Genomic DNA, 56561 nt, shown 5'->3' on the forward strand with positions numbered 1-56561 from the left:
CAATCCGTGATATTTTCCTGCGGCCCTTGTTTCTCCCAATGCCGGAATCCCCAGAACTTCTTCCAGCAAATCCAGACGTGTCACTTTTTTTCGGGAGACCAGAAGCACACAGAAAATCACACAATAGATCAGAATTCCAAGCACAAAGCCTGCAGCGGCATACTTTTTGCTGAAGGATGGCCTGCTGATCTCTGTTTTTCCGCCGGCTCCGCTGCTCTGAACCGTGAGATCCGTCTGCCCGTCACTGCTGCCGGACTTGCTGGTCACAGATTCGTATACCGCGGACTGTGACGTGTTCAGCGCAGCCTTTCCGCTCTTGATTGCCGTTGCCAGTGCGCTGATATCATTGTATACACCTGCCTGCATTTTTTCCAGATTCTGATTCACTATCGTCTGCTGTTCCGCAGTCAGCAGGCGGATCGTATGAGCGCCTGTTTTTTTCTGAATGCCGGCTGAGGTTTTTTTCAGGTACTGTGTGACTTTTTCCTCAAGCTTATCCGTATCCGTTTCTTTTTCCGGAAGAATAATATTCAGATACAGCAGTGCCTCTTTCAGCGTACTGTCTCCCGCAGTTGACTGATCCGGATTCTCCAGGGAGGTTCCGGTCTGATACAGCTGGTTCGCGTAGCGCGGTTCCAGTGATATTCCAAGCGTCTGATTCAGAATCTTTGCGGAATCATCCGTCGACAACGCATCCCGATACAGGGCCAGCAGCGTGGAAATGGAATAGTTCCGGCTGTCAGAAGGAATCTGCACCAGGTAAGAGAGTTTCAGTATTTTTTCCTTGGACGGATTCACCTGCATCAGCGGGGATTTCAGATAATATTCCGAAAACGCATCGTAGTTTGCCTTCTGCTGCAGCAGATTGTAAACATCCTGGCGCTCCTCCTTTGCCAGCGTTCCCAACGCCCGTTTGTCCGCCGCCGACAGATTCAGTTTTGCCTGAAATCCATCCAGGCCATTCGCAAACAGATTTGCTGTATCGCCTGAGCTGCTCTGCTGTGTCTGTTCCGCAGACTTTACTGCCGCATGATAGCTGCGCATATCCTTATACGCTTTGGCGCCGGCAGCCAGAACACCTAGAATGACTGCAAAAATCAGGACGGCCTTCCACTGTTCCAGTATGGACCATACTGCGTCTTTCATGGAAACAGTATATTCCTCCTGCAGTTTTTTTCTGTTATTCGGGATGTACATACTACTTCCTTTCCTGCTTTTTCACTTATTTTTTTTACTTTTCTTTATCCGCATTTCTACCAGGCAGCATCATTCGGCACCCGTTCCCAGGTATTGGAACGTTCTTTCGACTTTCTCCGGTCCGTAAACCGCTGTCCGCGCATTCCATCGAACATCACCGCAAATGAAAGATAGAACAGACAGGTCAGGTCCCGGTTAAAGGGCACCACCTGGATTTCCAGCAGAGATTCCATCAGATACGCGGAAAATACCAGAAGCACAAAAAGCATTCCCGCATCCAGTTTCTTTCTGCCGAATAATCCCTGCACAATATATGCCAGCGCAAATATTTCCAGGATTCCGACCGCTGCCCCGGACAGGATGCCGCATCGGTAGGTAAAATCTAACACGGTATTATGAACGCCGTGCAATTTCGTGCCGGCCGTGTTTTTCAGCGGTACTTCTTTCGGATTGTTCCCGAACCAGTTCAGGTGATCCAGCACAATCTGGTAGATCGTCAGGCGTCCGGACGACAGCTGATCCGCTGATCCATGATTATTATAGGAGCGAAAAATCGTGCCTACATTCAGTCCGCTGCTCAGAAACGCTGTATCCCCCGCAGTCCACGACATGCTTCCCGCAGCTGTGTTCCAGAGGGAAATACCTGCCTTGACGCCAGAGGATGCTTTTTTCTTCTTCTGTGCGCCGGATTTCTGATCAGCTGTGCGTTTCTTCCCGTCCGTCTGTGACTGTTTTTCCGGATGCCACCATCCCATGGCAATCAGTTCTTCATCCGTATATTTCACCCTGGAATCCGATATTTCCCGCAGTGTCGCATTGCCGCGGTAGCCGAAATATTTTTCCGGTACCTGTACTGCAGACACTGCCCCCCACGCCGCCGCGCAGGATAACGCAAGCGCCAGAAGGCAGACCAGAAAACGTCTGGATTTGCGGATGTTTTTCCTGGCAATGGCAATCAGCCACACGAGAACGGCTAAGCCTAATGCAAGGAAAGCCGTCCGGCTGCCGGTCAGGAAAATCATCCCAAGGGAAATCCCCAGCGCGATGATATGTACCACCAGTTTTCTGTCTTTCCGGACAATCAGATACAGGGCGGAAAGCGCCGTACACAGATACAGCATAGCAAGAATATTGGGCGCGTCGGCCAGCCCCGTGTACCGGCCGTTTTCTGACGCCGCCGCAATGTAAGGCTGCCCGTACAGGCTGAACGCGAAGAATACGATTCCGTTCAGCACAAATCCAAAGGCAATCCGGTCATACAGGGCTGAATAGTCTCTCCGGTTGTTCCAGATCAGATAAAAACCCGGAAACAGCAGCAAAAGCAGAGCGGCGAACCCTTCCATCTCAAATCCTGTCGGATGCTGAACCCGGGCAATAATTACTGTCACAAGGAAGAAATAATACACCGCCGCAACCACAGGACGTGTCTCCACCCGTTCCAGTTTCCGGTCTACGCTGAACCAGGTAATCAGAAACAGGATCACCGAAAAACAAATCCCCCGCAGTATCACATGCGGCAGAAGAAGGCTCAGAATATTGCTGTACAGCAGGGAGTAATAAAATGCCAGCAAGAAACAGCATAGGCTGAGGATACGGTTTCTGGTTTCTTGCTTCATATTTTCTGTCAGCCGAAACATTCCGTTCCAGATGGCCCGATGTGGTATCTGCAGGATCTGCATATTCATTCTCCCTATCTTCTGTATTTCTGTACCAGCCAGAGTGTCTGCATTCGCTCAAAGTAGTTTATCACAATTTCTCTGATTTTACTATATTATATCAGGTATCCCTGCTGCTTATCAGACGCTGCTGTCCTTCATTCCGCGGTTCTTCATTTTCTGTTTTTCACAGCATATACAGCATATTATACCGCGGAAAAAGCATCTGTACCTGCCTCTTTCTTAAGAATTCTTAAAGAACAGTTCGGTACAGATGCTTCTGCATAACGGTGTTTATCTTCGATTGATTCGCCTTCCGGTACATCTGCCGGATTTTCTGCATGCAGCAGTCGGATCTGTCAGGAAAATAATTTTTCATTCATGGTCAGCATATCCAGATCCGTCTCTGAATATTTCTGATACTGTTTCTGTGTTTTTACCGTATAGATACAGTAAATCAGCTTTCTCTTCTCCAGTTCTTTCTCTGTATTTTCCGTGAAACAGGAAGCGTTCTGGCTGACGCCGGCGTCCGAAAACAGAGAAAGATAGGTATAATCCGCGGAATCCAGCGTCCGGTTATAGAGGAACAGCACGCCGATATCCGGATCGATCGTATTTTTTATATCCTCCAGATACCCGGTTTCAAAGGAAATGATCATGCACTGTTTTTCCATCCCATAGGCTTTTATGGTATCCACGACTTTTTTCAGCATTTCCTTGCTGGAAACCTGTTTGATCTCCAGAACAGCAACCACGTGATACTCTTTGCAGACGCTCAGATATTCTTCAAAAGAAGGCACTTTTAATTCCTGCCTTACGCCATTTTTGTCTGTGTATGGAATGCGAAGCGCATCAATCTGTTTCTTCGTCATATCCATGACTTTTCCGGTTCCGTCTGTGGTCCGATTTACGGTGGCATCATGCATACACACCAGTTTTCCGTCTTTTGTATTATATAAATCTGTCTCGATTCCCCAGAATCCGGCCTTTCCCGCCTCTTCAAAGGCCAGGACCGTATTTTCCGGATATTCCGCGCTTAATCCCCGGTGCGCAATATAGAGCTGATCATTCGGATTCGCTTCTGAAGTTTCATCCGAATTTTCTTCCGAGTTCCCGGTCTGGCCCTCATCCGCAGTTCCCTCCGGGTTCCCGGTCTGACCTTCGTTTGCGGTCCCGGTCTGGTTCTCGTTTCCAGACTCTTCCGAATTCTCGGTCTGGGTCCCGCCTGCATTCTCTTCCGTAGTTCCGTTCTGGCTCTCATCCGCCAGCCCGAAATCATCCACCAGCGGAATCCATTTTTCCGCCGCGCTGCTTCGATTTTCCGGTTTTTCCTTCCGGAACAGGCCGCTGATCTGCCGGATTTTCGTACTGCTCAGCTTCGCCTTATCCCTGCGGCGGACATAGAATCGGTATTTATACCCTGCGTTCAGGATCACCCCATGTTTCTGCCATTTGCTTCTGGACACAAAAGTCCCGTTTTTCCGGTATGTGCAGTAGGCAAATTCGTAAGAAACAAAATCATCCAGACTGTAATACACCGGAGAGGACGGCGCTTCTGTCTGAATCATGGCTGCATGCCAGGTACTGGACCGGTACACGCCTTTTTCGTCCAGACGTCCCGTATCAAACAAGCCCAGTCCTTTCTTTTTCTTCCAGACTGCGGTCATACGCACGGTTCCCTTTTTCGCCAGATCACTGACTGACGCTCCCGGCTTGTACGTTTTACCTTTTACACGCCATCCGGCCAGTTCATAACCGGCCCGCAGAAATCCGCTTTTTGCCAGTTTGTATTTTTTGCCATAGACTGCTGTGCCGTCCGGAACCGAACCGGATTCCGCTCCCCCGCCTTCATAACGGATCCGGTATTTCCAGGATACCGTAACCTTACAGCGATACGACTGACCGCCGGCTTTTGCCGTAATGACCGCTGTTCCCTGTCTGCCGGCTGTGACTTTTCCTCTGGAAGAAACAGCTGCCACTTTCGCGGAAGAGGAATGCCAGGTAACTTTCTTTCCGGTGCCTTTCAGGGCCAGTGTGCCGGTTCCCTTGTATCCCAGTGTCATGGTTTTTGCGGACAATACCGGCTGCTGTACACTGACGGTGCAGCGATACTGTTTTTTGCCGATTTTCGCGGTAATCACCGCTTTCCCTTTGGAAGCGCCTCGTACGGTGCCGTTTTTTGACACTGCGGCAACTTTTTTATTCGAAGTGGACCAGCTGATTTTTTTCCGGCTGTATTTCTTCGCGTTGGTAAACTTCAGCTGATACTTCTGTCCCTTCACCAGCGTCATGCTGGTACGGTTCAACGGTGATTTTCCGGCTGCCTGCGCCGGTTCCGCATGAATCATCCCCGCAGTCACACTGGTTGCCAGCAAGGCTGCCGTCAGTATTCTCATGTGTTTTTCTGCTGTCTTCTTCATACGTTCCTCACACTTCTTCTTCATTCTATTACTCTGTTACTGCGCAGCTGCGGAAAGCCTCCGGGAACGGGCCGCTTTCCACCAGGTCACTGCTCCATATAAGATAATTCCTGCCAGGATGGTTCCAATCAGAATCGCAAGCAGCAGATTCCGTCCGCCCAGACGGGAAGCAAGACAGGCGCCCGCAAAATCTCTGGTCAGATTCTGCACCAGGTATACCGGAAGGCTGATTTTTCCCAGGAAATATAAAAATCTGTGGTCAAACAGCCGGGATCCGTATGAGATTCCGCTAAACGAAATACCGGTGGCAATTGTCAGCGCGATGACAGCACTTCCCAGATACGGCCGTGTAAAATCTTTTGACATCGAATAGTACACAACCATTACATACAGAAGAATCTCCAGCACCGTAATTCCGAGGCGCAGGACCGGAGAGTATTTTTTCTGTTTCAGCACACGCACTGCTTCATAGACAAACATCCCCAGTGAAATCTCCGCAAAGGCGCGAATCACGCCATTGGTCAGGAAGCCGCTCAGCCCGCCGGCATCTCCCAGGGTACCGTTTTTCGCGATCAGCATGCCGGTCAGCAGGAAGCCTGCCAGCGGCGCCACAATCCGCACATAGACGTCATAGTGTCTGCGGGCCAGCGGATAGATCACGGCCAGTGCCAGCAGCATGGCGGAAATGTACCACTCTACGCCGATCAGCGCGTCTGTCTGATAACCGCTCATCTGCAGGAAAAACAGGCTGGGGAACCCCTTGATCAGGATCTCCAGAAATCCCTTCTCCAGTACCAGCATCCGAAAAAGAAAGGTCAGGATAATGATAATGACGTGATACGGCAGGATGGAGGAAATCTTTTTTGCCATAAATTTCCAGGTAGCGCTGCCCAGAGGGACTTCCTGCTCCCGCACTTTACAGATTGCCATGGCTGTCAGGAATCCGCTGACCAGGAAAAAGAATTCCACACCCAGAAATCCCTTGTTAAAGAAAGACAGATGATCGGTAAATTCCCATCCCCTGCTTTTGTAATCACCGCCGGTATGGTAACAGAGAATCATCATACAAAAGCAAAAGCGCAGGAGTTCAATTTTTCCCACGCGTCTGCCTGATCTGCGGGCCATCAGCGCCGCTCCTTCATACTGCGGATCAACCGGTCAAACATCTCCTCCAGCCCTGCTGTGGCCTTCCAGCCCAGTGCGTTCAGCTTTCCGGAATCCAGCCGGATCACCATCTCCGGATTGTATCCAAAGGATGCCAGATCCTCCGGCACCTCGATACGGACCGCAACCTTCTGATCCGGGTAAAGCTCTGCAGTCAGACAGGCCATTTCATAAATGGAACACGCAGTGTCCATATTCGTTACATTATAGGCTTCTCCGGTTTTCCCTTTTGTCAGTATGGTCAGAATCGCGGTAACCGCATCTCTGACATAGCAGTAACTCCGCACGGTTTTTCCCTGGGTATGCAGAACAATGTCTTTTCCTTCTATCACATCCCGGGCAAATTCCGCAAACACCCGCCCGTCGTCATACTGTACGCCGGGACCGAAGGTCTGTGAAAGCCGGGCTACACGCACCGGCACGCCATATTCAGCCGCATAGGACGCGCAGAGACACTCCACCAGACGCTTGCCTTCCGAGTAGGAACTGCGCACGCTCATGGAATCGATATAGCCCGCGTCGTCTTCTTTGATGGTGCCTTTGGTCTGTTCCCCCCGCGGAGTGCCATACACTTCCAGCGAGGAAAGATAGACCATGCCTTCCACCTGATGCTCCCGGGCCAGCCGCAGCACATGGTCTGTGCCGTCAATGGCCGTGTGGATCGTCTCCACCGGGTGCTCCACGAAATAGCGGGAGCCCGTCGGACTGGCCGTATGGATGATATAATCAATGGTTCCTTCATAGGAAATCGGCGCGTCCAGACCGCCTTCCGCGATCACCAGATGGGCATCCTCCTTCTGGTCCGCAAATACTTCTGCTGCCTTGTCCGCATTTCTCACGTAAGCAATGACTGTAATCTCTGCCCCCTGCCGGCTGCAGGCCAGCAGTGTCCTGCAGATCTGCGAACCGATCAGCCCGGTGGCACCGGTAATAAAGACCGTTTTCCCACGGAGCGCCTCTGTATCGATGCTTTCAGCTGCAAGCGCGGCGTCCTCCGCTGTGAACGAATCGTAGTATTTATTCATGTCTGTCCTCTTTCGCCTCATCTTCCCCGGATGTCTCTTCCCGGAAATAATTCATTCTGGCTCTGGTTCCGTTTGTCAGGCCGAAACCGAAGGCCTGCTCATTTTCACGATACTGCAGCAGCGCGCGGAAAATGTATACATCCTCCGGCGTCGTTACCTTGATATTTCCGCGGTTGCCGGGAACCATATGCACCGGAATATCCAGCGCCTTGCAGATCGTGCAGTTGTCCACCATGTTTTCATAGCCGGACGGCGTCTGCCGGATCCGGTTATGCGCTTCGATAATGTCTTTTAACACAAAGGTCTGGGGCGCCTGTGCCGCATAGGTATCTTTCCTGTAAGGCACGCTTTCCACAAACTCTCCGTCCTTGCTCAGAAGAATCGTCTCAAAGCAGGATGTACAGGTAATGGCATTGCCTTTCTCCTTCGCGGTGCGGATATTCTGTTCGATTACATCATACGAAACAAAGGGACGCACGCCGTCATGCAGCAGCACGATGCTGTCCGGGTCATTTTCACTGATTCCCTTCTGGAGACAGTTGTAGATGGAATCCTGGGCAGTCGCTCCACCAGGGATCACTGCCGCCACCTTGCTCAGGCGGTATTCACTGACCAGATCCTCCACATACGGAATATAATCCTTTAATGTGGAAATATAGATCTTATCGATCATTTTGTGGTACTGAAACAGCTGTACCGTATGTACCAGGATCGGTTTGCCGTTGATCTCCAGAAACTGTTTCGGTATGCCGGCGCCCATGCGCACCCCGCTGCCTCCTGCAAAGATCATTGCTATATTCATACCTGTTCCTCCTTATGCTTCCTCTGAAGAATCCTCATCCGCGTCCTCTTCGCTGCTGTCGGAATTGTCTTTACCGCCGGATTCCTCTTCGCTGTTCTCTGTTTCTTCGTCCGTATCTTCGTCTGCCTCATCATCCGCTTCCGCTTCCATGGCAGCGTCTTCCTCCGTGATGATGCACCGGGAGAAATCCAGGGCTTTGGTCCGTGCATTGTCCTCTTCTATGGCATCCAGTTCCGCCTGGATCTCTACCGGAACGTTTCCCAGAAGGATCCAGTCAATGACACGGTCAGAGGCATGGGAATCGGTATAATCAAAGTGGATCCGCACGTATTCTTCCACTTTTTCGTATTCGAAATCCTTCTGCTCCAGGGCAGTCATCACCTCATCAAAGGTATAGCAGACTTTGCCCGGTGCCGCCTCTTCGTAATCCCTGTGGAATCCCCGGGAAAACGAATACTGCACTTTGTCAAAGGCGAAAAACAGCATCGGTTTCCGCATTAAGGAAAACTCAAAGATGCTGGAGGAATAATCGGTAATCAGCAGATCTGTAATGTAAAACAGGTCGTTGATGTTCGGGTATTTGTTGACATCCACAAACCGGTCTTTGTACTCCTCCCGGATCGGCACCGGATACGGCACCCAGGGATGCATCTTGAACAGGACGACCGCTTCTTCGCCGCAGAACTGATACAGCCGGTCAAAGTCAATGAGTTCATAGGGATAGTGCGCATTGGCCCGGTTGGTACCCCGGTAAGTCGGCGCAAAAAGAATCACCTTTTTCCCTTTGCACATGGGGAACTCTTTATATAATTCCGCAATCATCTTTTCTTTGTGCTTCGGATCCAGGTATTCATCCATACGCGGCATGCCGGTAGGAAGGATCTGTTCGTCATTGATGCCGAACACTTCCGAGAAGAAGTGGGCAATCTGGCGGCTTCCGGCGATTCCATACTTATACTGTCTGTGGCAGTTTACAGGGGCGGGGCATCCGTTATGTCCCCAGCGGCTGTACCCGGAAGATTTAAAGCCGGCGCCCGCGTGCCACAGCTGAATCAGAGTGGTTTTCGGATCCAGAGTCAGCCAGTCCAGACAGGGCGCATGATCGTCAATGAAGATCATGTCCGCTTTTGCCAGCTTTTCCACAAAGGCGATCCAGTTTTTCACTCCGTAATGTCGAATGGCAACCATCGAGCGGGCAGAGGTCAGAATATTATACTCCTTATCCAGTCCCCGTTCTTTGATCCGGTCCATGACACTGGTCAGATTGCTTCCCATCACTTCACTCTGCTCCGTCATGAAAAGCAGGGTCATCTTTTTCCCGGTCTGTCTGGAATAATTCCTGTATTTATTCAGTTTCTTCTGATAGATATCCTTGATTACCTTGTGGCGCTTGCTTTTTAATTTTTTCTCCACACCGGCCTTCATCTTCTCCTTGCCGTGGAGTTCCACCACCGGAGCGTGATCATTTTCATTGAATACCGGTATGCCGCAGCGTTTCATATCCTGGGCAATCATATCCAGATACAGTGCGTCATCTCTGTCAGCCACGGAAAAATCGATGATATATCCTTTGGATTTCTTGTTGTGCAGGAAGATTCTGGCCTTATCCTTCAGAAGCGGCGCCAGTTCGTCCGCGATCTCCAGCAGGCACAGTACATCATTTCCCTGGCAGGCTGCCAGTTTATACTTTCCGTTGGGCAGACACTTGCAGTAGCCCGGATTGGTGTAATTCAGCGACAGCACATATCGGGTATCTGACAGCTGTCTGACTTTGAATTTGGCATTGGCCCGATGATGCACCGTCACTGCGTAGAAATCCAGCGGTTCGGACAGGTCAATGCCCTCCCGGGGCAGGATCTCCACAGTCATATGAACGATAATCCGCTCCCACTGAATATCCGTAATCTTCGCACGGATCCGGTGCTCTGCCATACGGTCTGTCATAACGATATTATTGGTCTGTTCCATTCTGTCACTATACTCCTATTCCATTTTACTGATCAAAAAATCAACGATTCGCTTTGCCGCCTGACCATCTGCATGATAGCCGATCAGTTCCAGGAACTTATCAATGTCCTTCTGATACTGCTCCGCGTCAAACTGCCGCATCACCGCAATCAGATCATCGGTGGTTTTTGCATACGGAAACGGCAGCTGCTCCATCGTATAATACATGCCCCGTTTTTCCTGATATTCTTCCAGATCCGGCACATACATAAAGGCCGGTTTACGGGTCAGCATAAAGTCCGTAATCGCAGAAGAATAGTCGGAAATCATCAGATCCGCCGCTACGGCGATATCCTGCATATCCGGATATTTTGAGGCATTGATGATTTTTTCATGCTTGGGTATCAGTTTCTTCGCTTTGGAGATCAGGCGGGGATGCAGACGAATCAGCAGCACCCAGGGGTCGCCGGTCATCTCTTCCAGCGCTTCCACTACACGGACGTAATCCATGTTGTACCATTTCAGGACCATTCCGTTGCGGAAAGTGGGGGCAAAAAAGGCGATCTTTGTCCCCGCGGGAATCTGATAGGTCGCGCGGATCGCCTGTTCGGCCTCCGGTGAACCATTAATCAGAATATCCGTCCGGGCGTCCCCCAGCTCCAGGATCTCTCCTTTTCCGTAAAAGAACTCTTCCAGCACATGCTTTTCCACTTCACCGCCACAGGTAATGTAATCCACATAGTCCGCGTCTGTCCGGTAATTCTTCTCTTTTTCGCTGAGTTCTTCGTAAGCTTTTTCCTTGTAGGTGTTTTTGTCGGTTCCCTCACTCTTTAAAGTGATTCCTCCATGGAAGGTATTCAGATAGATGGTTTTGTCCCGTTTCACGAGGCCGTTCTCATACATCTTATTAAAATGGATATTATTGATCCATACTTTTGCGGTCAGCAGCTCATACACCGCTTCCCTGTCCTTGACCACCCGGACCCGGTCCGGGATTCTGCTGTCTTTCCGATTCTGGGATTTTCCAAGGATCCACACCAGATCATAGGCATCGCCCCGTTTCAGGAACTCATCGCAGATCGCCCGCGGGTTGCAGCCGTATCCTTTGCCGCCAAACTGTGAAAAAACGATTTTGTTCTTCTGTACCGGTTTAAACCGGGCAATGCGTCTGCATTTTCTCAGGTGCCGTGCTTTGGATCTCTCGGCTTCTTTCTCTTCCCTTGCCGTTTCCTTTGCATCTGCCATATGCGTATCTCCCCTTATCTGTCTCATTATTGTTTATTCAGATCTGTCTTGATCTGCGTGGTGGAAATCTCCGGCGTACGCGGGAGGTATACGACTTCACAGTAATCCTTCAGGAAATCAAACTTGCCCTTCCAGTCATCCCCGATGACGAAGGTGTCGATTTTGTATTCTTTCACATCTGAAATCTTCTGTTCCCAGCTTTCCTCCGGAATCACCAGATCCACATAGCGAATGGCCTCTACCAGATCTTTCCTCTGTTCGTAGCTGAAATAACATTTTTTCTGTTTGCTGTTCCAGTTGAATTCATCGGTAGACACTGCAACAATCAGATAATCTCCAAGTTCTTTCGCCCGCCGGAGCAGATTCACATGACCATAGTGCAGCAGGTCAAAAGTGCCGTAGGTTATCACACGTTTCATTATTATATACCTCTCATCGCCATTTTATTACATTTTTATTACAATCGTAATAACGATACCATACAGGCATAGTTTACGCAAGTTCCACAGAAAAATCCTGCCTGTACATTCCTCTGAAGTACAGACAGGATCCCCCTTCGCTCTTATTTCATAAATTCCCGGTACTCCGGTATGATTTCCTCCGGTGTGCCGATTTTACGGATATTCCCGTTGTGCAGCCACAGAACTTTTGTGCACAGATTCTGTATCGCATTCAGTGAGTGGGATACAATCACAACGGTGCGATCTTTGTCCTCGATCAGTTCCTTGATCCTTGCATGACTCTTCTTTTTGAAATGCTCATCCCCTACGCTCAGCACTTCATCAATCAGCATAATATCTGTTTCCAGCACTACGCTGATGGAGAACGCAAGCTTCGAATGCATACCGCTGGAATAAGACTTGACCGGGGCGTCGATAAAATCCCCCAGCTCAGAAAATTCAATGATTTCATTCGTCTTTTCCTCGATCTCTTTTTCGCTGAAGCCCAGGAGCAGGCCGGAGAGGTAGATATTCTCCCGTCCGGACAGTTCTTTCTGAAAGCCAATTCCGATGGCCAGAAGAGACACGTCATGCCCGTGGAGGTCGATGGTTCCTTCGTCCGCGGAGAAAACTCCCGCCAGTGCCCGCAGAAGTGTGGATTTGCCGCTGCCGTTTTTCCCGATGATCCCCAGGATCTCACCTTTTTCCACCTCAAAGGAAATCCCGTGGATCGCTTCGAACACGCCATTGTCTTTGGACTTTTTATGACGTTTCAGAAGCTGCTGCTTGATGGAATAATTTTTCAGCTTGCGATACCGAATCACGAGATCTCTGACTGTAATTGCTGTTTCCGCCATAATCCACCTCTTATATTACCTTTGCGTAACTGTTTTCATAAGCATAAATCAGCCGCATGCCAATCAGGCACAGAATGATGCTCAGCACTGCCCAGAGCGTCATCCAGTGAATACTCGGCGTAGTCTGATAGATCAAGGACTGGCGGGCGCTGTGGAGAATCAGTGCCATCGGGTTGCAGTGCAGGTCCAGTTCCCGGAAGATCGGGTTCTTAATCCGCTTCTGAATGTTAAAGAAGACACCTACCCCATAGTAGCAGAACCGCATGACAATGCGGACAATATTGGACAGATCCTCGACAAATACCCCGAAGTGCAGCACAATGCAGCAGATCCCGAAGGTAAACAGCACTTCAATCAGAAACACCGGGACAATCCAGAAGATATTCCAGGACAGGGGGACCCGGTAAAATACCATCAGTCCTACGATAATTATTCCGGAAAACAGCATCTTGCGGAAATTGATGCGCATTTCTTTAATGACGAGTATAAACTTCGGCAGATAGACTTTGTTGATAATGCCTTTGTTTTTCTTGACTATCTTAACGCTGGAATTCAGTGTGCGGTTGAAAAAATCCCAGAACGTAAGACCGATAAAAATAAACAGCGGAAAGTACTGTTCCTTCGCATGGAACACATACCCGAAGATAATCGTGTAAATTATCATCATACAGAACGGATTGAAAATCCACCACAGCCTGTTCAGATAGGATCCGGCAACTTCTGCTTCCAGCGCTGCCTTCGCGGCGTATTTGGAATAATGATGATATTTCCTGGTGTCCTGAAAAAATCTTTTTAACATATGTATCCTCATCGTCTGCACCCGTCAGGTATTCCACAACGGCTGCTTTCACAGGAAAAAACGGCGCAGTACAAGCCTGCGCCACTCCAAAATTCGACTTATCTTACCACATCTGTCATAGGATGTCAAAATTTATGCTTTTTTCCAGATCAGTCCATAAGCGTCCGCGTAACGGGAACCGGCGGAACCGGCCGGGGCCGCCAGCACAAACCGCAGATTCATGGTGCCGGAAGATGTAGTCCCAAGGGCATAACTGCCGATGGATTTCACCCGGGATGACAGACGTATTCCGCGCAGCCGTCCGCAGAAGCGGAACGCATTGGCGGAAATCTTTGTTACACTGTTCGGTATCTTCACGCCGGTCAGGCCGCTGCACCCCCGGAACGCAGCGGTTCCGATGGTTCTGGTGCCGGCCGGGACTTTGTAACTGCCCTTACGTCCTGCCGGGTACAGCACCAGTGTTTTCCTGTTTTTCGTAAACACCACGCCGCCTGCGGATCTGTAAGTCCGATTGCCGGAAGCGACCTTTACCTGTTTCAGTTTCGTACATTTATAGAAGGAATTGGAGCGGATCTGACGGGTATTCTTCGGGACTGCAACGGAAGAAACACTCCGGTCCCAGGCAAAAGCCATACCGCCTACCGATGTAACCGTATCCGGCAGCCGCACCACGCCTCTGGTTCCGCCTGCCGCAGTTGTGTGCCATCCCCGCAGGGACGGACAGTCTGCGAAGGCATAGGTATCAATTTTCTTTAAAGAAGAAGATACCGTCACATCCGTCAGCGAACGGCACGCGTAAAACGCCGTATGCGGAATCACCTGTACCCCCTGGGGCAGACGGGCCGTCCGCAGGCTGTCGCAGTGGGCAAACGCAGAGCGGCCCACATAGGTCACCCGGTTCGGTACGGAAATCTCTGTCAGTTCGTCCGCGTTGGCAAACGCTCTGTCCCCGATTCGTTCCAGAGTGTCCGGCAGGGATACGGTCCGCACCCTGTAGGCATTCTGAAAGGCCTCTGCGCCGATGGAGCGAATCCCTCTGCTGATTATAATTTTTCTTACGCTGCTGTCACTCCACGGTGTTGTTTTCTCTGTGTAATCCTCCATGTCCGCTGATGAAACGCCTTTTTTCGGAGCGATCCGCAGTGTACCGTCTGCCGTCAGTGTATAAACAGCTTCCGTTCCGCAGCTTCCTCTTTGTACCGGGGTTCCCTCTGCCGCCTGGGCAGTCACCACTGTACCGTTTCCGGCTCCGGCATCTGTACTTACCGTGCCCAGGGCAGCCGCTCCCGCTGTTGCTGCCGCAGCGGCAAGAAGCAGTGTCATATGTTTCATCTTTTTTCTGTTTCTCACATCTTACTCCTGTCTGTTCAGTACCTCTCTCATCAGAAACTCTGCCAGGCGATTGCCATACTGGCCATAGGTAAATTTTGTCATATGCAGATTATCCGCGGTCCGATACCCGCAGGTGCTGCCTGTAACAATTCCATAGGATCTGGTGTGGAACTGATAAACTTTCAGGCAGGAAGACTGGGACCAGGCTTTCGCCTGCCGGTCAAGCGCCCTCTGGTAGTCATGCAGTGTCAGTCCCAGACCGTTTGCCGCGGTATCCCGGTTAATGATTCTGCTATACTGGTTTCCGAAGCGATTGCTGTAAAACAAATCCACAAACACCACTTTAATTGCCGGTTTCCCATGCCGCATCCGATATTTGGAAGCAGTCTCGATCTGGCTGCGGATCCGGTTTAATGCCCCATGGAACGCGCCGATGGAAGAAGAGCGGATGCCGCCCAGTCTGGCACTGCCCATATAGTCATTGGTGCCGGCTGCCAGCACAATTACATCATAGTCCGACAGCGACGTGTCATTATAGTCCGACCCCAGACGCTCACTTTTGGCCGGGGTCATACCCTCTGCCAGCGGCGCGGTGACTTCCGTAACAATCCGGGTGATTCCCCGGCTGTTCTCTTTTCTGTAAATATAGGTAGCGCCCGGAACCGCCGGATTATAATATTTTGCCCCGGTCAGCTGAGCAACCCGCTCCGGATAGGAGAAATACTGCTGTGTCTTCGCGGAAAGATACGGAGTGCCATGGGTGATACTGTCGCCGATATACAGAATCTTTTCTGAATATTTCCCTTTATTGGCGGTCTGGAATCCGGTATCATAGCTGCTGAAGACTGTTTTGCCGTTCTTTTTCGCATAGGCACGCACCGTATAATAGGTACAGCCGGGCACTTTGGAAAACGTCTTGTACTGAATGGTCCGTGAAGATGCCTTTACTTTGGCTGTGCGGCTCCAGATCATCCGGTTTCCGCTTTTTCTACCCATATAAATAAGATATCCCTCTGCATTTGGCACTGTTCCCCAGTACAGAATCGCCTTGCTGCCGGAGGCATGCTGACGGACAATATCCGGCGCTTCCAGATGAAAATCCCCGTCCTTCTGCCAGGAACCGGCAGTTAATTTTCCTCCGGCAGCCCGGTAAACAGGTTTTACGTAATAACGCAGAGCGTTCGATGCCGGATCCAGGAAATGCCCTTTCAGAATATTTAAACTTTTTTTCTCGCGGGCATTCAGTCCCTGCGCATAGACATCCGTATAAGCAGTTTTGCCTGCTTTCACCCGAGCAATTCGCTTCATTGCCCCGGAACGGCTTGTTTTCCGGTAAATCTCATAGGCATACAGCTTTGCGCCGGCCTGTTTTTCCTTTGCTCTGGTCCAGGTTACCCTGGCTCTTAAATTTGTGAAATCCACATGGACACGCGGTGCTGCATTTTGTTTTATTTTTCTCTTCTGCTGCCGTCTGCCTGTTTTCACAGAAGCCTTCGTCTGTACCGCAGGCTGCATGGCCGCATGGCTTCCGTCTGCTGCCTGTGCTGTACAAAGAGGAATCATGGTTCCGGTCAGACAGACTGCCAGTGCCGCTGCCTGTATTTTTATCATTTTCTTCATTCTGTTCACTCCTGTTTTTACACAGTAGGGTATTATACATCGTCTGTTCCCGGCAGACAACCCGGCGGCCGGGAAATTTCAGAGTGTTCAGAATTTTTAAGGATTCCACGCCCTCTCCCGCTGACAGCTGGAAATCTGTGTAACGACAAAAAACAGACCGCCCTTTCTCTATAGAAGATAGGCGATCTGTTCTGTCTGAATCATCAAGACGCTGCGGAACGTCCGGCGCTTATTTTAAACGCTTATTTGATGGTAAGCTTGTAGCTGGCCTGGCTGTCTTTTACGCCGGCAAAGAAGTGATAAATATAGACGGTCTGACCCTTTTTCAATTTGATCTTGGCATAACGTTTGGTCAAATAATTCTCGGGTTTTTTCTTTTTCTGATAACGCTTCCAGGTTTTATAAAAATTGGCGGAAGCCAGCTGCAGATTAGAGATCTTTCCATAATTTGTGGCAACTTTCTGAGGCATCGCTGTGGAATATCCGGTGTCCAGTCCCAAATATACAAATCCGTTGACGCTGTTGCGCGCCCGGTCTGCTTTCCGTAACGCGTTCACGTTGCTGAAGGTAAAGGTATAGGTCTTTGTCTTTTTGGCTTTGAATTTAACATAGGAAGCGCTTTTTCTGATCTTTACCTTATTTTTCCCTGTCTTTACCGCAGGCGCCTTTCGAAACGCCGTCGCTTTCGTGGACACGGTTCTGGTTGCTGCTGCCGCAGGCATCACTGTTCCCCCCGCAACAGAAGCGGCCAGTGCAGCTGACAGAGTGACTGCAAAAATTTTCTTTTTCATTTTCATCATCCTCCATTTTTACAAAAAAATGTTTTCACAAATCATCATGGGGGATGTCGTACTCTCTGTCAATCCTCTGAATAGGATACGGGATACAAACATTTCTGTTCTGCTGCATGAAGTGCAATTAAAAGAGAATAAAGTGAAATCCGGCAAAAAACAAGATGTTTTCCAATCAATAAATCATTTTCGTCCGGTTCCGACTTTCCTGCGCCGACAAGCAGAAACAGGCATGACGCAGCTGCCGTGCTTCCGTCCTTACTGTTTCCCGGAAGCTCCTTTTCCCCGAATACTTCTTTTTTTATTTTCTGACTCTTATTGTCATTTATCTAAATTGTATAGTTTTTATCTCTTATTTTGTTGCTATTTTACCTTGCCGCCTCTGACTTCCCATCCTATAATTTAGTTAACTGATGTGAGTTACGAAAAAAGGAGGTATTCTCATGGGCAGCATAGGAAGTATCAACAAGCCAAGCAAAGGATTTCTTGCAGCAGCAATTCAGATGCCGGTTCCGATTATCAACAGCCGGGCAGATATTGACCGGCAGGTAAAAGAAATTATCCGCACACTGCATGCGACAAAGGCAGGATATCCCGGCGCGGAGCTTATTATTTTCCCCGAATACAGCACACAGGGCCTGAATACATCCAAATGGCTCACCGACGAATTTCTCTGCGATATTCCCGGAAAAGAGACCGAGGCCTTCGGCAAAGCCTGCAAAGAAGAGGGTGTCTACGGTGTATTCTCGATCATGGAAAGAAACCCAGATCCGAATAAAAACCCGTACAACACCGCGATTATCATTGATCCCAACGGTGAAATCTGTCTGAAATACCGAAAACTCTTCCCCTGGAATCCCATCGAGCCATGGTATCCGGGAGATCTGGGCATGCCGGTCTGTGACGGCCCCGGCGGATCCAAGCTTGCCGTATGTATCTGCCACGACGGAATGATTCCAGAGCTTGCAAGAGAAGCCGCATACAAAGGCTGCAACGTATATATCCGCATCTCCGGCTACAGCACACAGGTGAATGATCAGTGGATCCTGACCAACCGGTCCAATGCATGGCAGAACCTGATGTATACCATTTCTGTCAATCTGGCCGGCTATGACGGTGTCTTCTACTACTTTGGCGAAGGGCAGATCTGCAACTATGACGGCACGGTACTGGTACAGGGACAGCGCAATCCATATGAAATCGTCACCGGGGAAATCTTTCCTGAAAACGCAGATGCTGCGCGCAGAGAATGGGGCTTGGAAAACAACATCTACAACCTCGGCCACAGAGGATATGTTGCCCTCCCGGGCGGTGAATCCGACTGCGGCCTGACCTATATCAAAGATCTTGCCGCCGGCAGATACAAACTGCCCTGGGAAGATGAGATGACCATCAAAGACGGCTCGATTTACGGATATCCCACAAACGGCGGACGATTCGGCACCGAAGCCGGACCGGATCCCTACGGCATCCACGAATTCAAAGGGCTGAAGTATACAAAGGATTAATCAGCCGCATTTCTTCGGAAATCCACCTGATGGATATCCACTTGATAAAATCACTGAGATCCTCCCGGAACAGCGCATGTCTTTCATGCATCCGGGAGGATCTTCTGTGACTGCATCTTTTCGTATTTCGCCGGAAGCAGGCCTGCTTTCCATCCAATCAGAAAACAGATATGATATCATGAAAACACCTGATATTCCACGGATTTGCTCCGCATATCCTGAAACGGTCATGGTACAGCGCCTGCATATACAAATGACGCACACGAAAGGAAAAGATGTATGAAAAAGAAATTACTCGCAATTCTGTTGTCCGCTGCAGTAGCCGGAGTGCTCCCGGCCTGCGGTTCCGCTTCCAAATCATCGGATACCTCAGCCAAAACAACACAGTCCGAATCCCAGACCGGTACAAAAGCTGAATCCGGCAGCACAGCCAGTACCGGCACCGGCACCGGCTCCAAGAGTGGATCGGACACAAAAGCCAGCACCGGTACAGAATCCAAGGGGACATCAGACGCCAAAACCAGTACCGGTACAGAATCCCAGACAAAAACAGCAGCCGACAGCAAACAGGACACAACCCCCACCGCCGAAATCACAGGGAAAAATTTCAAAAAAATAAAGACCGGCATGTCTTATAAAGAAGTCCTTAAGATCATCGGCAAAAAGGGAAAGCTGATCAGCACTTCTGAAACGAACGGCACCAAAACCAATGCCTATCAATGGCGTACCGGTTCCTCCGGAACCGTTGTCATCATCTTCCAGAACAACAAAGTCATGAGCAAGACACAGGTAGGGGTGGAATCTTCCAAGGCCAAAGTAACCTCCGCGCAGTATGACAAAGTAAAGGAAGGCATGTCCTACAAAAAGACAGCAGAAATCCTGGGCGGGGACGGAGTGGTCTCTTCCACGGCCGAAGTAGCCGGTCAGAAGGCAACCGTCTATTCCTGGAACGGAAGCGCCACAGGTTCCACATGCATGATTACCTTCTTAAACGGCAAGGTTTATTCCAAATCACAGGTTGGCCTGAAATAAACCTTCTTCCGCTTATCCTGTACGAAACAGAAATAACTCACGCGCTGTAAAATGATCGAATGCCCCGCCTCCATATAATGAACAGTATTATACCTCAGGCAGACGGCAGGCGTACATTGCTTCCATAGCACTTCTGCAGGCTTCTATGATACAATAGAAACAACGAAAATATACACAGCACATATTACCCGCAGCAAAGGACAGATGTTATGCAGATCACAATCAATATCCTGCTAGAACTGTTTATGAAAGAACATAAAGATGCCGCTTTGATTGGTCTTGGCAGCCGTGACGCAGTCACCGGTATACGATTGCTTCCTTCCGACACTTCCATGTGTTCGGAAGAATTTCTCTACATTACAGGCGATCCCCATGCACTGGAAAACTGCAGCCGTCTGCCAATACATTTGCTCTGCTTTACCTCTGAGTCGAAAGAAGTTGCCAATGGCATCTGTGTCTATACCCCGGAAGATCTTTCCGTCTGTTTTAACAGTATGATGGAATATCTGAACTTCTTTTCAGAATGGGGAAAACGAATGGACTTTGCTGTATTTGAAGACGACAGCCTGCAAACTCTGATAGATCTGAGCAGTAAAGTTATGCACGCACCCGTTTTGATCTATAATCCGGCATTAAAACTGCTGGCCCATTCAAAAGAATACGATCATCTGCAGGATCAGATCTATCAAACCGCGGTAAAAAGCGGTTATCTGGACAAATCCGCCATCCTCTATTTTGAGCAAACAGGCTCTTTCCAGCACGTCAATAAGCAGGGAAGTTCTGAAGGAAAATCCGACGAATTCCGTCAGCATAATGATTTTATAAAAGCTCTTCCCATTGAAAAAAAAGACTCCATTTACTGTATCATGCTGGATATAGCTGAAATGTCCTATGAATATACCAAAGAAGTATTTGAAATTTTCTGCGGTTATGTACAGCGTCTCATGGAGAAGAAAAACTACACCTTTGAACGGAACCGCTCAGCTGCTGATTATTTTCTTATGGATCTGCTGGATAATCCGGGGCTTTCCGAAGATACGATTCTGGAACGCATCCAGCTTTATGACCTGGAAAGCCACGCTGACTATGTTTTAATGAATCTTCATTCCAGTCTGCGGACACGCTCCAATGAAAATTATTATATTCAGATGCTTCGTTCCAATCTGATTAACTGCCGAATTTTTTCCTATCAGGAGAACGTTGTCATGCTGTACCCGATACCGGAAGAATACAAGAGCCAATACCGGGAACACATCAAAAAAATCATGGATCCTCTATTAAAAGAGCTCAGCCGCAGCCATCCTGCCCTGTATATCAGCCGCGTGTTTTCCAAAATCAGTCTGTTCTCCATGGCCTACCGACAGACAGAGCACACAGCGGAACTGACAGCGGCCATGGCAGAACAAACTGAGGATATCTATTATTTTTATGAAGATGTCCTCCTGGCTAACTTGTTTTATAAAAAATCCCGTCAGGAGCTTCTGTTTGATTACTGTGATTCTGCCATTCTGGATCTGTATCATCAAAACACTGCGAAGTCCCGTCAGTCCCTGCGGATTCTGTATACTTATCTTCGAAATGACCGAAAAATGACCGATTCCGCAATGCTTCTGAATATGCACCGGAACAATGTCATATATCATATGAAACAGATGTCAGAACAGTATCACTTAAACCTGGACGATCCGGATGTCCGGGAACGTCTGCTGATATCTTTCCACATTCTCAGCTATATCCGTCGCAATGAGAACCCCTGACCCTGCAAACAGGGTGCGTATCCGCAGATTTCCGCGGACACACACCCTGTTTTCTTTACTCTCAAAATATGTTTTATCCGATATCCGGTGGTTTAATCGGATAATCGGCAATCGGCACATCTTCCGTATCAAATACCATTTCCCCGTCTTGATTCCGGCAGGTGATCCATTTCAGCCAGTTCTGATTATCCATTTCAGGATAGTCTTCACGCAGAAACCATCCTCTGGACTCTTTTCTCATAGATGCGCATCTGAACTGCATTTCCGCAGACAGAACCATTGCTTCTGCCTCATGACAGGTAAGCAGGTAATGAAAATCTGACGCTTTCATCTGCGGAATCAGTTTTTTCAGTTCTTCAATCTTCCGAATGCACACATCCAGACGGTTCTGACTCATGATTACTGTATTTTCAGCCGGGCAGACCAGATCCTGGACTTTGCCAATCACTTCCTTCGGATTGATTCCATTTTCACGGAATAGCGGCGCGTAAGCATCTTCCTTATATTTTTCCACCTGTTCCGGATCGATTGGCATCTGTGTTCGCGTGCTGATATTTTTTGCCGCATGACCGCCAGCGATAAGCGCTGCAAATACCGCATTCAGAATTCCTGATCCCCGGTTTCTTCCAGGAGGTGCCGGAACTGCTCCCGGTGCACAAGAGCCATCATAACTGATATCGCCGATCGCATACATTCCGTCAATTGTGGTCAGATAATTTTCATCAACTTTTACCGGTGACTGCTCACCCACCAGACCGCACTCTACTTCCTGATCTTTATCCACGGTGGAAGCCTTTTCAAAATCCAGTTCCCAGAATTTAAGTCCATACGGGCGTTCCCACAGATGAAGCATCATCGTCTCATTACTGGTCATTTCACTCTCTTCTGTATGAAGATACACCGGTCCGCGGCCGCTGGCCATTGTACGATACCACTCTGCCACTGCCGAAGAACTGATATCCGCCTCCGGAAAACGCCGAAAATTCTTAGTAATATTCTGACCGTACGCATCGTACATAACATTTTCCCCAAAGACACATTCCCGATTGCTTCGTACACGGAACAGCTGAGAAAAATTGCCAAATTCCGGATTGCGCATCTGCGCGCCCGCACGATAGGCGGCCGCGATTCCGTCTCCCCGGCCACTCGACCACATACTTGCCACCCGATAATTCTGACTTCCTGTTGCGAGAATCACCAGTTTGCTCTCAAATACATAAAACGTTCCATCCAGAATGCTGTAACCGACTGCTCCGGCGATTTTTCCATCTGTAACCAGAAGATCCGATACAGTGGTTTTGTCCATAAAACGAACACCAAGCTTTTGAGCCGTTTTCCTTACCTGAAGTGTAATATCCAGATCAACCCCTATCATATAAGTCATGGGGCCGGTCGGAACTCTTTTTTTGGGAATCTTTACTCCCCATGATTCCAAACGGTCAAGCATCTCATTATTCATTGAGACATATTGATACATTCTCTTCTGGTCGCCCAGAAAACACCCGACGCTTGTCGCATGATAAGCCACAAAATCTTCCGGTTTGATATGTTCCAGATCAAAATACTGCAGCACTCCGCCGCCTTTATTCGCCTTTCCCGCATATCCTGCCGTCTGTTTTTCTACCACCAGCACATCCGCATTGGGATTTGCTTCCTTAATTGCTACTGCAGCGCTTAAACCGCCGATTCCGCCGCCGACAACGAGGACCTCTGCAGTAATCGTTTCCTGCCTGATCTCCTGTTTCTGCATAATCAATCCTCCCATAACTCTCTTGAACCCTTGCTGTATCGGTTAAATGTCTGACGAAAACTCTGGCTCGAATAATCCGGGATAACTCTGATGCATCCCTTCGGACATTTCGCTTCACAATATTCACAATGCTCACAGTCTTCTACATACTGAAACACCGGCCGGCGTTTTTCTTCATCCCAGCGAATAACATCTACAAAACAGGCCTTATAACAAATCTGACATCCAATGCACGATTCCGGATTGAACTCTATTTTATGGTTCGTATCAATCATCTTTATCCTCCTGTAACTGACTTATCGTTTCCCTTAAAAATTATCCTTTTCTTCCGGAAAAATTCTCGGAAGAAGCGCAGCAAGATTTGTAAATTCTTTTACGTTGTGCATGGCAAGCGACATGGGACCCATAATCGGCATGCGGATGCCGTCCGGGAGCGCTTTTACATCTTTTCCATTTTTATAAGTCCACCCCATCCAGAACCGGGAACGAAGTTCTATCCCTCCGGGGATTTCACGCACAAAATGACACATAACGGTATCCGGCATCGCGAATGGCGGCTGGCCTTTTCCGTATCCCAAACCACATACGATTGTGGCACAGGCCTCTGTTCCGATTTTAGAAGCGTCAAAACCGATATCACCCGGATACTTGAAATTAATCACGATCGGTGCCGGCCCCATTCCGGTATCCTCGATAATATCATGGGAACAGTTCCAGAGCCTTTCCCGGTAACTCAGAGATTCATCCATTGCGTGTACCCTGTTCATATTTTCCGCCTGATAATGATCATCCGGATTCCAGAGTGTATAACGCAGGTTATCCAGGCTGTGCCATGCAAACCACCAGTCAAACATCTCGGCTGTAACGCCCGGCATTCTGGTCAGATTTGCCAAATATCCGGTTCCATCCGGCAGAATCGTAAATCCGACTTCTGCATCCATATAACCAGGTTCAAACAGGCGGTTGCGGTCTTTAAACGGCAGCGCCTGATCCGGACGAATCTGGCGCATGGCCTGATAGGCTTCCGGAGATGGCGGCGTCATATCTTCCAGATAATATTTAAAATAGCTTTTCTGCGTATCTTCTTCGGTGATCGGCACTTTGTGTACCTGATATTTTGTAAGATCCATAAAATAATTTCCTCCCTGTTTTTTCAGGCGATTTATCAGCTAAATTTATACTCATTGATATGCGCAAGAATTTCTTTGGCCTGGGCAATCGTACCATCAATCACTTGCTCCACTGTTTTCTCCTCATTACAAAGAGCTACAATCTGGCCAACCATTACCGCACCGTTTTCCATATCTCCTTTCTGCATGCCGTTAAGCAGAGAACTCTGAGCGATCGGAATTAACTTTTCTGCAGCCGCATCCTTCGTATTATTCGCTTCAACTTCAGTCATCTCATCTGACAGTCTGTTTTTCAGTTGCCGGCAGGGTTCCCCAGTACAGTAACCGGTAATCACCGAGGACATATCTTTTGCGTCCAAAACCGCTTTTTTCGCGTTTTCATGAATCGGAGTTTCCGGACAGGACAGAAATGCCGTTCCCATTTCAATGCCTTCCGCCCCCATAGCAATCGCCGCTGCATATCCTCTGCCGTCAGCAATTCCGCCGCTGGCAATCACCGGTATATCCAGCAGTTCAACAGCCTGAGGAACCAAAACAGTAGTGGCTTCAAAGGTTACATGTCCGCCGCCTTCCCAGCCTTTTACAATCATGATGTCGCATCCTGCTTCCGCAGCAATTTTCGCATCATCAATAAAAGATGCTTTTACAACAACTTTGCAGCCGAAGCTGTGCCAGATATCAAAATACTTTCTGCACAGATCAGGATTCAGTCCCGCAATTGTATCCGCATACATAACCGGCGGTTTGATTTCTCCGATCAGATTTGTAATATGCTCCAGGTTTTCCGGAATCATAATTGTGTTCATTCCGAATGGCCTGTCTGTCAGTTTCCGCATCTGCTCCACCTGTTCGCGGATTACTTCATTTGGCGCAAATCCCACACCCAGCACACCAAGACCGCCTGCATTGGAAACCGCCGCTGCCAGCGGCGCCATGGATGTCCATGCCATCGGGCCCTGAATGATCGGCTTGGAAATTCCCAGTATTTCACATACCCTGTTCATCTATACCTCCTTGAAATTTTTCACTTTATCTGCTTTCCAGTTAAAATTTAACAGGTTTATGCCGATCTTTCCTTCGCAGTTTCTATAAATCTATTTTTTAATTTTTTTATTTTTTTGTATAATCTCACAAAAAATCTATTTTTCTTCGGTGATAGGATCTTACTTATGAATGTATTTGACCGCAGGATGTGCGTCCGCTGCAAACCAAGAATACAAAAAGTCAGTATCTCACGATACTGACCCTTGGTTTCTGATTCTATTGCCGCCCCAGATCACTGGTTCGCGAACTGGAATATCAGACGTTTTGCTCCTAACTGATTTCTGTCATAAATACAGTTCCGGTCGCCGCAGCCCGGTATAGGGCCTGTCCGCGCGGACTGCCGCAGTATGCTCCGTGTCAATTTCCACATAAACGATCTGTTCCCGGTTATCTGCACGGATCAGACAGTTTCCGAATGCGTCCGCTGCCATGGATTCTCCGGCAAACTCCATGCGGTCCTCTCTGCCCACACGGTTGCACATTGCAATGTTGACACTGTTCTGGAACGCCTGTACGCGGATTTCCCACGCAAACAGTTCCAGTGGTTCGGCTGTGGTATTTACGGTCGGAATCAGAATCAGGTCCGCGCCCATGAGCGCTTCGGTCCGGATACTTTCCGGGTAATGACGGTCAAAGCAGACGACAATGCCGATCCGCCCGTATGCAGTATCAAATACCTGAAACCCTGTATCCGACGGTTCGTAATAATCTGCCTCATAAAACTGCTCCGCCTGGGCAATATGCACCATCTTCTGAATGCCGAGGAGTTCCCCCCTGTGATCAATCAGAAGACTGGCATCGTAATAGTTTCCCTTTTCTTTCAGATAAATATTCGGAACTGCCGCGATCTTATGTTCCCGGCATGCCTTACGAAATGTCTGCACAGTATCCGAATGCATCGAGATTCCGTACGCCGAAGCATCTCCGCCCGGATACTGAGGGAAAAACTCCGTAAGCTGCACTTCCGGAAAGAGAATCATATCTGCTCCTTCCTGTGCGGCGGTCTGTATTGCGGTGATGCTTTTTTTCAGATTTTTTTCCGGCGTACCCACATTGCTCATCTGTGCCATTGCCAGTTTCATGATTTGACTCCTGTAAAAAAATATTTACTTACGATACTATCATATCGAATCTGTCCACACAATACAGACCGGGGATCCGTCATTCAATTTTGGCGTCTTTCAGTATCCCGTATGTGACATCCCCCTCCTGATCGACTGCAAATCTTCCTGTTACCGTGATTTCTTTTCCTGCTTTTGGATAATCATCCGGATATCTGCCGTCACCGGCCGGCTCAAACGCAATTCCCTGGGCACAGCATGCGGTGGCATCCGTAACGATGCAGGCAAAGCAGTATTTCTTCTTTTTATCATGGGATACGGAAAACTTTCCCTTTATCCGAATTTTCCTGCCGATATAATTTTCCGGTGCTGCCATCATACTGTATACTTCCGCATATACCACAGTACTCGATTGTTCCGACAGATCTACGTCTACTTCCCCATTTTTTCTTTGTGATGCCCCGTTGGAATCTGAATTCCCGGAGGCGGAGGCGTTCTGTTCGTCCTTTTTCCCCTGCGATACGCTGTTTTCCTGCGCGTATTCTTCCTGTGCACTATTGCCGGCAGCACTTTGGTCTTCTGTAAAGCTTCCTGTGCCGCTGTTTTTACATCCGCCCAAAAGTGATACACTGATCAAGACAGTGAGGAGAAGCCTTACATTTGCTTTTTTCATCCGACGCCTCCTCCCTTCCATTTTCCTGCCGCGCAGCAAACCGCGAAAGCAGCTGCATCCACAGCCACTATGGTCGATCCCACCGGCGTCCCCGCAAGTATCGAGATCAGAATGCCGCTGAACGCGCAGAACACGGAGATTGCTGCCGAAAAGACTGTCACCGCTTTGAAATTTCCAAACAGACGCATCGCCGACAGCGCAGGAAAAATAACAAGCGCGGAAATCAAAAGTGAACCAACCAGATTCATGGCCAGCACAATGATCACTGCGATTATAACCGCAATTAACAGGTTATATCTTTCTGTCTTCACCCCTGCAGCTTTTGAAAAGTTTTCATCAAATGTAACCGCGAAAATTTTATTATAAAACAGAATGAAAATAACAAGCACCGCCACTGCCAGCGCGATGCACAGCCATACATCCGCTGCTGTAAGCGTGAGAATCGATGTGGACCCGAACAAGGTCGTGCAGACATCCCCGGACAGATTGGAGGATGCCGAGAACAAATTCATCAGCAGATATCCGAAAGCCAGCGCGCCAACGGAAAGCATCGCTATCGCCGCATCTCCTTTTACTCTGGTGTTTTGCCCTGTCTTTAAGAGCAGCACCGCGCAGAACACGGTTACCGGCAGAATCAGCACGAGCCGATTCGTCAGATTCATTACAGAGGCAATGGCCAGCGCGCCGAACGCGACATGTGACAGACCGTCTCCGATAAAGGAAAACCGTCTCAGCACAAGCGTCACTCCGAGCAGGGAGGCGCACAGCGCAATCAGAACCCCTACCACCAGTGCATATCTGACAAACGGGTAGTCCAGATACATAGAAAGGCGCCCTAACATCCCCAATCACCGCCTTTCCCCTTCCGATTCCCTTCCTTTTCCAGATACTTCTGTTTCGTTCCGTAAAAAAGTTTTTTTCCCACAGAAAGAATGTGCTTTGCAAACCGGGCTGACGCTTCCATATCATGGGAAACCATAATGACCGTCGTGCCCTCCCTGTTGAGTTCTACAATCAAATCATACATTTTGGCAGCTGCTTTCGGATCAAGTCCTGCTGTCGGCTCATCAAGAAGGATCATCTTGTCTGCGGCGCACAGTGCCCTTGCAAGCAGGACCCGCTGCTGCTGCCCTCCTGACAGTACCCGATAACAGGTATGTTCCAGCCGCCTGATGCCCATACGTTCCATATTCTCTGCCGCAGCTTTCTTCTCCTTCCTGCCGTAAAAAAATTTCTGACCGCAGCGTCCCTGACAGCCGGAAAGAACAATTTCTCCCACAGATGCAGGAAAATCTTTCTGGATGTGCGTCTGCTGCGGCAGATATCCAATGTCATTTTTCCCCAGGCTGCCGTCAGTACGGATTTCTCCGCTGACCGGAGGCAAAAGTCCGAGAAGTGTCTTCATCAGTGTACTCTTGCCGGAACCGTTTTCCCCGATGATGCACAGGTAATCACCTGCCGGGATCTCAAAATTGAGATCCCGCAGAACTGCCTTTCCGTCATATCCGACACTGAGGTTTTCCGCAATAAGTTGTACCATCAGCCCCTCCTTAATTTAATGCCTGTTTCAGCACGGAAAGGTTCTTTTCCATGACAGAAAGATAAGTGGTCCCGTTTTTTACATCATCCGAGGTTACGGACTGCATAGAATTCATGGAAAGGATTGACTGGTTTTTCTTTTTCGTATTTCGGACAATTGTTTCCGCTATTTTATGCTGTTTTCCCTCAATGGTCAGAACGCAGGGAAGCTTCCGCTGGTCTGTTTTTTTCGCAAGGAAGGATATCGTTTGAAAGCTTGCCTCGCTTTCCGCGGAGCATCCGACGAAGGCAGCATAGTAAGAAAGTCCGTAGTCATCTGTCAGATACCGGAACGGAAAACGGTCTCCGAACAGAACTGTTTTCCGTTTCGCGCTGTTTACTGTCTTCTGGTACCGGCTGTCAAGAGCGTTCAGCTGCGCGATGTATTTCTCTGTGTTGGAAACATAACTTTTTTTATTCGCCGGATCAATTTCTTCCATCGCTGTTCCGATCGCGCCGCAGAGCTTTTCTGTCTTTTTCAGTGACAGCCAAACATGTTCATCATATTCCGGCTCTTCTTCTTTTTCGGACGACTCTTCTTTTTCAGATGCCTCCTCTTTTTCCGGTTCCATCCCTTCCACGACTTCCTCTTCTTTTACCGTACTGCCAAGGACATCCAGAAGGTTAATGACCTTCCTGTTCCTGTTTCCGGCTTTCTTTAACGCGTCATTCACCCACGCATCGGATTCTCCGCCCACATAAATAAACAAATCACAATTGGATATTTTGGCAATATCCTCTGCAGAGGGCTGATAGCTGTGAAGATCCACGCCATTATCCTGAAGCAAAGTTACCTCAGCATCCGCCGGATTGCTGCCAAGGATATTTTTCACCCAGTCATATTCCGGAAATATAGTTGTAACGATTTGAATTGGTCTGCTGCTGTCAGCCGACGGACTGTTTTGGTTGTTTCTGCCATTGAAATGGCATGCGGAAAGAACGCTGACTGCGAGAATAATCAGCACGGTCAGCAAAGAGAAATATTTTTTCATAATAAAAATGACCTCCTGCAGGCATAGCAAATCAGCAGAACCGGATGCACCCGTTTCTGCTCTCTAAATGCGACATAATTCTCAGGAGTCATTTTAATGATTCATACGTACTTTTTGGGAAACAGGGGTTTCCTGAACGATATCAGCCGAAACGAAAACCACGCAGAGAAAGATTCCAAAGACCGGCAGAATCACCGATACGGAACCATCTGCTCCGGCACCTGTCTGCTGCAGGAAATGTTCGCACTGCTGCATACAGGTACAGATCGGACAGTCATCCCCGCTGCATTTGTGGTTCGCTTCGGCCGCAAGATAAAAGGCAAAAAACTGTACTGCAAAAAGCAACAGGAATCCTATGATGCCCGCAGCAATTCTTTTTTTATTTTTCTTTCCAAAGATGCCGCAGTTCCTCATTTATTCCCTTTCGCTCATTATCTAATCTGCCTTCTGACAGTCTTCACATATGCCGTAAAAAACCGTTCGCATCGGATTGATCTTAAATTGATGCGCATCAGACAAATGTACCGCTATCCCTGCCAGTTCCTCACAATGAAGGTGGATCAGCTTCCCACACTGTTCACATTTGCAGTGAAAACACGGATCCGTATCTTTCTGCCCGCTGCTCTCTTCGTATACAAAACAGGCGGGACTGTTTTCGTCAATAATGTACTTATTAACAATGCCTTCGGTCACCAGATTTTCTAACTGCCGGTAGATGGTTGTCTGTCCAATCGAAATACCGTCCTGTTTCAGCTTTCGGTACAGATCTCCCGCCGTCACATGCACACCTGGCAATGTTTTCAGGCAGGAGATTACAATTTTCCGCTGCTTTGTGTTGTATTTTGTTCGTGTATCCATAGTTCTCTCTCCATGTTCGCAATATGAATTTGAAAACTGTTTTCAGTTTACAGCTGTTTTCCCCGCCTGTCAACACATTTGAAAATCATTTTCAATTTCTCCTCCCTCCTGTATTTTACGTACCTTTTCAAAATTTGCGTAAAAAAATAAACGGAGCGCAGGTTTTCGGCTTCCCGCGCTCCGTTCATCATGCTGGCCTTCGTATACAGATGTCTGTTAAAAACAGACGCTATTAAATTTTTTACTAAGGAACAGGCACATACGGATTTGTATACTGGCCATGCCGCTTTGTTCTGCCCAGCCCATATTGAATGGAAAACTTCGGGCATCGATGCAGACAGCCCAGACACAGCACACAGCGCTCCTTTACCCAAACCGGTTTTCCCGCCTGCATCGCAATCGCCTGTACCGGGCAGTGTTTTGCGCAATGCCCGCAGCCGATACAGGAATCTTCCACAGAAAAACGGGATGTTTTGCTTGCAATATGATGATACATCGGCTGTGCGATTCCCAGCGCAAGAACCGCCGGCATTGCCGGCTGCATCATTTTGTTCCGTTTTCTGTCTGTGATGCCTTTTATGGCAGCATCCAGTTTCTGCTCGGTTCTGCGTGTAAACTTTGCCACCGCCGCCGGCGTAGATAGATCAAACAAGGGTGTCCATGTATCCGGCATTTGAATCGCATAAAACGCGTCGAAGTTTCTTCCCTTCAGCGCTTTCTGCGCCATTTTTCCCGCGGCTCCCGTGGTGGTACCATAAGTTGCCATGAGGTACAGGTAGCTGCATTTTACATCCAATTTTTTCAGAAACTCCTCCACGATATCCGGAAGTCCCCAGAAATAAATCGGTGTAATCACTCCGATGACGTCCTCACAGAAAGAATATCTTTCATCTTTTATACAGTCCGGTATGCTCAGGATTTTTTCTCCCGTGTGGGACGCTATCCTGGATGCGGCATATTTACAGTTTCCTGTTGCTGAAAAATACAGGATCATAGCCTGGTTACTCACTTCCTTCTGCTATTATGCTGTGCGCACACGATTGCGCTCTTATAACGATCCCTTAAAAGATACAGGAAATCAGTGTCAGAATCGCAAGTCCTCCCTGCATCAAAATAATCTTCGGATTGCTGGTGAAACTGCCATACAGTGCCACTGCCACAATATAAGCCATAAGGCAAATCACAGCCGCCTTGCTGGCAAAAGCAAAAACTGCCAGTAGAATCAGCAGGGAAATCAGTCCATTGTATACCCCCTGATTTTTAAACAGTACCGTCACATTTTTCTGGCTGAGTTCCTCGGTGGTCATACCAAATACTTTTGATGTTTTTACTGAAGTGGTGGCTATCGTCTCCAGATAAAAAATATAAATAAATTCTGCCGCCACCAATACTGATAAAATTTTTGTTATGATATTCATATCCGCGTTTCTTTCTATCGGTTCATCGTCATTCTGTGTCAAAGCGTTTTTCCAAGGGTATACGCCTGCTGCATCGCCGGCGCATGCTTCATGGAACCTTTTTCTGTCATCCCCGGCGCGGTAATAATTCCCATATCCTGCCAGTTCAAATATCCGGTCATCATCTGATACATGCGAATCGCCGCGTCATAGACATGGTCGGATCCGGAATCCAGAAGCATCGCCGTCTTGTGAAAATGAAAGCCCACTTTTCCCCTGGCATACATGCGGTCAATCGCGGCCTTCGTCTGGGCGGTAAGATCAAACCAGTAAATCGGAGAAGCAATTACCAGCATATCTGCCTGATCCAGGGATGCAAGGGCTTCCTTCATATCATCCTTTTGTACACATTCTCCCTCATGGGAAAAACAATACTGACAGCCCAGACATCCCGCGATCTTCTTTTCGCGCAGATGAATCAGTTCTGTCTCATGGCCGGCCTCCCGCGCGCCCCGGATAAACTCCTCTGCGAGGATCTGTGTATTTCCATTGGGTCTTGGACTGCCATTTAAAATTACAATTTTCATGATTTGATTCCTCCCCTTCAGGTTCTTTTCGCTTTGCAGCCATAAAGATCGGTACCGATGAACTATATAATAATAGACAGGAAACGTCAAGTTTTTTCCAGGGAAACGCATGTGCCACAGAAATTCCTTAGGAATGTTTTTCGCAGGGTGTCCCATCAAAATGTGGAAATCCGTAAGTTTCCGTATGGGTTTCCTCGAACAAATATTCTTTCCGTGAAAAAGAAAAAACCCCGGAACCCGCATAAACAGCGGTTTTCCGAGGTTTTTCATTTACGTGCGTGAGAGGATTCGAACCCCCGACACCTTGGTCCGTAGCCTATGTCAGATACCTTTATTTTCAGCACTTCCAGAACTTTTTCCGCATAGGTTTCCGCACATATAAGAAAATAGGTTCATCCTATTCCTTTTTTTCTACGCTGGAAATGAACTGTTCCATCAGCTGAGAAATGGTTGCAGCCTGCCCTACTCCCTTGCGCTCGCATGCTTCTTTAAACTCCTCTGCAAGTTCCTTCTTGATTTTAAAGCTTTTTGATATAAGACCTATTTTCTTCTGATACTTCTGTGTTGCTATTGTCTGTGCGTTCGGCTTTCCTTCTGGCATACTATCTTCTCCTTTTCTTGATCACAAGAATCGCATACACTACTGCAGCCACAATAATTAAAACATCAAGAACATTGAATTTTGCTTTGGTTATTCTTAAAACTGCAAATACAATCAATAATGTAGTGAATACACTTGCTTCTCTCTTCATTTTTTCTTTTCGATGTGATATTCTTTAATCAAGCAGGAGGATTATCCTCCCGCTTGGTTATGGCTGTTTCCCTTTTTACTTTTTCATTTCTCGCCAGATCTGAATTAAAAGTAATGCTAAGGTTAACAGCCTTATTAAATTATCGATTATTTTTTCAATTATCACATCTCTTACCTCCTTTCTGATTATATTATACTATAGTGTGTGCCCTATGCCAAGTGGTCTATTATACTTACATAAAATAATAAAGCCCCCGGATCTCTCCGAGGGTTTTTATTACGAAGCTTATTAAAAACTTGGTGCGTATACTGGTGCACTTGATATTTTTGTGGAAATTCTTCTTTACTTTTTGTTTTATTTACTTCCTAACGTTTTTACTAGTGCCTCTTGTAAGACTCTAGAAAAATTGATTCCTGCTTCTTCCGCTTCTTCACTTAACCACATTGGGATCGTGCAATTTTTCTTTACGGATAAATTCCTTACTTTACTCCTATACTTTTTTAAATCTACATCCACATAGGCAAGTGTACCATTTGAAAAATCAAAATCGCCATCGCTTTTTTCTTTTGCAATCTTTCTGGCTTCCTCTTCTGTAGACATATTCGGCAATGATTTTTTTTCATCTTCCAGATGAATTCCACTTAATCCGATATAATCTTTTGCCATTTCTAACGCATCAATAAATGAATTCCCTTCTGTATATCCATCAAAATCCGGGATATATACGAGATAGCAATTTTCATCCTGTTTTACTAAAATAGGGTATACTACTTTCATGTCTACTTCTCCTCTCTCTATGCTCATGAAATAAAGGCAAGCGCCGGGGGCTTACAGCCCCCATTTTTTAAGTATTCCTCTGGCAGTGATTTCATTTATCTCTCTATGCCTTGGAATCATTTCAACATCCTTCCCTCTGACATATTTATCATGATTACTTCCATGTTCAGCAAATTCAAACCCTGCCTTCTCAAGACGCTTGACTAAATCTCGTTGTTTCATTATTCCCTCCTTATGCGTATACAATACGCCTTTTATGCGTATTTGTCAAGTGTATTCTCTTTATTTAAGCAAAAAAATAAGCCCCCGGATTGCTCCGAAGGCTAATTTGTGTTTATCTTGTAAAAACATTGGAAAAATCACAAGATAAACTAAAAAAATAATGGAAGCTTATCATCTCCCATTTCACTGTATCTACTTATCTTTTCGCTTTCTTCGCTTTTGCTAAACAATCCTTCCCAAACAGTCCATCAGCTTTTAACTTAACGCCTTTTTGGAATCGAGTCACAGCGTCAATCGTATTACCACCAATCACACCATCGACAGCAATATCTCTGGAATTATACCAGTTTAAGAATTTCTGCAATTTCTTCACATTATCGCCGCTATCGCCTTTTTTGAAGTACCCACGCTTCGGAAGGGTAGGGAACGAACCAGTGTAACCACTCGCTTTTATATTACTCGTTTTCGGTTTAGCAACTTTGCTACCAGTCAGATAAGCCTTGAAATGCTTCCAGTCATTATCATCATATCCACCATTACAATACATGTGCGGGCAATCTTTTCCAGTACGGTCAAAGTGGCGCAGTACGTGTTTGATATTCGGACATTTTGAGTTGATATACTCATGTAACCATTTTGCCGCCTTCAACTGAGCATCGGACGGAAGTTTATCAACACAATCACACAGTTCGATAGATACCGACGTAGCATTGCTTGTTGCGCCGTAGAATTTACCACCGCCAGTTGATGCACAGTTGCTGTATTTTGTGCCGCCAACCGCCCACGCAATACGGTTCAGCGGGATAGAGCAATAAATCTCGCCTTTACGGTCGATAAAGAAGTGCGCACCCGCAGATCTGGTGTTGCTATAGCGGAAGTATTTCGCTTCATTTTGTGCAGTATCACCTTTGACGCCTGTATAGTGCCAAAACTCAGTGTAAATCGAACTCAACGAACGTTTTCCACCGTAACTGATAGATTTCGCGTATAATTTATTTATCTTCATCTACATCATCACTCCGATCTTCATCATCACGATCTACATAAGCATAATCATCCTTCGGGTACTCATACGCCATAGACCGATTGCTGTCAGTAATACCCTTAGTCGTCGGGTCAGTAATAACACCAAGAGCGGACAGAACTGCAACCGCAACAGTTCCAATTAAATAAGGATTCCGTACGAACTGCATAAATACGTTCGATACAGAATCCCAAGTAGTCAGGTCTTTATAAGATAACCCAAAATATGCTAATACTGGCGATGCCACGACACCAACCATCCCAATCCAAAACTGCGGACTGCGACTTCTTACTTTCCAGTTAATTTTACTCATGAGAATCTCTCCTTATTTCTCAATCAGATACTGTTCCAGGCTTTCCTTCGCCTTCTTCAGTTCGTCGATATCATTGTTATTTAACAAGTGCGCCATGATCGCCAGCAACGATTGCTGCACAATCCGGTTTCCTTCTTCGAGTTTATCCAGCCGGTGCTTATCCCGATCCAGGTACTGCCGGATCTCTTTTAGCGATTCATCATGTCCATTTAACCGCCGCTCGTGTGCATCCACCCGTTCTTTCTGGGTATCTGCAGGCTTGCGGAACCATCTCACCACCTTGGCGATGATTCCAATTGCGCCGGCGCAGGAGATGATCAGGCCGGCGACGGCCAGGATTACCTGGTACACCTGCTCCGGCGTGAAAACAATTGGCTCATGCATTCGTTTTATGTCCTTTCTTATAGAATTGGTATCATGCTATGACTCTGCAAAATAATACCCATTGACAATTACATACTTGTCTTTTGCCACTGTCATGCAGATGCTGCCATACTGATTGACATAGCACGGCACAGTCAGCCCGTCTGCCGTCAGTGCTGTTAATGGTGTCAGGGCATTACCCCAGTTTTTACTTGCCGGTGTTGGAAATCCTGTAAAAGCAGCGGCCGCATTGAGCGCTATTGCCGCTTTACATACGATATATACATATACACACCGGCCATTTTTATAGTAGCCACCGGTATAATTCGTAGCTCTGTTCTGATAGATTGACGCAGAAGTCCAGCCGCTCAGTGCCATACTGTCAGGGATTCCACTGCCCGTTTTCGCTCGGGCAGTTTCATCCTTCAGGTTGTACGTTGTTCCGTTTACCGTAATTTTTGAAATATCTGCCATCGTTAAATCTCCCCTGTTGTGAATACGATCCGTTTTTCGTCTTCTACCGCATAAACGGATACTTTATTGTTCCAAAAATCAATCTGTTTCTGTGTGATGCCTGTAGCAAACGGCATATCAATCAGATAGGATGTCCCATCACCGATCTTAATGCCTGGGATCTGATTGTTCTCTTTGTCTGTCTGATAATCGCTGTAAACATAGACAACTCCTTTTTGCGCAATGGTATCCGCTGCCTGGTTCCATCCATCCGTGGTGTTATACTCAATCACGGCATTTGTCCGTTCGATGACTTTCAATGCTTCCACAGTTCCTGAAATCCCAAAAGGAGAAGATGAGACCATTCCGGTCACCGATCTGGAAGCAGAAACGGAACCAAGCAATACATTTGTGTCCATCTCCATCAGTACGTCACCTCATCTGTAACTACGAATTTCCCGCTGGCAAATGTGTATACATCCCCCTCCGCAGTATCAACTCCCAGATCATAGTAATATTCCTTCACTTCTATGCCTTTCGTGTTTTCTGGTTTTATGTGCCAGATGATTTTATCCGGGTTCGAATAATCAATATCGGCATCAAACACCAGGTCACCGTTATTCGGTTCTGTCCGCATCTGTCCACGGACGATATGACCTGTATCCAGTGCAAATTTATTCCCGTCAGTATCTGCAATATTTACCGTAATGTATGCACTGTCACCGCGTGTGATATAAACATTTGAGCCTATAATTTTGTACAAATAATCACCACCTAATCCGTATCTGCAGCCGTATCCTTATTCTGCTGTGATATTTCGCTGCAAATAGGAATTTCCAAACTCATCAATGACCATGCAGGTATCGCCGGCCAGCGTCTCTGATACACATGCAGCGGCCATCTCCGTGTGAAATGCAGACTCTGCCTGGTTTCGTGTATCGTATTTCAAAATGTTCTGTGCTGTTGTTCCATCTTTCATTTTCTGAATGGTTACTACAAAATAATTCATGCTGTTCTCCTTTGCTTATTGTATAAAAATTCTTATCCCCAAGATATGTATGTTACTTTGGCGTATACTGTCAGGCCGCTTCCTGATGTATAGTTGCATTTCACTTGCCCGGATGAATTGATAAAAATATATGAAAAGCTGGATGTTCCGTCTAATATCATTTGGATTTGCCGCGGCGGCCGCCACCCTTCAGGAATCGTACCAATCACACGATCATTTGTACCTGCTGAAAGCACACCGCCTGCAATGATTGCCATTACCAGATCGCCTTTTCTGTACAGTTCCATTGTTCCGGATGCACCATTTGACAATTGCACCGTTTGGGTTTCCTTCGCAGACTGCAGCCGGCCGGAAGACTGCACCGACCCATCCCAGCCAATCTTCAGTGCGTTGGAACGTGCATCATCACTCGTCCCGTTACCAATGATCACCGCACTTGTTTCGTCTGGTTCGTTAAATTTCCCCAGTACGGTCTGCGCCTGTCCGTTTGCTACAGTACTGTAATTCTGTGCATGGGAAAAAGCACCTCTCGCACTTGTTCCGCTGCCTTCCGCATGGGAATCATTTCCAGATGCGGTTGTAAGTTCTCCTTCTGCATGGGAGTAATCACCGGATGCCGTTGTCTGATCCCCTTCCGCATGAGTGCCTGTACCAGATGCTGTCGTCCGATTTCCCTCTGCATGGGAATAGTTACCAGAAGCTGTTGTAATATTCCCTTCGGCCACTGCGCTGTTCCCGCTGGCGGTTCCGTCTGTCCCGATTGTCGCGCTGTTTGCGCCTTTTTCAGTCGATGTCTTCCGATTCATGCTCAGGCTTCCGGCTCCTTCCGGTGAATCATGTTCCATCTTCTTTCCTGTTTCTGTCTGGCCTGATGTAATCGCCGCATCAATTTTATCCATATTTGCGTTGATTTTGTTGATGTCATAAAACTCATCTTCGGCCGGCTTTTCCAGGCTTAGATTTTCTGTATAGGATGCCATCAAAGTCCCCCTTTCTTCCTCAATTCATTGTGTGTATAGGCTGCCAGCTGTTTATGCGTGTATTTTTTCAGCACCGCATGACTGTTAAACATAACGATTGCTTTCCACTGGATATTACACGGCATGATATACCGCAGTTTCTTCACGACATCATGATAGGTGTTCTGCTGCTGGATCCCTAGTTTTATCGTGGCTGTATACCCATCCACAGACAGCTGGTACTGTCCCGCGCCAAAAAGCTGTTCCAGTACATAGGAAAGGTTCTGAAACGTATACGGCCGGAAATCCATGAATTCAATACGGATCTTGCTGCGCCGCTCTTCCAGTGTGAAAGCTGTAGCATTCGGGATCTGCAGCATACGCTCCCACCGTGCCAGGTACTCTTCCGGCATGGTGTCCACAAACTGCCCGTCCCACATGCCGGCAATCCGTTCCCATTCCTTGTCAACTTCTCCCTGTTCACCGGAGTAGATGGCATCCATCTCCTTATATCTTCTCCAGAACTCCGGAAGATATTCCTTCAGGTTGTCGCCCCGCATCAGCTGCTCACCACCGTTCCGTTAAATGCTCCAAACACAGGGATTTCATTCATTGCGATTGTGTAATTTCCGGTTGCTCCGTTTATCGTCAAATTCCTGCAGTCCTCAATGCCGGACACCCCAAGCATGGCAAGCTCGATCCGCCCGGACCGGACGATCAGGCCGGTCACCGGAGCCGATGCCGTCACATGGTTCGGCGCGTCAATCACTTTCTGCTGAATGTCCTTACCCCATGTTTCCGCTGTTTCTTTCAGTACCTCTGATATGGCTGCTTTAATCTCCGGCTGAATTCCATCCAATGTATACCCGGATTTCAGCAAAACATCTGCAGCAACTGTGATTTCTTTTCCGGATACCGCTTCCACGGTCACTTTGTGCCCGATCGGCGCCAGGCCTTTGCCAAGTCCTGTTTCATTCGGGTCCACAGCGGTCTGTACATCCTGTACCACAGATGCATCCGGAATCCCGTAATCCGCGCCCTGAATCACACACCGCACCGTCCCGGGACCATCATAAACCGGGAACACCACACAGCCGCCGACACCGGACAGCGCAATGATTTTCTCGTGATAGTCCTGGATATTCCCGCCGAAGGCTGTCTGGGAAAAGGATTCAAAATACCGCTCACGGAAATCCTCCTCCTCTTCGTCATCCGTTCCGGAACTGATATATCCAACTGCTGTAATGCTGGTCAAATTGTCGATATCATACATCGGTATGATGTCATCCGCTGTGTTATTGCCTTCTGTCCCTACGGTCTTGCAGGTTAATGCATACGTATTTTCTTCGGCGCTGATCTGTTCGGTAATCGTGTAATTCAGTTCCCCGATATTGAATTCTGTCCCATTCTCCAGGATACAGTCCGAAGGCTCTGCCTTTACTTTCAGGACGGCTGCCGTGCCTTCCCTTGGAAGCAGGCCGCGTTCCGCTGCCCGCCGGATCAGGTTATAGTAGCTCGCCGTATCCGGGAAGGTCTCACTTAACAGAAGGTCCATGTCGATATACATCTGCGCATGTTCATAGGCGGTAGCCCCTACAGCGGTCTGTATAACGGATCCTTCCCGCTTATCCAGCGTGTCCGGTACATTGTCCAGGATCCGCTCCTGGATCACTTCTTCTGTATTATCCTCAAACATCGATGGTCACCTCGCTTTCTACTTCTTCGCCGGTATCCGTTGTAACGGAACAGGTGATGAGCAGGCTGCTGCCGGTTGGATGAAATTCAAAGTCATCCACGCTGATCACCCGTTCATCGAAAAGCAGCGCCTCCGTGATCCGGTCTTTCAGTTCTGCGCGTGCATAATCCATTTCCTCCCCGATCAGGTCCTCTGCCGCAAGCCCGTAATCTTCCGAAAAAATCGGATACCGCCCTAGCTCTGTCAGGAGCATGCAGTGGATGCCCTGCGCAATGGCTTCTTTTCCATCACACATCCCGCTGATGGTTCCGGTATCCGTATTCATCCGGAAGGTTCTTGTCGCATACGATTCTTCTTCGAAATCTGTTTCGATTTCATCATTCAGTTCATAATCTGTATCCGGTAACATTTCATTCCACCTTGTCAATCAGCAGATACCGCTGTCCGCCTGCCTGCATCAGCATCACTACTGTATCGCCCTTCTTCAGTTCTCCGCTTTTGATCAGGATTTTTACCTGGTGCGGGATAAGCAAAAATGCTTCCGAAAGCCTCAGTTTTTCAGAAACCATTACTTTCAGTGGATCCAAAGAATCTATTGTGCCAAGGATAAGGTCTGCCGGCTTAGCCGCTTGATATGCCTGCAGCGCGATCTGTTTGATTACCTTTATGATATTTCCACTGTATTCATTAGTCGTCATCAAATGCGCCTCCTGTCAGCGTCAGGTCCATGGTATGCAGTCCGTTCTCAAATTTATGTACTACTTTGGTCACCAGCATATAGCTGGATACCTTGATGTCCGAAAGGGTAAGCAGGACAGGGACCAGGCTTCCTGCCCGCACATGGACAGAACCAAACGCATCATTGATCGACAGATTTCTCGATACATGGTTATACATCTTTAAAAGAAGCTTGCCCTTTATCTTTGCCAGCTTTGGGCTGTCTACCTTTTCGTAATACTGCAGCACACCCCATTTCCCGATGGTGTTGGAATCTTTGCTGATGTACATATCCATCTTACCGTTGTTTTCATAGGCAAGTTTGATCTGGTTATATACACCGGAATCAATCCCGTGGTCATAGGTGTAATCCTGTGCAGTATCCGCATCAATCAATGCGCTGTTTACCTTCATTTCACTCGGTTTGGAAAGCATGAGCTTTCCACAGGCATCATACAGGGTATAAGTTTCACCGGTAACCAGCAGGGTTTCCTGCAGCGCGTTCTCAATCACGGAAAACAGTTCCGCGTCAGACTCGGACCGTGTCACCAGACACCGCGTATTCGCAAGTTTCCCGGTTTTCAACTCAAAGTCTTTGGCAATCATCCGGATCACCTGCGAGGCTGTTTTATTCGAATACACATACGTATCCTTGTTTTTCAGGTACCGCAGCTGGTCATAGACCGTTACCTGCACGTTTTCCTGCTCTTTGGTTTCTTTGATTGTAAAAATATACCCGTAAAAAAACTTCTGGCCATTGACTTTCAGCAGCACGCCGGATCCTTCCCGCAGTACCTTGTGCCGAATGGTGGTAAACGTCAGCTTCCCAGGGGTTCCTTTCCGCTCCCACTCCACACGCAGATCATCCTCAACGGCAACCTCATACACCGATTTCCCATACTGCACATACAGCTGCACGGCCGGCGCTTTTGCCTGGACGATCTGCTCGGATGTCATTTTGACCTTATAATCCGGAATCTTCTTTGTTGCCTCATACCGTTTCAGTACCTTCCGGATCAGCGCGATTTCCTGGTTGATCTTTGCCTTGTTATCCTGTCCGCTGGAAGTGCTGCTCCCGACGCTGTCCGTCATTGCCGAACCGATGGAATACGTCGTTGCTTTGACCGTTGAGGCTTTTCCTTTCCGCCGTCCGAAGGAATTACATGTGGCATTATCCTTCATCAGGATGTCAAAGCGGTATCTTGTTTTCCCGGAGCTGTCCTTGAATTTATGGATGGCACCGCCCCGGTCTGTTACGGTAAAAATCTTTCCGTCATACTTTGTCCCGGTCCCGGAAACCCGGATCTTTGTCCCAAATGGGAAATTGGACGGCGCGGCAATCATCATCTTCCGGTAGTCAGCCGTCTTTCCGCTGGCCGTTTTCTGGCCGTTCTGGGAATAGGCGGTGAATTCTGCCGGATAGGTCTCAATATTTGCGTACCGTGTGCCTACTTTGCTGGATGCAAAGGAACCGTTTAGATACGGCGCAACTACGCCATACCCACGGATACGGGTGCTCGATGTAGAATAGCTGTTGCGCGTCACCTTATTGCCGGAGTTACCCTCAATGGTATGCACCTTTCCACCGGAACAGGACATAACGATCCCCACATGGTTCGCGCCTGCGTGCCGTGTCCCGCTAAAATAGATAATGTCATTCCGGCGGGGTGTATAAGATCCACGGGATGCATACCGTCCATGTTCTTTATACCAGCTTTCGCCACGAACACAGGCGGCTTCCTTCGGTACATACCGGCCTAAGATTTTTGACCCGGATTTCTTTTGCAGCTGATAGGCGCACCAGGATACAAACATGTGGCACCATGGCCCCTGCTGTCCGTACCAGGAGCCGAACTTTGTGTGATTCGTCCCGGATTCCCGGTAGCCTTCCTGGGTCAGTGCAATGTCTACAAGATCCATACGTTTCCCCCTGCTTTCTTTCCTGTTTCTACGCCTTTGTCTTTTTGATCACTGATTTATTTGGCAAAAACAGTACCGTGCCTGCGTACAGGTGTTTCCCGTAAACGCTTGATTTTCTCTTGTGCTTTTTTGCAGCCTTTTCAATCACTGACTTGTTATACTTATACAGCGCTTTCCAGTATTTGGTTGATCCATAATGCTTTTTCGACAGCTTCGGCAGCGTATCGCCCTTTTTCACACGCGTGCTGCGGTGGCCAAGTTCTACGATATGCTCCCGGCTCTTTTTCTTTTTGGATACCTTCTTTTTCTTCCCGCTTTTTTTCACCGTGATCTTCCGGGTCCCGTAGGTCACATACTTCTTAAACGTCATCGATAACGTAAACCGGTAAGCCGCGCTTGCATCTTCTTTCAATGTATAATCTTCCAGGCTGGCCAGCGTAGAGGTATAAAACTCCTTCCCGTCCGACGCATCCCGCTGAACCATCAGCTTAAACACCGTCTTACGGGTCTTTAAGGCCTCTGCCAGTTCAATATACACATACGGTTCCAGAAACAGGTCAAAGGAATAGACCGCGGCCGGGTCCCCCGGAAGATCCGGGAGACGCATGTCCATGGTCCATTCCGTAAGCTCCGGTGATTTCAAAATATTTACCTGGCCGCCGTTGATCAGTGTAATGGTCTTGTTTCCGGAAGAGGATTTCATTTCGATGGATTCCGGCGCTATTGGGAACCGCAGGTTAAAGAGCTTCGGGATTTTTACATGCCTGGAATTCCAGTAATTGGTTTTTGCCTTCAGCAGACGCTGTGGAATCAGTTCTTTTGGAAGATATCCAATATATACCCGGTATTCACTCTGCATTATGCTACTCCTTCCGCTTCGCTCTCCATCTTCGCATACATCAGATCGGTGAGACCGGAAGCAACGCCATCCAGATCCATTTCGGAACTGATGGTATTGTTGTTGGTTACACTCATATTGATGGTTCTGCTGGAAATCCGGTTGATGCTCTGCTTTTCCGCAAAGTCCCGGATATACTTGATATCGGAACTTGTGATATCCAGCTTATCCGCTACTTTCTTGGTATTGGATGCGGTTTTTGCCGCATGGGATGCCGTCTTTCCGGTATTTGCTGCGGTTTTTGCCGTATCCGAGGATGCTTTTCCGCTGTTCCCGGCCCCCTTTTGTGCCTGCTGCATCTGTTTTAAGGCACTGTTTGCCTTGGTAATGTCCCCCTGTCCGGAGATGGCATTTTTCATGCCTTTCAGCGCGCTGGCTTTGCTGTCGCCCCAGGCAGCTCCGGCATGGAATGCCTTCTTGGTCCAGTTATCCTGGAACGCGTTCATTGTGCTCATGCCGTCCTTCATGGCGTCGCCGATATTCTGATACTGTCCTTCACCTACACCCATGGCATCATTCATGGAACTTCTTGCTTTCGCTTCATAGTCATCTGCCGCTGCATTTAATCCATCGACATCGATGTTGACAAACGGCAGGTAATTCAGCTTCTGCGCAATTGCTCCAATGACTGTTGCCGCTGTTGAAAGCAGGCTGTAGAACATGCTTTTTACCGCATTGATCGGTGCCATGAAGGCAGTTTTAATATTATGCCCGAGAGCTATTGCACCTTTTACGATTGCCATAAAGATATTGATGGCAGTTTTTCCAAGGTTTACAAAAAACTGGATTGCCACATTGATCCATCCGCAAATCACGCCAAAGGCCGTCTGTGCGGAAACCCCGGCTTTCAGGAAGTGGTTGGCCAGGATCACAAGCACAACGATCGCCGCAATAATCGCCAATACGATCCAGGTAAGCGGGCAGGATAACAATGCCGCATTGAATTTTACCTGTGCAGCCGTCATACCATAGGTTGTTGCGATCTGCGCCGCATCCGCACCGGCTTTTGTCGCTTCCACACCGGCCTGGATCCCGGTCAGTATAATATTGATTTGTTTCGCAATGTTGTACGCTGCGTATATGCCAAGCAGTGCGCCGAGGATCGGCATGATCGTACCCAGGTGGTTCGCGGCAAAATCACCGACCCTTGTTACAATTCCGGCCAGCATCGTCGCGATATTCAGCCCAACCTTTGCCACCTGCACCACGCCGTCTAACATTTTTGAAATGGACGGCATGTTTTGGTTCAGCGCCTTCATGAATTCCAGGATGGAAGGCGTCAGCTTCTGACCGATCTCCGCGCGCATGGCCGCAAAATTATTCTTCATCTGCGCCGCCTGGCCCTGCGGCGTATTTGCCATGACCTGGTTCATATTACCGACGTTCTGCGCCACCACCTTCGCCAGTTCGGCCGCCTTCTGCTGTTCGGTTCCATTCTTTAAGATCTTCTCGGAATTCTCGTCAAAGGAAATGCCGGCACGGCGCAGGGCTCCAACCTGCCCGGTGAATACCTTGCCCATCATATTCGCAATATTTGTCATAGACTCCGTTGTGTTTGCCGTACCATTCATCTGTACGGCCAGGTCATTCATCGCCGGGATCAGGGTCTTTACCGCGTCCGTGTTATGCAGGTAGGTGGACAGCTGCTGCGCCCCGGCTTTCTGTACGGTCCCGCCGACCACGCCGCTCTGGCTTTCCGCTTTGATCAGGCGGTTGACGGATTCCACCTGGTCATCCGTAGCCCCCTGCATCGCACGCATAACCTCCTGCAGTTTGGTCTGCTGCTGTGCGGCATTGTTGGACATCTCCACGCTTTCTTTCAGCCAGCCGATGCCCATCTTGATGCCGGAAATGGAAATGTAGGTGGCCAGCACCGCTTTCACGCGGCCGGCCATGGTGCGCATCGCTGTAACGCCTTCATTTGTCTTCTTGTTGGTCTTTTCCTGTTCTTCGGCTTCCCTGCGGATGGCATCTGCCGTCTGGTTGATCTGTGTCCGCGCTTTTGCGGCGTAATTGCTCATTTCATTGAGTTTTGTCGGGTCAAATGCCGTTTTCCCTGCCGCCTGCATCCGCTGCAGCTCGGTAATCATTGTCTGTGTGGCCTTTACCATGTTCATCATCGGCGCAGATAAACGGTCATTCAATTGTATCGTCTGGTATATCGTTCCCATCGCTTATATCCCGTTCTTTCTTCTCGCTTCTTTTTCCGCATTTTCCATGTCTTTCGCATGCACAAGGATGGATGCTGCCACAAATGCTTTTTCACTGTCATTCAGGTCCATATAGTCACGCAACGTCCAGTGCATCTCCTGCATGCAGTAATGCAGGATGTATGCCTCCGGATCGTCGCGAATCAGTTTTTTGCCTCATCCACCTTAGACGGCTTCATCGGATCATAGCCGTTATTCTTCTGGATAAACTGGATTAAGTCGTTATATTCCCCGGGGTTATCCACAAGGGCTTTCAAAAGCTTCCCGGGATCCTTGACCCCATAGGAATCCTGCAGGCCGGCATCAAACAAGTCCGGGAATACGATCGCTTTTGCGGCTACCAGTTCGTTGTAGCGGTTCACGTCAAGTTTCATCTGTGTCATGCCATACTTCCCGGGAATCGGAATCTCTTTCGTGCATTCATCACGGATTTTCTCGTCTTCCTCTGCAGACAGCTGCCGGATTTCCCATTCCACCGGGTTCCCTTTTTCATCGCAAATGGATTCTGTCGCAGGATACTTCACATTTGCTTTTGCTTTCTTGTTCTCTTTGAAAAATGCTTTTAAACTGTTTGCCATCGTTTTTCTCCCTCCAATAGAAAAGCCCCAAAATGTACGGCCAGAAACACAGTGGGGGCCTGTGTGTTCGGTTACGGTCCTATCTGGCCGCTGGTCACTGCCGTCAGGTTACATGGTCTTTCCCATGAATTCCAGATCCTTGTATTTTTCCGACTGGTTGAAGTCGGAAGCGTACATGGTGATCTCCTGATCAATGACGCCGCCTTCCGCATCCAGCGCATGAAGCAGCACATCCCCGTCAATGATGCAATCGTTGTATATCTTGCGGTCTGTGCCGATGCTGGTGGTCGGGTCATTGGCCATCACTTCCACATCCATGCGCGGCAGGTATCCGGTGTCCTTATACTGCAGGACCATATCATCAAAGTAAGTAGTTGACTTATAGATGGTCATGGTCAGTTTGATTTCCATATTGGTCGGCTTCCTGCCCTGGATCCGCTTCCCAAGCACCGGTACTTTCTCGGTGGAAATATTCGCGTTTACCTCAAATTTATGGACAAACAGCGCCGGGAACCTGCGGTTCCCCTGTTTGTAGTACACGCATCCCTTATCCTTAAACGGCGCGTCCTGTTCATTCATCCAAGATTCTGACATGTTTCTGTCCCTCCTGTTTTTTTACTGTACATTTGTGGTGATGTAGAGGATTTCCATGACGCCAGACAGGCGGATGGCGGATTCAATTACAATCCCATTCCTCTGTTCTCCCTGGGATACTTTGACATCTTTGGCGTCAAAGTCTTCAATCACGCCCTGTTCTTGCAGTTTCTGCCGGATTTTTGCCAGGCTGTTCCACAGGGACGCTCGGCCGGCTTCATTGTTCGGAACTTTTCCCATATAGGTATTGGAAAACTCTTCCGCATCCTTTGCTGCAATGTAGTCAATTACCCGAACCGTACGATTGTCCTTTAAGAGCGGTCCCTTTTCGTCGGATGTGGTGACCAGTGTGGAAATATCACGGAGGACGCGCACATCATTCCCAACACGGTGGAACATGAAGTAGCCTTCTGCCAGGAAGCTTTCATACTGTTCTATGGAATAGGGTACAGGCGGATTCCATGGAAGTTCCCCGTCATAGACCGTATTCGTCAGCGACTGGCTCAGCGGGCAGGAAGAAGTGGCGCCCAGCACCCAGGGGATATAATCCGGATCCATGACACCAATGATCCCCTCGTTATCCTGTCCCGCATATTCATAAACAAGCTGGAACTTATCCGCGCTCTTTTCCCGTTTTTCCTGCACAAAACTTGTCAAAATGTTTTTACATGTCGTTCCATAGTTCGGATCGCTGCTATATGCTTTGTCTTTCAGCAGGTTATGTGCTACGCCGAGCGCATTGAAGGTATACCCGCTTGCTTCCAGCAGAGTCAGCGCCTGTTTATACGTTTCCACCGTAACATCTCCATTGGACCCGCCTGTAAATGCCATTCCTGCTGTTTCCGCAAGCACGGCATCCGTTTTCCAGTTAACATATCCGTTTCCTTTCAGATCGGATGCCTTTGCCACGGTCTGCGCATCCAGAAGCTTTGTACCAAGGTACAGCTTTACGTCAAACTGGCTGGTGTCATCAATGTTTTTCTTTATCACCAGGAGCAGGTCATTCGAGCGTTCCCCGGCAAAAATCGAAGTTGCATAAGTGCAGGAAGCTGCTTTGTTCGAGTTATTCAACGGAACCAGGTACAGCTTATTCGCGTGGCAGAACACTTCCCGGACTGCCTGGAGTTCTTCCGCGTCATAGCTGTATCCGAGTTCCCTTGCAAATGCATTTTTATAAAACTCGTCCTTTGTAAGCGCAACTACCTTATTGCCTACACCATAATAAATCCAGTTCATGTCCGTAATCAGGGCGCAGACACCGCGTTCCCCGGCCTCTGTGATCACACCGTTGGACACAATGAAATTCTCATAGGTTCCAGGAATTACTTTATCCTGGGTTTTGAAGGTTCCTCCCATCATCGCTGATCTACCCTACCTTTCGTATACTTCCCAAGAGCCGCTTTCAGCTCTTCAATCGTCATTTCTCCATTTCCGACAATTGCCCGCACCAGCAGGGCATCGTTCCGGAATGTCTTCGACGCGGCAAATTCATCCGCGGTATAGGTCATAGCCTTTGTTTCAGCAGCTGCCGGTTTCGGAATTTCCGCTGCTGTTTTCTGGTCTTCCATTGCATAACCCCTTTCTTTTTGATTATTCTTCTGTTCTTACACTATTCTTTTGCGCTTCCGGCGGCTGTACGGTACGCTTCCACCTCACGGATGATATCTGTCTCCTCTGCAAGGTCGGTAAGGAAGAACAGATAGGTCGCGCGGATCTGCAGGATCCCGTCACTGCTGTCCGCATCCATGCTGCTGCACCGGATCTTTTTCCCACCGGAAACAATGATCTGCAGACAGTCTGCCAGGCGCGGATAAACCTCTGCCATCTGTGCATTCTCTGTCCCATCCTCTTTGGGAAGGAACTGGACCACAAACACACCGGTAAACCGTTTCCTGCGGAACAGCCCCGGGGAAAGATCCGGAAGAATGCAGCGCACAAAAAAACAGGGCTCTTCCAGTCCCTGCTCTACTTTCTCCGGGTAGATGGCATAACCATCCCCGAATTCTGCGTGAACCGCTTCCACGATCCCGTCCGTGATTTCCTGTATCATCACTTAAATACCTCCGTTTTGAGATAATTCGTGATCTCCTGGTCAATGATTTTCGGAAGGTCCTTTTCCACCTGTGCCGCCGCTTTTGTCAGCATCAGGCGGCCGTCTACCCATCCATTGACCAGGCGCTTGCCGATAGCCGGTACATACCGCCCAGGGGTCTGCCGGTGCCCGTACTCCACATAGGACGCATACTTGACCGGGTTTTCCACACGGACAACCGCCGGATTGGACGGGCGCAGCACCCGGATCCGCCAGCCGCGCCGCAGATATCCGGTTTTTGTCGGTGTCAGTGCCGCTGCACTGCGCAGCATGCGCCCGGCGGCTCCTTTTGCGCACTGGGCTTCTATTTCCCGGATGTGCCGTGAGGCATCCTCCAGGTTCTTCTGGAACGCCTCAAGCTGCCGGATATCTACATGTACATCTTCTGCCATACAATCACGCTTTCTTTTTTACCTGGACCAGCCGGATCTCCTGATGTGTCGCATACACTGCCGGCATGCCGGACTGTTCAAAGTCCCCGTACCGGAGATGACCCCGGCAGACAGAAATCATACTGCCCGGCGGCACATTGACCTCCGGATCCAGAAAAAGGGTAATGGTTTGCGGTGTTTCTGCCGTTGTGACGCTCTGGCTCCCTGTCTCATTCGATGAAAACGACAGGCGGCAGGGCTCGTCTTGATACAGCACAGTATCCGTAAACCGTGTGGCCCCATGGGCGTCTATTGTTTTCTTCTTCCCGGTAATGCTGCAGCGGTCCGAATAGGTAGACGCAATCGCCTTACGCGCCGTTAAAATCCTTGCGTGAAAATCATCCATATTCAGAACTCCAACTTCCGGAACCGGTTCAAACGGCTCCTGTAATTATGCAGCACACTGTTCAGGTAGTCATTGTCCTGCAGCAGATCATAACTGACAGAAGCATCCCCCACCGTCACAGACGCGGTACGCTGCGGCAGTCCCTCCGCCTGGCCATAGGATTCCCGGCGCATTAAGTCAAGCACCATCTGCAGCCAGGTATTGGTCAGACCGGCAGGAACTTCCGGTATATTGCAGTAGTCCATAATAATTTCCGCCGCCAGATCCACATAACTCCCGGCACGGGCCGTATCCCGTTCCCATCCCAGGCAGATCACTTCCTCAATGATCTCCTCCCGGCTCTTCGCTTCCTTCGCAATCATGCTTTCTTTCCTCGCTATGGACTGACCGGCCGGAAGCACACTGCCTCCAGCCGTAAAGTCCTGTCTTATGCTAATTTGTGCTTAAATGCTACCAGACGGATGTTCTTTGTTTCATAAACCTGTTTCCAGTTCGCCGGGTTCATCAGCTGCGCTCTGGACGGTCCTTCCGCCTTGGTATCCGCGCTGGTAAACGCACATCCTCTCGGATGCAGCAGGTACTGTTTCCGGTTGATCAGGTAATCAATACCGGAGCCTTTTCTCTTATCACGGTCGGTTTCCGCCGCAACAAAGTCTGCCGGGGAGCCGTTGCCAAGCGCAAACGCGCCGTCCCCAAACAGGTAGGTGGTGTAAACACCCTTGGAAGCATCCACCGGGCATCCGTCATCCACAATCACACGTTTGCCCTGATATACGCCAAAGCTTACATCATTGGACGGCTGCACGGTCTCAATCAGGTTCTGTTTCTTTAACGCCGCCTCGGTAGCGGAATGCATCACGATACCGGTCAGCCGGGTCTTTGCGTCGCCAAGCATCTGTTCCGCGTCAATAAACGCGGCGCCGGACCATGCGGCTTTTGCCCCGCTTAACCCGGTGATATCAAGGATGTTATCCTTTAACGGCGCGGAAGTGACGGTATCACTGGTACCGAAGATACCGTTTAAGATGGCTATTGCCTCTTTCTGCATATCCCTTGCCCAGAAATCCGCCACCAGGTCACCGATCACCGCACTGGGATCGTCCCCGGTCATCATGCCGGACAGGTCAGTTTCACTCCATGCTTTCGCGCGGCGCAGAATCGGCGCTACATCCTTTTTCGCCTGGATCCCGTCAATGGTAAGGTCCTTGCCCTCCTCGATGTTTTCAGAATCGCCGGTAAGGTCTGCCCAGAACGGCATATTGACCACCGGGCCCGCCTGGGAGGCAAGCTGGTCAAATTTGGGATCATTCTGGATCATCCCAGATGTGATAAACGCGGACTTTTCCGCGGTCTTCTCCACGACATACGGTACCCAGATCTCCGGTACAATTACATTGCTTAAATTTGTTCCTGGCATATTGGTTTCCTCCTGTTCTACTTCTTACTACTGTTTACAGCTTTACACCGGCGGCCGCTGCCATTGCGCGGGCCTGCTCCGGATTCTCACGCAGCATCTTTCCCTGCTCCGTCAGGTTCCTGGTTTCTTTGGCAAATGGGTTCCGGACCCCTGCGCCGCCGTTTCCGCCGTTTGGATGGTACGCCGGTTTGTTCGGCTCTGTCTGGAACAGGTGTGCCATAGCGGCATCCTTGCGGTACGGGGCAAGCATCTCATCCAGCCCGATCGGGTGGTTCTCCGCATCGAAGTTGAAATGCTCCAGGCCGCCCGCCTTATAAATCAGGTAATCCGCGTCAAGCACCCCTTTGCCCTTCAAGGCATCCTTCAGTTCATAGGCCTTTGCCGCGTTCCGGCTGTCTTCCTGCTGCTGTTTCAGTGTATCCTGCAGCGTCTGGATGGTTGTCTGCAGCTCCTCATTGTCCTGGTTGTTCTTCTTTAAGTCATTGACGGTTTTGGTCAGGGTGCTGACCTGTCCGCTCAAGCTGTCTTTCTCTTCCTTCAGTTTATGGTAACGGAGGTCAATGTTTTCCTCCGCTGAAAGGAAGATGCCATTCTCCTGCATGCCGGAAGTGATTGCGCTGATCTGCTCCTCGGTCAGCTGGATGGACTGCAGTAGTTCTTCAAAGTTCATATGTTTCTCCTCCTACGATGTTTATACGGGTATCGCACCCGGTTGGATTCCGCGCTTTTACGTCAGCGCCTGACGAAAAAATATATAAAAAAAGAACCGGCCGTTTCTGGCCAGCTCCTTCCTTATCTTGGTTTGCTTTCTTTTTCCTGGATTACACACTCAGTGTAATGCCTTCTATCACGGCACGTGCTTCCAGCACCGCCAGGTAATCCGCCATGGCACGGATCTGCAGGTTGTACAGACCTCTAGGGCAGTTCGGCGTATATGGAAGGGTTTCATCATCCCATTCTTCAAGCATTTTCTTCAGCTTCACAAAACGGATTTTCAGCTGTGCGTATTCCGCTGCCATGCGTCTTGTGTAATCTGGGCTGTTCATGTCTTCAACTGTTTCTCTTAATTCTTTCATCTGTATTTTCCTAATTTTCTGCATAAAAACACCACCGGCGCAAGCTGGTGGCGTTCTGCATGTATGTATATCAGTTTATATACATCTCTCTTTTTCAGTCTGAAATTTTAACATTCCTGATTTTCTTATATGCGTCAAGATAGGCTTCTTTTTTATCTCCGTTATAAGTAACCTCAAAGTACATGCCGTCCGGAAGATCCGTGGAAAGCAGCGCCTTCCAGTTCTGCAGTGTCTTGCAGAACCACACGACATAAACATCCTCTGCGGTTACCGCAGAAATCTCATCCTTGCCGGCCTGATCGTTATACCAGTTCGCGACAATCCGTTTTGCTTTTTCCTGCATTGCATTCTCCTTTCAAAACCTTTATTATGCGGGTTTGCAGATTTACCACAGGACAAAAAATCGGGGCTTTTACCTATCGATTTTTTGTACCATTTTTACTAATCGGGTATGGAACCGATTATTTTTAGGGCGAGAGGCCGGAATCGAACCGGCGTATTTGAATTCACAGTTCAACATCATAACCACTAGATCACTCACGCCATATTGACAGTATTAAGTAGCAATGTTAAAATCAAAGTACGAAAAGTAAATGTTTTGAAAAGGCGGCCCCTCGACCCCATTGTTTGTTGAGGATCGGCCGCCTTTTTAATTTATAAAATTTCAACTACTTCATTACCATCTTTTACAATAATACGAATCCCTCTTCCTTTACCACTTCTTTGCAATCGTCTTCTTGCAATTTCTATAGCCTTTTGAGTATCAACCCCACTATTACTACAGTCAAGTAAAATACCTCCGGGTTTTTTCTCTATTTGATGAAATCCATGGTGAACCAGTTTATCAGAACCATTTGTACTTTGCGGTGTCTTGAGATCCCAATATTTTCCGTTCCACTTATAATCTGGTGTTGGTTCTGAAAATGATCTTTTTAACAGTGTAATATTTCCACCGAAGGTATTTACTATCCAATTAGCTTGCTCGATCTCATCTGCATTTTCCTTTCCATGTACCTTGTATCCATCTTCAAGTACAACTTCACCAGTATCTGCCGTATACAATGAATTAAAATCATTATAATCTACTCCGTTTTTCTTGGCTCCGGAATCAACCCATTTAGTATATGCGTCTGTATCTATGTTTGATTTGTCATCATTAACATACCGCTCCTTCCAATCCTCGAACTTCATGTCGGATGGCACCGTGTCGTATCCGCCATCGACGTCCCGCATCGCCCGGCCGTCCATGCCCAGCGTGTCATCGTAATACGGAACCGTGGTGCACCGGCAGTTGCAGTGGAACGGCGGGGTGCTCACCCCCTCCTCTGCTTCCGCAAGGGGCAGGTGTGTGCCGTCCAATGCGCCGCAGATATCACAGGTTGCCTCGTCCAGCGTGGCCATGATCTCCACCTCACTGACCCCCAGCTCGCTGTAGCAATCCTTCTGCGCGGCGGTCTGGAAATAGGCCGATTCCGTCCTGATCAGGCGGTCAGCCTGGTATTTCCCAACATCCACCGCCTTCCGGAACTTCCCGGAGGCGGAAGCAATCCCTTCCCCCGTGATGCACATCTGGGTCAGTGTGGTATGCAGCGTATGCACCAGGTTGTCCTTCCCTTCCCAGCAGCGGTCCGTGAAGTTCTTCCCGTCTGCCGCCCAGGGCTTCCGGATCACCCGTTCCAGCGCCTTCTCATCAATTCCGGCAAGGTCATAGCCAACGCCCGCGCCCATCTGGAAGTTGTACGCGGTGCGGTAGTAGTCTTCCCGGTAGGTGTCCCGCATATGCTGGTCGATTTCATCCACATAGTTCCCGTAAAGCTTTTCCGCTTCCTGCTGGGTCTGGATCTTGATCTGTTCCAGGCGGCTGATGTGCTGCTTGGCGGAAGCGTTCTCCAGTTCCCGCATCCACTGCCCGGTCAGGCCGTTTTCCTTCCCGTGTTTGATGTATTCTTCAATATCCCACTGGAATTCTTTCCGCTCCTTGTTGGTAAGCAGCTTCCTGGCTTCCTGAAGCGATACCTGGTTATTCACAGCAACGCACTGGTACCAGGCTTTGATCTGCCCGTCCAGCGCGTGGTATGCCTTATCAAACTGTTCGTCGATTTCCTCCGATTTCCGGATGGTCTGTTGATGGAGCGCCTCTTCTAACTCTTCCGCGCGCTTCTTCCAGTATTCCGCCTGCTTCATGCATCCGTACCGCCTTTATCCGGTTTCTGCCGGCCTGTGGCCTTCTTGCTATCCGGATCCTGGTTCTCTTCCGGGTCCTTATTGCCTTCCGGGTCTTTCATTTCCTCCGGATCCTGGCTGCCGTCCCCGGTTCCGCCCCTCTGTTTCACGAAGGCACTCAGGTACTGGTCCTGTGCCTCCTTTGCTTCCGCTTCCTCTTTCTTCAGCTGCTTCAGCTCTTCGTCCGCGTTCTCCACAAATGGGTGGTTCTTTAAGATCGTCTTTTTGGAGATCACACCCACCGACTGCTGGCAGATCTGCGCCTGTTCCACGTCATTGCGGATCATGGTCCGGGTCCAGTTCTGGGTAATGGTCCCGCAGGGGATCCCGTTGTTCTCACAGATCGCGCGGACCAGCTGCGCAAACCCCAGGCGGAATTCCGTCTCCATTAAGCCGGTCTTCATTTCCAGCAGGGCATACATGAACTGCAGTGCCACACCAGACTGGTTTCCAAATGTCTCCGGCCGCGGGTCGAACCCGAACCCCTGTTCAAAGATTGCCTTCCGTGTGGCTTCCAGCACGCTGTTCCTGGCCTCGATGGGGATCTCGATGCTGATGGTAGATACCCCTGGGCTCCCGCTCCCGTCATCGTCCAGCTTGATTGCCTTGTAGCGCTTTAGATTCTGAAGGAATTCCTGCAGGTCTTCCCCACCGTAGCCGGACAGCACAAAAATCAGTTCCTGGACATCATCCAGGTCATTGATGAACCCGGAAAACACCTTGTCATACACATCAATCAACGGCTTGATGTTCTTTAAGTCGCTCATGTGGATGTTGTTGTTCCAGAAGGGGATAAAGGGCACTTTCCCGAATCCATGCTGAAACTCACTGGACGGATCCCCATAGGCTGTCGGCGAGTGGAACATGTTGTAATACATCAGTCCGTGCTCGATGCTGTCCACGGTACGGCGCCGGAACGCCTGGCATTCCGTACCGTTCCAGTACTCATAAATCACATAGTTCTCCCCGTCCGCTTCATCGATCTGCTCATAGATCCGAAGGACTGCCATCAGCCGCTGCTTCAGGCTCTTGTCAAAGACCGGCCAGATCTGCTCCGACGGGACCACCGCCCACGCGAACCCGTCCGCGTCGTTCCAGTAATGCACCCAGCCGCATTTCGCGTTTGCGGCATTGACACAGAGCTCCATGCAGTTCTTGTTATATTCATCCCCTAAAAGTTCTGTGATCTTCTGGTTGGCCGCCGTGCTTCCTACGTCAAAGGTTGGGGGCACGGTAAACGCGTAGGATGCCTTCTGGTTCACCAGCAGGCCGTGGAAGTTCCGGGGAATCCGGTTGTCCGCATTGCGCAGCGGCTTTTCCTCTTCCCCCGGACGCTCCTCGGTTTTCTTTTCCCCAAACAGGATGTCGGATTCATTCTCGTAGTACCGTTTTGCAGTCAGAGCCCCGGCCACATAGCTGCTTCTGAGCTCTGCGTATTTCTGAATGACCTGTTTTGCAATCTCTAATTCCATGTCGTCTCCTGTGCCTACTTCAGGAAGCTGATGCCTCCCTTGTGTCCCATATCGCCTTCCAGCGCGTAGCGTGTGGCGTCAATCGTGTGGTTGTCTTTATCTTCCAGACGCGGCAGCGGATCCCCGTTCCGGTCCGTCGCGTAATCAATGGATTCAAACTCCCGGGCAACATTCGGTGTCCGTGCCGAGTCAATGATGATCTCGTCCAGGTCATCCAGCCAGTTTTCCCCATATTCCACTGACCCTGGACCTTTCTTTGCCCCGGTAAACCGGCAGCCATAATCCTTCTTCAATTCCGCCACGGACTTCGGATCCTCGGAATCCGCAATGGTTAACTGCGTGTCATACCCGCGTGATT

Annotated in this window: 63 protein-coding genes and 1 tRNA gene (2 of these 64 cut by a window edge); 3 read left to right on the forward strand and 61 right to left on the reverse strand. The window is 48.8% G+C overall.

Annotation, left to right across the window (positions count from 1 at the left end; all coding sequences use genetic code 11):
* From CXIVA_RS00610 to CXIVA_RS00675, 14 genes are all read right to left on the reverse strand, one after another.
* Nucleotides 1-1146, reverse strand: partial view of a hypothetical protein gene (locus CXIVA_RS00610; protein ID WP_148267764.1) — the 5' portion only. 402 nt of this gene lie to the left of the window's left edge; only the first 1146 of its 1548 coding nucleotides appear in the window; it begins with the start codon at nt 1144-1146; its stop codon lies beyond the left edge, outside the window.
* 107 nt (nt 1147-1253) lie between these two features.
* The gene (locus CXIVA_RS00615) at nt 1254-2882 is read right to left on the reverse strand and encodes an O-antigen ligase family protein (RefSeq protein ID WP_083834929.1); all 1629 of its coding nucleotides are present in this window, start codon (nt 2880-2882) and stop codon (nt 1254-1256) included.
* A 329-nt stretch (nt 2883-3211) separates the two neighbouring features.
* Nucleotides 3212-5272 carry a glycerophosphodiester phosphodiesterase family protein gene (locus tag CXIVA_RS13200; protein ID WP_158309829.1) on the reverse strand — a complete coding sequence of 687 codons (2061 nt, stop codon included), beginning with the start codon at nt 5270-5272 and terminating at the stop codon, nt 3212-3214.
* 36 nt (nt 5273-5308) lie between these two features.
* Complete coding sequence (locus CXIVA_RS00625) at nt 5309-6397, reverse strand: acyltransferase (protein WP_013976074.1); 1089 nt, start codon at nt 6395-6397, stop codon at nt 5309-5311.
* Complete coding sequence (locus CXIVA_RS00630) at nt 6397-7461, reverse strand: NAD-dependent epimerase/dehydratase family protein (RefSeq protein WP_013976075.1); 1065 nt, start codon at nt 7459-7461, stop codon at nt 6397-6399. Before CXIVA_RS00630 ends, CXIVA_RS00625 begins: the two co-directional genes overlap by 1 nt.
* The gene (locus CXIVA_RS00635; protein WP_013976076.1) at nt 7454-8263 is read right to left on the reverse strand and encodes an IspD/TarI family cytidylyltransferase; all 810 of its coding nucleotides are present in this window, start codon (nt 8261-8263) and stop codon (nt 7454-7456) included. The genes CXIVA_RS00630 and CXIVA_RS00635 overlap by 8 nt, the downstream gene beginning before the upstream one ends.
* Nucleotides 8264-8275: 12 nt before the next feature.
* Nucleotides 8276-10231, reverse strand: a complete 1956-nt coding sequence (locus CXIVA_RS00640; RefSeq protein WP_013976077.1) for a CDP-glycerol glycerophosphotransferase family protein — start codon at nt 10229-10231, stop codon at nt 8276-8278.
* 15 nt (nt 10232-10246) lie between these two features.
* The gene (locus CXIVA_RS00645) at nt 10247-11455 is read right to left on the reverse strand and encodes a CDP-glycerol glycerophosphotransferase family protein (protein WP_013976078.1); all 1209 of its coding nucleotides are present in this window, start codon (nt 11453-11455) and stop codon (nt 10247-10249) included.
* Between the two features lie 26 nt (nt 11456-11481).
* A complete protein-coding gene (gene tagD, locus CXIVA_RS00650) occupies nt 11482-11874 on the reverse strand; it encodes a glycerol-3-phosphate cytidylyltransferase (RefSeq protein ID WP_013976079.1) in 393 nt (130 codons plus the stop codon).
* 143 nt (nt 11875-12017) lie between these two features.
* Nucleotides 12018-12752 (reverse strand): ABC transporter ATP-binding protein, encoded by a 735-nt coding sequence (locus CXIVA_RS00655; protein WP_013976080.1) that lies wholly within the window; start codon nt 12750-12752, stop codon nt 12018-12020.
* Between the two features lie 10 nt (nt 12753-12762).
* Complete coding sequence (locus CXIVA_RS00660; protein ID WP_013976081.1) at nt 12763-13551, reverse strand: ABC transporter permease; 789 nt, start codon at nt 13549-13551, stop codon at nt 12763-12765.
* Between the two features lie 132 nt (nt 13552-13683).
* Nucleotides 13684-14901, reverse strand: coding sequence for a leucine-rich repeat domain-containing protein (locus tag CXIVA_RS00665; RefSeq protein ID WP_013976082.1), 1218 nt, complete (start codon nt 14899-14901; stop codon nt 13684-13686).
* Between the two features lie 3 nt (nt 14902-14904).
* On the reverse strand, nt 14905-16503 hold the full coding sequence (locus CXIVA_RS00670; protein WP_013976083.1) for an SGNH/GDSL hydrolase family protein: 1599 nt from the start codon (nt 16501-16503) through the stop codon (nt 14905-14907).
* Nucleotides 16504-16745: 242 nt separating this feature from the next.
* Nucleotides 16746-17294 (reverse strand): hypothetical protein, encoded by a 549-nt coding sequence (locus CXIVA_RS00675; RefSeq protein ID WP_013976084.1) that lies wholly within the window; start codon nt 17292-17294, stop codon nt 16746-16748.
* Nucleotides 17295-17737: 443 nt separating this feature from the next.
* Between CXIVA_RS00675 and CXIVA_RS00680 the strand changes: the two genes are divergently transcribed.
* From CXIVA_RS00680 to CXIVA_RS00695, 3 genes are all read left to right on the forward strand, one after another.
* A complete protein-coding gene (locus tag CXIVA_RS00680; protein WP_013976085.1) occupies nt 17738-18802 on the forward strand; it encodes a formamidase in 1065 nt (354 codons plus the stop codon).
* A gap of 279 nt (nt 18803-19081) precedes the next feature.
* Nucleotides 19082-19834, forward strand: a complete 753-nt coding sequence (locus tag CXIVA_RS00690; RefSeq protein ID WP_013976087.1) for a DUF3862 domain-containing protein — start codon at nt 19082-19084, stop codon at nt 19832-19834.
* A gap of 209 nt (nt 19835-20043) precedes the next feature.
* A complete protein-coding gene (locus CXIVA_RS00695; RefSeq protein WP_013976088.1) occupies nt 20044-21591 on the forward strand; it encodes a helix-turn-helix domain-containing protein in 1548 nt (515 codons plus the stop codon).
* A 73-nt stretch (nt 21592-21664) separates the two neighbouring features.
* Here the strand turns inward: CXIVA_RS00695 and CXIVA_RS00700 are convergent, their stop codons facing one another.
* From CXIVA_RS00700 to CXIVA_RS00940, 47 genes are all read right to left on the reverse strand, one after another.
* Nucleotides 21665-23341, reverse strand: a complete 1677-nt coding sequence (locus CXIVA_RS00700) for an FAD-dependent oxidoreductase (RefSeq protein ID WP_013976089.1) — start codon at nt 23339-23341, stop codon at nt 21665-21667.
* A 2-nt stretch (nt 23342-23343) separates the two neighbouring features.
* The gene (locus tag CXIVA_RS00705) at nt 23344-23616 is read right to left on the reverse strand and encodes a 4Fe-4S binding protein (protein WP_013976090.1); all 273 of its coding nucleotides are present in this window, start codon (nt 23614-23616) and stop codon (nt 23344-23346) included.
* A gap of 33 nt (nt 23617-23649) precedes the next feature.
* Nucleotides 23650-24471 (reverse strand): hypothetical protein, encoded by an 822-nt coding sequence (locus tag CXIVA_RS00710; protein WP_013976091.1) that lies wholly within the window; start codon nt 24469-24471, stop codon nt 23650-23652.
* Nucleotides 24472-24506: 35 nt separating this feature from the next.
* Entirely contained in the window at nt 24507-25475 is a 969-nt protein-coding gene (locus tag CXIVA_RS00715; protein ID WP_013976092.1) for a nitronate monooxygenase, read from the reverse strand.
* Nucleotides 25476-25799: 324 nt separating this feature from the next.
* The gene (locus CXIVA_RS00720; RefSeq protein WP_013976093.1) at nt 25800-26597 is read right to left on the reverse strand and encodes a carbon-nitrogen hydrolase family protein; all 798 of its coding nucleotides are present in this window, start codon (nt 26595-26597) and stop codon (nt 25800-25802) included.
* A 79-nt stretch (nt 26598-26676) separates the two neighbouring features.
* Nucleotides 26677-27249 (reverse strand): hypothetical protein, encoded by a 573-nt coding sequence (locus CXIVA_RS13205; protein ID WP_013976094.1) that lies wholly within the window; start codon nt 27247-27249, stop codon nt 26677-26679.
* Nucleotides 27246-28073: a metal ABC transporter permease gene (locus CXIVA_RS00730; protein ID WP_242822902.1), complete on the reverse strand. Its 828-nt coding sequence runs from the start codon at nt 28071-28073 to the stop codon at nt 27246-27248. Before CXIVA_RS00730 ends, CXIVA_RS13205 begins: the two co-directional genes overlap by 4 nt.
* An 11-nt stretch (nt 28074-28084) precedes the next feature.
* Nucleotides 28085-28789, reverse strand: a complete 705-nt coding sequence (locus tag CXIVA_RS00735; protein ID WP_013976096.1) for an ABC transporter ATP-binding protein — start codon at nt 28787-28789, stop codon at nt 28085-28087.
* Between the two features lie 10 nt (nt 28790-28799).
* Nucleotides 28800-29819 (reverse strand): metal ABC transporter substrate-binding protein, encoded by a 1020-nt coding sequence (locus tag CXIVA_RS00740; RefSeq protein WP_013976097.1) that lies wholly within the window; start codon nt 29817-29819, stop codon nt 28800-28802.
* 435 nt (nt 29820-30254) lie between these two features.
* On the reverse strand, nt 30255-30677 hold the full coding sequence (locus tag CXIVA_RS00750; RefSeq protein ID WP_013976099.1) for a transcriptional repressor: 423 nt from the start codon (nt 30675-30677) through the stop codon (nt 30255-30257).
* A 244-nt stretch (nt 30678-30921) separates the two neighbouring features.
* Nucleotides 30922-31671, reverse strand: a complete 750-nt coding sequence (locus CXIVA_RS00755; RefSeq protein ID WP_041727516.1) for an EFR1 family ferrodoxin — start codon at nt 31669-31671, stop codon at nt 30922-30924.
* A 67-nt stretch (nt 31672-31738) separates the two neighbouring features.
* A complete protein-coding gene (locus tag CXIVA_RS00760; RefSeq protein ID WP_041728076.1) occupies nt 31739-32095 on the reverse strand; it encodes a DUF1304 domain-containing protein in 357 nt (118 codons plus the stop codon).
* 38 nt (nt 32096-32133) lie between these two features.
* Nucleotides 32134-32661, reverse strand: coding sequence for a flavodoxin family protein (locus tag CXIVA_RS00765; protein WP_013976102.1), 528 nt, complete (start codon nt 32659-32661; stop codon nt 32134-32136).
* A gap of 397 nt (nt 32662-33058) precedes the next feature.
* Nucleotides 33059-33262 carry a hypothetical protein gene (locus tag CXIVA_RS00770; protein WP_013976103.1) on the reverse strand — a complete coding sequence of 68 codons (204 nt, stop codon included), beginning with the start codon at nt 33260-33262 and terminating at the stop codon, nt 33059-33061.
* A gap of 505 nt (nt 33263-33767) precedes the next feature.
* Nucleotides 33768-34190 (reverse strand): type II toxin-antitoxin system HicB family antitoxin, encoded by a 423-nt coding sequence (locus CXIVA_RS00775; RefSeq protein ID WP_013976105.1) that lies wholly within the window; start codon nt 34188-34190, stop codon nt 33768-33770.
* Nucleotides 34191-34241: 51 nt separating this feature from the next.
* Nucleotides 34242-34412 (reverse strand): type II toxin-antitoxin system HicA family toxin, encoded by a 171-nt coding sequence (locus CXIVA_RS00780; protein WP_013976106.1) that lies wholly within the window; start codon nt 34410-34412, stop codon nt 34242-34244.
* Between the two features lie 196 nt (nt 34413-34608).
* Nucleotides 34609-35418 carry an N-acetylmuramoyl-L-alanine amidase gene (locus tag CXIVA_RS13215; RefSeq protein ID WP_013976107.1) on the reverse strand — a complete coding sequence of 270 codons (810 nt, stop codon included), beginning with the start codon at nt 35416-35418 and terminating at the stop codon, nt 34609-34611.
* Nucleotides 35405-35749 carry a phage holin gene (locus CXIVA_RS00790; RefSeq protein ID WP_013976108.1) on the reverse strand — a complete coding sequence of 115 codons (345 nt, stop codon included), beginning with the start codon at nt 35747-35749 and terminating at the stop codon, nt 35405-35407. The genes CXIVA_RS13215 and CXIVA_RS00790 overlap by 14 nt, the downstream gene beginning before the upstream one ends.
* A 12-nt stretch (nt 35750-35761) precedes the next feature.
* A complete protein-coding gene (locus CXIVA_RS00795; protein WP_013976109.1) occupies nt 35762-36133 on the reverse strand; it encodes a hypothetical protein in 372 nt (123 codons plus the stop codon).
* A gap of 36 nt (nt 36134-36169) precedes the next feature.
* Complete coding sequence (locus CXIVA_RS00800; RefSeq protein ID WP_013976110.1) at nt 36170-36586, reverse strand: hypothetical protein; 417 nt, start codon at nt 36584-36586, stop codon at nt 36170-36172.
* A gap of 2 nt (nt 36587-36588) precedes the next feature.
* The gene (locus tag CXIVA_RS00805) at nt 36589-36990 is read right to left on the reverse strand and encodes a hypothetical protein (protein ID WP_013976111.1); all 402 of its coding nucleotides are present in this window, start codon (nt 36988-36990) and stop codon (nt 36589-36591) included.
* Nucleotides 36990-37328, reverse strand: a complete 339-nt coding sequence (locus CXIVA_RS00810; protein ID WP_013976112.1) for a hypothetical protein — start codon at nt 37326-37328, stop codon at nt 36990-36992. Before CXIVA_RS00810 ends, CXIVA_RS00805 begins: the two co-directional genes overlap by 1 nt.
* Nucleotides 37329-37364: 36 nt before the next feature.
* Nucleotides 37365-37574: a hypothetical protein gene (locus CXIVA_RS00815; RefSeq protein ID WP_013976113.1), complete on the reverse strand. Its 210-nt coding sequence runs from the start codon at nt 37572-37574 to the stop codon at nt 37365-37367.
* A gap of 32 nt (nt 37575-37606) precedes the next feature.
* Nucleotides 37607-38554, reverse strand: coding sequence for a hypothetical protein (locus CXIVA_RS00820; RefSeq protein ID WP_013976114.1), 948 nt, complete (start codon nt 38552-38554; stop codon nt 37607-37609).
* Entirely contained in the window at nt 38554-39093 is a 540-nt protein-coding gene (locus tag CXIVA_RS00825; RefSeq protein ID WP_013976115.1) for a putative phage tail protein, read from the reverse strand. The genes CXIVA_RS00820 and CXIVA_RS00825 overlap by 1 nt, the downstream gene beginning before the upstream one ends.
* Nucleotides 39093-40229 carry a baseplate J/gp47 family protein gene (locus CXIVA_RS00830; protein ID WP_013976116.1) on the reverse strand — a complete coding sequence of 379 codons (1137 nt, stop codon included), beginning with the start codon at nt 40227-40229 and terminating at the stop codon, nt 39093-39095. Before CXIVA_RS00830 ends, CXIVA_RS00825 begins: the two co-directional genes overlap by 1 nt.
* A complete protein-coding gene (locus tag CXIVA_RS00835; RefSeq protein WP_013976117.1) occupies nt 40222-40638 on the reverse strand; it encodes a DUF2634 domain-containing protein in 417 nt (138 codons plus the stop codon). Before CXIVA_RS00835 ends, CXIVA_RS00830 begins: the two co-directional genes overlap by 8 nt.
* 1 nt (nt 40639) lies before the next feature.
* Nucleotides 40640-40927: a DUF2577 family protein gene (locus CXIVA_RS00840; RefSeq protein ID WP_013976118.1), complete on the reverse strand. Its 288-nt coding sequence runs from the start codon at nt 40925-40927 to the stop codon at nt 40640-40642.
* Nucleotides 40917-42866 (reverse strand): CHAP domain-containing protein, encoded by a 1950-nt coding sequence (locus CXIVA_RS13710; RefSeq protein WP_013976119.1) that lies wholly within the window; start codon nt 42864-42866, stop codon nt 40917-40919. Before CXIVA_RS13710 ends, CXIVA_RS00840 begins: the two co-directional genes overlap by 11 nt.
* 28 nt (nt 42867-42894) lie before the next feature.
* The gene (locus tag CXIVA_RS00855) at nt 42895-43725 is read right to left on the reverse strand and encodes a LysM peptidoglycan-binding domain-containing protein (RefSeq protein ID WP_013976120.1); all 831 of its coding nucleotides are present in this window, start codon (nt 43723-43725) and stop codon (nt 42895-42897) included.
* Nucleotides 43725-45935 carry a hypothetical protein gene (locus tag CXIVA_RS00860; protein ID WP_013976121.1) on the reverse strand — a complete coding sequence of 737 codons (2211 nt, stop codon included), beginning with the start codon at nt 45933-45935 and terminating at the stop codon, nt 43725-43727. Before CXIVA_RS00860 ends, CXIVA_RS00855 begins: the two co-directional genes overlap by 1 nt.
* 182 nt (nt 45936-46117) lie before the next feature.
* Nucleotides 46118-46552, reverse strand: a complete 435-nt coding sequence (locus CXIVA_RS00865) for a hypothetical protein (RefSeq protein WP_013976123.1) — start codon at nt 46550-46552, stop codon at nt 46118-46120.
* 108 nt (nt 46553-46660) lie between these two features.
* The gene (locus tag CXIVA_RS00870; RefSeq protein ID WP_013976124.1) at nt 46661-47146 is read right to left on the reverse strand and encodes a phage tail tube protein; all 486 of its coding nucleotides are present in this window, start codon (nt 47144-47146) and stop codon (nt 46661-46663) included.
* 21 nt (nt 47147-47167) lie between these two features.
* The gene (locus CXIVA_RS00875) at nt 47168-48505 is read right to left on the reverse strand and encodes a phage tail sheath C-terminal domain-containing protein (RefSeq protein ID WP_013976125.1); all 1338 of its coding nucleotides are present in this window, start codon (nt 48503-48505) and stop codon (nt 47168-47170) included.
* On the reverse strand, nt 48502-48714 hold the full coding sequence (locus tag CXIVA_RS00880) for a hypothetical protein (RefSeq protein ID WP_013976126.1): 213 nt from the start codon (nt 48712-48714) through the stop codon (nt 48502-48504). The genes CXIVA_RS00875 and CXIVA_RS00880 overlap by 4 nt, the downstream gene beginning before the upstream one ends.
* A gap of 41 nt (nt 48715-48755) precedes the next feature.
* Nucleotides 48756-49196, reverse strand: a complete 441-nt coding sequence (locus CXIVA_RS00885; protein WP_013976127.1) for a DUF6838 family protein — start codon at nt 49194-49196, stop codon at nt 48756-48758.
* Complete coding sequence (locus tag CXIVA_RS13225; protein WP_013976128.1) at nt 49196-49630, reverse strand: HK97 gp10 family phage protein; 435 nt, start codon at nt 49628-49630, stop codon at nt 49196-49198. The genes CXIVA_RS00885 and CXIVA_RS13225 overlap by 1 nt, the downstream gene beginning before the upstream one ends.
* A gap of 4 nt (nt 49631-49634) precedes the next feature.
* Nucleotides 49635-50015 carry a hypothetical protein gene (locus CXIVA_RS00895; protein WP_013976129.1) on the reverse strand — a complete coding sequence of 127 codons (381 nt, stop codon included), beginning with the start codon at nt 50013-50015 and terminating at the stop codon, nt 49635-49637.
* 2 nt (nt 50016-50017) lie between these two features.
* Nucleotides 50018-50377, reverse strand: coding sequence for a hypothetical protein (locus tag CXIVA_RS00900; RefSeq protein ID WP_013976130.1), 360 nt, complete (start codon nt 50375-50377; stop codon nt 50018-50020).
* Between the two features lie 65 nt (nt 50378-50442).
* Nucleotides 50443-51432, reverse strand: a complete 990-nt coding sequence (locus tag CXIVA_RS00905; protein WP_013976131.1) for a major capsid protein — start codon at nt 51430-51432, stop codon at nt 50443-50445.
* 34 nt (nt 51433-51466) lie between these two features.
* The gene (locus CXIVA_RS00910) at nt 51467-52102 is read right to left on the reverse strand and encodes a phage scaffolding protein (RefSeq protein WP_013976132.1); all 636 of its coding nucleotides are present in this window, start codon (nt 52100-52102) and stop codon (nt 51467-51469) included.
* A 151-nt stretch (nt 52103-52253) separates the two neighbouring features.
* Nucleotides 52254-52508 (reverse strand): hypothetical protein, encoded by a 255-nt coding sequence (locus CXIVA_RS00915; RefSeq protein ID WP_041727518.1) that lies wholly within the window; start codon nt 52506-52508, stop codon nt 52254-52256.
* A gap of 94 nt (nt 52509-52602) precedes the next feature.
* The gene (locus CXIVA_RS00920; protein ID WP_013976134.1) at nt 52603-52851 is read right to left on the reverse strand and encodes a DUF6275 family protein; all 249 of its coding nucleotides are present in this window, start codon (nt 52849-52851) and stop codon (nt 52603-52605) included.
* A 127-nt stretch (nt 52852-52978) separates the two neighbouring features.
* Nucleotides 52979-53052 (reverse strand) — tRNA-His (locus tag CXIVA_RS00925).
* A gap of 110 nt (nt 53053-53162) precedes the next feature.
* Nucleotides 53163-54692, reverse strand: a complete 1530-nt coding sequence (locus tag CXIVA_RS00930; protein WP_013976135.1) for a minor capsid protein — start codon at nt 54690-54692, stop codon at nt 53163-53165.
* Nucleotides 54689-56203, reverse strand: coding sequence for a phage portal protein (locus CXIVA_RS00935; RefSeq protein ID WP_013976136.1), 1515 nt, complete (start codon nt 56201-56203; stop codon nt 54689-54691). The genes CXIVA_RS00930 and CXIVA_RS00935 overlap by 4 nt, the downstream gene beginning before the upstream one ends.
* A 14-nt stretch (nt 56204-56217) precedes the next feature.
* A protein-coding gene (locus CXIVA_RS00940) for a PBSX family phage terminase large subunit (RefSeq protein ID WP_013976137.1) crosses the window boundary here: on the reverse strand, nt 56218-56561 show its 3' end. Its footprint extends 1189 nt past the window's final position; only the last 344 of its 1533 coding nucleotides appear in the window; the start codon falls outside the window, past its right edge; the stop codon is at nt 56218-56220.

Origin of the sequence: Clostridium sp. SY8519 (assembly GCF_000270305.1) — a bacterium.
Lineage (GTDB): Bacteria > Bacillota > Clostridia > Lachnospirales > Lachnospiraceae > SY8519.

What these genes read in the sequence shown, in the direction of transcription:
- CXIVA_RS00895 (WP_013976129.1), bottom strand. Translation starts at nt 50,015, where the DNA reads ATGGATGATTTTCACGCAAGGATTTTAACGGCGCGTAAGGCGATTGCG.
- CXIVA_RS13200 (WP_158309829.1), bottom strand. Translation starts at nt 5,272, where the DNA reads ATGAAGAAGACAGCAGAAAAACACATGAGAATACTGACGGCAGCCTTG.
- CXIVA_RS00625 (WP_013976074.1), bottom strand. Translation starts at nt 6,397, where the DNA reads ATGGCCCGCAGATCAGGCAGACGCGTGGGAAAAATTGAACTCCTGCGC.
- CXIVA_RS00645 (WP_013976078.1), bottom strand. Translation starts at nt 11,455, where the DNA reads ATGGCAGATGCAAAGGAAACGGCAAGGGAAGAGAAAGAAGCCGAGAGA.
- CXIVA_RS00765 (WP_013976102.1), bottom strand. Translation starts at nt 32,661, where the DNA reads ATGAAAATTGTAATTTTAAATGGCAGTCCAAGACCCAATGGAAATACA.
- CXIVA_RS00760 (WP_041728076.1), bottom strand. Translation starts at nt 32,095, where the DNA reads ATGAATATCATAACAAAAATTTTATCAGTATTGGTGGCGGCAGAATTT.
- CXIVA_RS13215 (WP_013976107.1), bottom strand. Translation starts at nt 35,418, where the DNA reads ATGAAGATAAATAAATTATACGCGAAATCTATCAGTTACGGTGGAAAA.
- CXIVA_RS00840 (WP_013976118.1), bottom strand. Translation starts at nt 40,927, where the DNA reads ATGACGACTAATGAATACAGTGGAAATATCATAAAGGTAATCAAACAG.
- CXIVA_RS00755 (WP_041727516.1), bottom strand. Translation starts at nt 31,671, where the DNA reads ATGATCCTGTATTTTTCAGCAACAGGAAACTGTAAATATGCCGCATCC.
- CXIVA_RS00790 (WP_013976108.1), bottom strand. Translation starts at nt 35,749, where the DNA reads ATGAGTAAAATTAACTGGAAAGTAAGAAGTCGCAGTCCGCAGTTTTGG.
- CXIVA_RS00905 (WP_013976131.1), bottom strand. Translation starts at nt 51,432, where the DNA reads ATGCCAGGAACAAATTTAAGCAATGTAATTGTACCGGAGATCTGGGTA.
- CXIVA_RS00820 (WP_013976114.1), bottom strand. Translation starts at nt 38,554, where the DNA reads ATGGCATCCTATACAGAAAATCTAAGCCTGGAAAAGCCGGCCGAAGAT.
- CXIVA_RS00830 (WP_013976116.1), bottom strand. Translation starts at nt 40,229, where the DNA reads ATGTTTGAGGATAATACAGAAGAAGTGATCCAGGAGCGGATCCTGGAC.
- CXIVA_RS00865 (WP_013976123.1), bottom strand. Translation starts at nt 46,552, where the DNA reads ATGGCAAACAGTTTAAAAGCATTTTTCAAAGAGAACAAGAAAGCAAAA.
- CXIVA_RS00730 (WP_242822902.1), bottom strand. Translation starts at nt 28,073, where the DNA reads ATGTATCTGGACTACCCGTTTGTCAGATATGCACTGGTGGTAGGGGTT.
- CXIVA_RS00635 (WP_013976076.1), bottom strand. Translation starts at nt 8,263, where the DNA reads ATGAATATAGCAATGATCTTTGCAGGAGGCAGCGGGGTGCGCATGGGC.
- CXIVA_RS00805 (WP_013976111.1), bottom strand. Translation starts at nt 36,990, where the DNA reads ATGGAGATGGACACAAATGTATTGCTTGGTTCCGTTTCTGCTTCCAGA.
- CXIVA_RS00795 (WP_013976109.1), bottom strand. Translation starts at nt 36,133, where the DNA reads ATGCATGAGCCAATTGTTTTCACGCCGGAGCAGGTGTACCAGGTAATC.
- CXIVA_RS00920 (WP_013976134.1), bottom strand. Translation starts at nt 52,851, where the DNA reads ATGCAGGAAAAAGCAAAACGGATTGTCGCGAACTGGTATAACGATCAG.
- CXIVA_RS00750 (WP_013976099.1), bottom strand. Translation starts at nt 30,677, where the DNA reads ATGGATACACGAACAAAATACAACACAAAGCAGCGGAAAATTGTAATC.
- CXIVA_RS00875 (WP_013976125.1), bottom strand. Translation starts at nt 48,505, where the DNA reads ATGATGGGAGGAACCTTCAAAACCCAGGATAAAGTAATTCCTGGAACC.
- CXIVA_RS00825 (WP_013976115.1), bottom strand. Translation starts at nt 39,093, where the DNA reads ATGCGGGGCGACAACCTGAAGGAATATCTTCCGGAGTTCTGGAGAAGA.
- CXIVA_RS00675 (WP_013976084.1), bottom strand. Translation starts at nt 17,294, where the DNA reads ATGAAAAAGAAAATTTTTGCAGTCACTCTGTCAGCTGCACTGGCCGCT.
- CXIVA_RS00880 (WP_013976126.1), bottom strand. Translation starts at nt 48,714, where the DNA reads ATGGAAGACCAGAAAACAGCAGCGGAAATTCCGAAACCGGCAGCTGCT.
- CXIVA_RS00835 (WP_013976117.1), bottom strand. Translation starts at nt 40,638, where the DNA reads ATGTTACCGGATACAGATTATGAACTGAATGATGAAATCGAAACAGAT.
- CXIVA_RS00615 (WP_083834929.1), bottom strand. Translation starts at nt 2,882, where the DNA reads ATGAATATGCAGATCCTGCAGATACCACATCGGGCCATCTGGAACGGA.
- CXIVA_RS00640 (WP_013976077.1), bottom strand. Translation starts at nt 10,231, where the DNA reads ATGGAACAGACCAATAATATCGTTATGACAGACCGTATGGCAGAGCAC.
- CXIVA_RS00740 (WP_013976097.1), bottom strand. Translation starts at nt 29,819, where the DNA reads ATGAAAAAATATTTCTCTTTGCTGACCGTGCTGATTATTCTCGCAGTC.
- CXIVA_RS00710 (WP_013976091.1), bottom strand. Translation starts at nt 24,471, where the DNA reads ATGGATCTTACAAAATATCAGGTACACAAAGTGCCGATCACCGAAGAA.
- CXIVA_RS13205 (WP_013976094.1), bottom strand. Translation starts at nt 27,249, where the DNA reads ATGAAAAAAGCAAATGTAAGGCTTCTCCTCACTGTCTTGATCAGTGTA.
- CXIVA_RS00655 (WP_013976080.1), bottom strand. Translation starts at nt 12,752, where the DNA reads ATGGCGGAAACAGCAATTACAGTCAGAGATCTCGTGATTCGGTATCGC.
- CXIVA_RS00800 (WP_013976110.1), bottom strand. Translation starts at nt 36,586, where the DNA reads ATGGCAGATATTTCAAAAATTACGGTAAACGGAACAACGTACAACCTG.
- CXIVA_RS00715 (WP_013976092.1), bottom strand. Translation starts at nt 25,475, where the DNA reads ATGAACAGGGTATGTGAAATACTGGGAATTTCCAAGCCGATCATTCAG.
- tagD (WP_013976079.1), bottom strand. Translation starts at nt 11,874, where the DNA reads ATGAAACGTGTGATAACCTACGGCACTTTTGACCTGCTGCACTATGGT.
- CXIVA_RS00930 (WP_013976135.1), bottom strand. Translation starts at nt 54,692, where the DNA reads ATGAAGCAGGCGGAATACTGGAAGAAGCGCGCGGAAGAGTTAGAAGAG.
- CXIVA_RS00735 (WP_013976096.1), bottom strand. Translation starts at nt 28,789, where the DNA reads ATGGTACAACTTATTGCGGAAAACCTCAGTGTCGGATATGACGGAAAG.
- CXIVA_RS00775 (WP_013976105.1), bottom strand. Translation starts at nt 34,190, where the DNA reads ATGAAAGTAGTATACCCTATTTTAGTAAAACAGGATGAAAATTGCTAT.
- CXIVA_RS00700 (WP_013976089.1), bottom strand. Translation starts at nt 23,341, where the DNA reads ATGCAGAAACAGGAGATCAGGCAGGAAACGATTACTGCAGAGGTCCTC.
- CXIVA_RS00720 (WP_013976093.1), bottom strand. Translation starts at nt 26,597, where the DNA reads ATGAAACTGGCAATGGCACAGATGAGCAATGTGGGTACGCCGGAAAAA.
- CXIVA_RS00935 (WP_013976136.1), bottom strand. Translation starts at nt 56,203, where the DNA reads ATGGAATTAGAGATTGCAAAACAGGTCATTCAGAAATACGCAGAGCTC.
- CXIVA_RS00910 (WP_013976132.1), bottom strand. Translation starts at nt 52,102, where the DNA reads ATGAACTTTGAAGAACTACTGCAGTCCATCCAGCTGACCGAGGAGCAG.
- CXIVA_RS00660 (WP_013976081.1), bottom strand. Translation starts at nt 13,551, where the DNA reads ATGTTAAAAAGATTTTTTCAGGACACCAGGAAATATCATCATTATTCC.
- CXIVA_RS00670 (WP_013976083.1), bottom strand. Translation starts at nt 16,503, where the DNA reads ATGAAGAAAATGATAAAAATACAGGCAGCGGCACTGGCAGTCTGTCTG.
- CXIVA_RS00860 (WP_013976121.1), bottom strand. Translation starts at nt 45,935, where the DNA reads ATGGGAACGATATACCAGACGATACAATTGAATGACCGTTTATCTGCG.
- CXIVA_RS00870 (WP_013976124.1), bottom strand. Translation starts at nt 47,146, where the DNA reads ATGTCAGAATCTTGGATGAATGAACAGGACGCGCCGTTTAAGGATAAG.
- CXIVA_RS00695 (WP_013976088.1), top strand. Translation starts at nt 20,044, where the DNA reads ATGCAGATCACAATCAATATCCTGCTAGAACTGTTTATGAAAGAACAT.
- CXIVA_RS00680 (WP_013976085.1), top strand. Translation starts at nt 17,738, where the DNA reads ATGGGCAGCATAGGAAGTATCAACAAGCCAAGCAAAGGATTTCTTGCA.
- CXIVA_RS13225 (WP_013976128.1), bottom strand. Translation starts at nt 49,630, where the DNA reads ATGGCAGAAGATGTACATGTAGATATCCGGCAGCTTGAGGCGTTCCAG.
- CXIVA_RS00915 (WP_041727518.1), bottom strand. Translation starts at nt 52,508, where the DNA reads ATGAAAGAATTAAGAGAAACAGTTGAAGACATGAACAGCCCAGATTAC.
- CXIVA_RS13710 (WP_013976119.1), bottom strand. Translation starts at nt 42,866, where the DNA reads ATGGATCTTGTAGACATTGCACTGACCCAGGAAGGCTACCGGGAATCC.
- CXIVA_RS00885 (WP_013976127.1), bottom strand. Translation starts at nt 49,196, where the DNA reads ATGATACAGGAAATCACGGACGGGATCGTGGAAGCGGTTCACGCAGAA.
- CXIVA_RS00690 (WP_013976087.1), top strand. Translation starts at nt 19,082, where the DNA reads ATGAAAAAGAAATTACTCGCAATTCTGTTGTCCGCTGCAGTAGCCGGA.
- CXIVA_RS00900 (WP_013976130.1), bottom strand. Translation starts at nt 50,377, where the DNA reads ATGATTGCGAAGGAAGCGAAGAGCCGGGAGGAGATCATTGAGGAAGTG.
- CXIVA_RS00855 (WP_013976120.1), bottom strand. Translation starts at nt 43,725, where the DNA reads ATGCAGAGTGAATACCGGGTATATATTGGATATCTTCCAAAAGAACTG.
- CXIVA_RS00630 (WP_013976075.1), bottom strand. Translation starts at nt 7,461, where the DNA reads ATGAATAAATACTACGATTCGTTCACAGCGGAGGACGCCGCGCTTGCA.
- CXIVA_RS00815 (WP_013976113.1), bottom strand. Translation starts at nt 37,574, where the DNA reads ATGAATTATTTTGTAGTAACCATTCAGAAAATGAAAGATGGAACAACA.
- CXIVA_RS00770 (WP_013976103.1), bottom strand. Translation starts at nt 33,262, where the DNA reads ATGCCAGAAGGAAAGCCGAACGCACAGACAATAGCAACACAGAAGTAT.
- CXIVA_RS00705 (WP_013976090.1), bottom strand. Translation starts at nt 23,616, where the DNA reads ATGATTGATACGAACCATAAAATAGAGTTCAATCCGGAATCGTGCATT.
- CXIVA_RS00780 (WP_013976106.1), bottom strand. Translation starts at nt 34,412, where the DNA reads ATGAAACAACGAGATTTAGTCAAGCGTCTTGAGAAGGCAGGGTTTGAA.